At 29.1% G+C, this 52,928-nt stretch carries 55 protein-coding genes (1 of these 55 only partly in view); 29 read left to right on the plus strand and 26 right to left on the minus strand.

Annotation, left to right across the window (positions count from 1 at the left end; genetic code table 11):
- A protein-coding gene (locus AC5SMR_RS06855; protein ID WP_494576884.1) for a ParB/RepB/Spo0J family partition protein crosses the window boundary here: on the plus strand, window positions 1–667 show its 3' portion. 182 nt of this gene lie to the left of the window's left edge; only the last 667 of its 849 coding nucleotides appear in the window; its start codon lies off the left edge, out of view; the stop codon is at window positions 665–667.
- Here AC5SMR_RS06855 and holA read toward each other — a convergent pair.
- Genes holA through AC5SMR_RS06875 form a run of 4 tightly spaced genes read right to left on the minus strand, consistent with a single transcriptional unit; the run spans window position 657 to window position 5,223 of the window.
- Window positions 657–1,652 (minus strand): DNA polymerase III subunit delta, encoded by a 996-nt coding sequence (gene holA, locus AC5SMR_RS06860; RefSeq protein ID WP_494576885.1) that lies wholly within the window; start codon window positions 1,650–1,652, stop codon window positions 657–659. The genes AC5SMR_RS06855 and holA overlap by 11 nt on opposite strands.
- Window positions 1,653–1,655: 3 nt before the next feature.
- Window positions 1,656–2,108: a hypothetical protein gene (locus tag AC5SMR_RS06865; RefSeq protein ID WP_494576886.1), complete on the minus strand. Its 453-nt coding sequence runs from the start codon at window positions 2,106–2,108 to the stop codon at window positions 1,656–1,658.
- A complete protein-coding gene (leuS, locus tag AC5SMR_RS06870) occupies window positions 2,108–4,657 on the minus strand; it encodes a leucine--tRNA ligase (protein WP_494576887.1) in 2,550 nt (849 codons plus the stop codon). Before leuS ends, AC5SMR_RS06865 begins: the two co-directional genes overlap by 1 nt.
- 38 nt (window positions 4,658–4,695) lie before the next feature.
- On the minus strand, window positions 4,696–5,223 hold the full coding sequence (locus tag AC5SMR_RS06875; RefSeq protein ID WP_494576888.1) for a DUF3576 domain-containing protein: 528 nt from the start codon (window positions 5,221–5,223) through the stop codon (window positions 4,696–4,698).
- Between the two features lie 177 nt (window positions 5,224–5,400).
- Between AC5SMR_RS06875 and AC5SMR_RS06880 the strand changes: the two genes are divergently transcribed.
- Window positions 5,401–6,393, plus strand: coding sequence for a porin (locus tag AC5SMR_RS06880; protein ID WP_494576889.1), 993 nt, complete (start codon window positions 5,401–5,403; stop codon window positions 6,391–6,393).
- Between the two features lie 55 nt (window positions 6,394–6,448).
- Here AC5SMR_RS06880 and AC5SMR_RS06885 read toward each other — a convergent pair whose 3' ends face one another.
- Together AC5SMR_RS06885 and AC5SMR_RS06890 are read right to left on the minus strand one after the other, a co-directional pair.
- Window positions 6,449–7,963 (minus strand): tetratricopeptide repeat-containing sulfotransferase family protein, encoded by a 1,515-nt coding sequence (locus AC5SMR_RS06885; protein WP_494576890.1) that lies wholly within the window; start codon window positions 7,961–7,963, stop codon window positions 6,449–6,451.
- The gene (locus tag AC5SMR_RS06890) at window positions 7,947–8,504 is read right to left on the minus strand and encodes a thiamine phosphate synthase (protein ID WP_494576891.1); all 558 of its coding nucleotides are present in this window, start codon (window positions 8,502–8,504) and stop codon (window positions 7,947–7,949) included. The genes AC5SMR_RS06885 and AC5SMR_RS06890 overlap by 17 nt, the downstream gene beginning before the upstream one ends.
- Here AC5SMR_RS06890 and AC5SMR_RS06895 point away from each other — a divergent pair, their 5' ends adjacent.
- Window positions 8,505–9,152, plus strand: coding sequence for a YggS family pyridoxal phosphate-dependent enzyme (locus AC5SMR_RS06895; protein ID WP_494576892.1), 648 nt, complete (start codon window positions 8,505–8,507; stop codon window positions 9,150–9,152).
- Here AC5SMR_RS06895 and AC5SMR_RS06900 read toward each other — a convergent pair.
- On the minus strand, window positions 9,149–9,637 hold the full coding sequence (locus tag AC5SMR_RS06900) for a L,D-transpeptidase family protein (RefSeq protein WP_494576893.1): 489 nt from the start codon (window positions 9,635–9,637) through the stop codon (window positions 9,149–9,151). The genes AC5SMR_RS06895 and AC5SMR_RS06900 overlap by 4 nt on opposite strands.
- Before the next feature lie 21 nt (window positions 9,638–9,658).
- On the opposite strand from AC5SMR_RS06900, the gene AC5SMR_RS06905 reads away from it, so the two are divergent.
- Window positions 9,659–10,228, plus strand: coding sequence for a helix-turn-helix domain-containing protein (locus AC5SMR_RS06905; protein WP_494576894.1), 570 nt, complete (start codon window positions 9,659–9,661; stop codon window positions 10,226–10,228).
- Window positions 10,229–10,234: 6 nt separating this feature from the next.
- On the opposite strand, the gene AC5SMR_RS06910 is transcribed toward AC5SMR_RS06905, so the two are convergent.
- From AC5SMR_RS06910 to AC5SMR_RS06935, 6 genes are all read right to left on the minus strand, one after another.
- Window positions 10,235–11,164 carry an adenosine kinase gene (locus tag AC5SMR_RS06910; RefSeq protein ID WP_494576895.1) on the minus strand — a complete coding sequence of 310 codons (930 nt, stop codon included), beginning with the start codon at window positions 11,162–11,164 and terminating at the stop codon, window positions 10,235–10,237.
- Window position 11,165: 1 nt separating this feature from the next.
- Complete coding sequence (gene nth / locus AC5SMR_RS06915; protein ID WP_494576896.1) at window positions 11,166–11,819, minus strand: endonuclease III; 654 nt, start codon at window positions 11,817–11,819, stop codon at window positions 11,166–11,168.
- Complete coding sequence (dapB, locus tag AC5SMR_RS06920; protein WP_494576897.1) at window positions 11,819–12,595, minus strand: 4-hydroxy-tetrahydrodipicolinate reductase; 777 nt, start codon at window positions 12,593–12,595, stop codon at window positions 11,819–11,821. The genes nth and dapB overlap by 1 nt, the downstream gene beginning before the upstream one ends.
- Before the next feature lie 36 nt (window positions 12,596–12,631).
- Window positions 12,632–13,762: a molecular chaperone DnaJ gene (gene dnaJ / locus AC5SMR_RS06925; protein WP_271499210.1), complete on the minus strand. Its 1,131-nt coding sequence runs from the start codon at window positions 13,760–13,762 to the stop codon at window positions 12,632–12,634.
- Window positions 13,763–13,794: 32 nt separating this feature from the next.
- Entirely contained in the window at window positions 13,795–15,738 is a 1,944-nt protein-coding gene (gene dnaK, locus AC5SMR_RS06930; RefSeq protein ID WP_494576898.1) for a molecular chaperone DnaK, read from the minus strand.
- A gap of 62 nt (window positions 15,739–15,800) precedes the next feature.
- Window positions 15,801–16,436: a nucleotide exchange factor GrpE gene (locus AC5SMR_RS06935; RefSeq protein WP_494576899.1), complete on the minus strand. Its 636-nt coding sequence runs from the start codon at window positions 16,434–16,436 to the stop codon at window positions 15,801–15,803.
- 36 nt (window positions 16,437–16,472) lie between these two features.
- On the opposite strand from AC5SMR_RS06935, the gene rdgB reads away from it, so the two are divergent.
- A complete protein-coding gene (rdgB, locus tag AC5SMR_RS06940) occupies window positions 16,473–17,075 on the plus strand; it encodes an RdgB/HAM1 family non-canonical purine NTP pyrophosphatase (protein WP_494576900.1) in 603 nt (200 codons plus the stop codon).
- Here the strand turns inward: rdgB and AC5SMR_RS06945 are convergent.
- The gene (locus AC5SMR_RS06945; RefSeq protein WP_494576901.1) at window positions 17,059–18,210 is read right to left on the minus strand and encodes an ABC transporter substrate-binding protein; all 1,152 of its coding nucleotides are present in this window, start codon (window positions 18,208–18,210) and stop codon (window positions 17,059–17,061) included. The genes rdgB and AC5SMR_RS06945 overlap by 17 nt on opposite strands.
- 32 nt (window positions 18,211–18,242) lie before the next feature.
- Between AC5SMR_RS06945 and rsmI the strand changes: the two genes are divergently transcribed.
- Together rsmI and AC5SMR_RS06955 are read left to right on the plus strand one after the other, a co-directional pair.
- Window positions 18,243–19,106: a 16S rRNA (cytidine(1402)-2'-O)-methyltransferase gene (gene rsmI / locus AC5SMR_RS06950; RefSeq protein WP_494576902.1), complete on the plus strand. Its 864-nt coding sequence runs from the start codon at window positions 18,243–18,245 to the stop codon at window positions 19,104–19,106.
- Window positions 19,096–19,689, plus strand: coding sequence for a BON domain-containing protein (locus AC5SMR_RS06955; RefSeq protein WP_494576903.1), 594 nt, complete (start codon window positions 19,096–19,098; stop codon window positions 19,687–19,689). Before rsmI ends, AC5SMR_RS06955 begins: the two co-directional genes overlap by 11 nt.
- Here AC5SMR_RS06955 and AC5SMR_RS06960 read toward each other — a convergent pair.
- Window positions 19,686–21,974: an NADP-dependent malic enzyme gene (locus AC5SMR_RS06960; RefSeq protein WP_494576904.1), complete on the minus strand. Its 2,289-nt coding sequence runs from the start codon at window positions 21,972–21,974 to the stop codon at window positions 19,686–19,688. The genes AC5SMR_RS06955 and AC5SMR_RS06960 overlap by 4 nt on opposite strands.
- 50 nt (window positions 21,975–22,024) lie before the next feature.
- On the opposite strand from AC5SMR_RS06960, the gene murJ reads away from it, so the two are divergent.
- Genes murJ through AC5SMR_RS06980 form a run of 4 tightly spaced genes read left to right on the plus strand, consistent with a single transcriptional unit; the run spans window position 22,025 to window position 26,217 of the window.
- Window positions 22,025–23,548, plus strand: coding sequence for a murein biosynthesis integral membrane protein MurJ (murJ, locus tag AC5SMR_RS06965; protein WP_494576905.1), 1,524 nt, complete (start codon window positions 22,025–22,027; stop codon window positions 23,546–23,548).
- A gap of 1 nt (window position 23,549) precedes the next feature.
- A complete protein-coding gene (trpS, locus tag AC5SMR_RS06970) occupies window positions 23,550–24,551 on the plus strand; it encodes a tryptophan--tRNA ligase (protein WP_494576906.1) in 1,002 nt (333 codons plus the stop codon).
- Between the two features lie 53 nt (window positions 24,552–24,604).
- Window positions 24,605–25,147, plus strand: coding sequence for a NifU family protein (locus AC5SMR_RS06975; protein ID WP_494576907.1), 543 nt, complete (start codon window positions 24,605–24,607; stop codon window positions 25,145–25,147).
- A 2-nt stretch (window positions 25,148–25,149) separates the two neighbouring features.
- On the plus strand, window positions 25,150–26,217 hold the full coding sequence (locus AC5SMR_RS06980) for a glucosaminidase domain-containing protein (protein ID WP_494576908.1): 1,068 nt from the start codon (window positions 25,150–25,152) through the stop codon (window positions 26,215–26,217).
- Here the strand turns inward: AC5SMR_RS06980 and AC5SMR_RS06985 are convergent.
- Window positions 26,214–27,212: a polysaccharide deacetylase family protein gene (locus AC5SMR_RS06985; protein WP_494576909.1), complete on the minus strand. Its 999-nt coding sequence runs from the start codon at window positions 27,210–27,212 to the stop codon at window positions 26,214–26,216. The two genes, AC5SMR_RS06980 and AC5SMR_RS06985, sit on opposite strands and share 4 nt — an antisense overlap.
- A gap of 7 nt (window positions 27,213–27,219) precedes the next feature.
- Between AC5SMR_RS06985 and AC5SMR_RS06990 the strand changes: the two genes are divergently transcribed.
- From AC5SMR_RS06990 to pnp, 12 genes are read left to right on the plus strand one after another with little or no spacing between them, the layout of a single operon-like run.
- The gene (locus AC5SMR_RS06990; protein WP_006997526.1) at window positions 27,220–27,606 is read left to right on the plus strand and encodes a peptidase M22; all 387 of its coding nucleotides are present in this window, start codon (window positions 27,220–27,222) and stop codon (window positions 27,604–27,606) included.
- Window positions 27,607–27,615: 9 nt separating this feature from the next.
- A complete protein-coding gene (locus AC5SMR_RS06995; RefSeq protein ID WP_006997525.1) occupies window positions 27,616–28,026 on the plus strand; it encodes a Fur family transcriptional regulator in 411 nt (136 codons plus the stop codon).
- A complete protein-coding gene (gene miaB, locus AC5SMR_RS07000) occupies window positions 28,004–29,371 on the plus strand; it encodes a tRNA (N6-isopentenyl adenosine(37)-C2)-methylthiotransferase MiaB (RefSeq protein ID WP_494576910.1) in 1,368 nt (455 codons plus the stop codon). Before AC5SMR_RS06995 ends, miaB begins: the two co-directional genes overlap by 23 nt.
- Before the next feature lie 2 nt (window positions 29,372–29,373).
- Window positions 29,374–30,375 (plus strand): PhoH family protein, encoded by a 1,002-nt coding sequence (locus tag AC5SMR_RS07005; RefSeq protein WP_494576911.1) that lies wholly within the window; start codon window positions 29,374–29,376, stop codon window positions 30,373–30,375.
- A complete protein-coding gene (ybeY, locus tag AC5SMR_RS07010; RefSeq protein WP_011281671.1) occupies window positions 30,368–30,829 on the plus strand; it encodes an rRNA maturation RNase YbeY in 462 nt (153 codons plus the stop codon). The genes AC5SMR_RS07005 and ybeY overlap by 8 nt, the downstream gene beginning before the upstream one ends.
- A gap of 19 nt (window positions 30,830–30,848) precedes the next feature.
- A complete protein-coding gene (gene lnt, locus AC5SMR_RS07015) occupies window positions 30,849–32,375 on the plus strand; it encodes an apolipoprotein N-acyltransferase (RefSeq protein ID WP_494576912.1) in 1,527 nt (508 codons plus the stop codon).
- A complete protein-coding gene (gene metK / locus AC5SMR_RS07020) occupies window positions 32,368–33,537 on the plus strand; it encodes a methionine adenosyltransferase (RefSeq protein WP_494576913.1) in 1,170 nt (389 codons plus the stop codon). Before lnt ends, metK begins: the two co-directional genes overlap by 8 nt.
- A 59-nt stretch (window positions 33,538–33,596) precedes the next feature.
- The gene (gene nusA, locus AC5SMR_RS07025; protein WP_006997519.1) at window positions 33,597–35,189 is read left to right on the plus strand and encodes a transcription termination factor NusA; all 1,593 of its coding nucleotides are present in this window, start codon (window positions 33,597–33,599) and stop codon (window positions 35,187–35,189) included.
- 10 nt (window positions 35,190–35,199) lie between these two features.
- Entirely contained in the window at window positions 35,200–37,404 is a 2,205-nt protein-coding gene (gene infB, locus AC5SMR_RS07030; RefSeq protein WP_271523115.1) for a translation initiation factor IF-2, read from the plus strand.
- Window positions 37,404–37,772 (plus strand): 30S ribosome-binding factor RbfA, encoded by a 369-nt coding sequence (gene rbfA / locus AC5SMR_RS07035; RefSeq protein ID WP_271512296.1) that lies wholly within the window; start codon window positions 37,404–37,406, stop codon window positions 37,770–37,772. Before infB ends, rbfA begins: the two co-directional genes overlap by 1 nt.
- A 13-nt stretch (window positions 37,773–37,785) precedes the next feature.
- Window positions 37,786–38,034, plus strand: coding sequence for a 30S ribosomal protein S15 (rpsO, locus tag AC5SMR_RS07040; protein WP_006997516.1), 249 nt, complete (start codon window positions 37,786–37,788; stop codon window positions 38,032–38,034).
- 21 nt (window positions 38,035–38,055) lie between these two features.
- Window positions 38,056–40,128: a polyribonucleotide nucleotidyltransferase gene (gene pnp / locus AC5SMR_RS07045; protein ID WP_494576914.1), complete on the plus strand. Its 2,073-nt coding sequence runs from the start codon at window positions 38,056–38,058 to the stop codon at window positions 40,126–40,128.
- 73 nt (window positions 40,129–40,201) lie between these two features.
- Here the strand turns inward: pnp and AC5SMR_RS07050 are convergent, their stop codons facing one another.
- The 4 genes from AC5SMR_RS07050 to fabA all read right to left on the minus strand — a co-directional run bounded on the left by AC5SMR_RS07050 (window position 40,202) and on the right by fabA (window position 43,185).
- The gene (locus AC5SMR_RS07050) at window positions 40,202–40,594 is read right to left on the minus strand and encodes a cupin domain-containing protein (RefSeq protein WP_494576915.1); all 393 of its coding nucleotides are present in this window, start codon (window positions 40,592–40,594) and stop codon (window positions 40,202–40,204) included.
- Between the two features lie 93 nt (window positions 40,595–40,687).
- Entirely contained in the window at window positions 40,688–41,473 is a 786-nt protein-coding gene (locus tag AC5SMR_RS07055) for an enoyl-ACP reductase FabI (protein WP_006997513.1), read from the minus strand.
- Window positions 41,474–42,685 carry a beta-ketoacyl-ACP synthase I gene (gene fabB / locus AC5SMR_RS07060; RefSeq protein WP_018413736.1) on the minus strand — a complete coding sequence of 404 codons (1,212 nt, stop codon included), beginning with the start codon at window positions 42,683–42,685 and terminating at the stop codon, window positions 41,474–41,476.
- Entirely contained in the window at window positions 42,685–43,185 is a 501-nt protein-coding gene (gene fabA, locus AC5SMR_RS07065; RefSeq protein ID WP_011281681.1) for a bifunctional 3-hydroxydecanoyl-ACP dehydratase/trans-2-decenoyl-ACP isomerase, read from the minus strand. Before fabA ends, fabB begins: the two co-directional genes overlap by 1 nt.
- Window positions 43,186–43,258: 73 nt before the next feature.
- On the opposite strand from fabA, the gene AC5SMR_RS07070 reads away from it, so the two are divergent.
- The 4 genes from AC5SMR_RS07070 to AC5SMR_RS07085 all read left to right on the plus strand — a co-directional run bounded on the left by AC5SMR_RS07070 (window position 43,259) and on the right by AC5SMR_RS07085 (window position 46,193).
- Window positions 43,259–43,687, plus strand: a complete 429-nt coding sequence (locus AC5SMR_RS07070; RefSeq protein ID WP_006997510.1) for a Fur family transcriptional regulator — start codon at window positions 43,259–43,261, stop codon at window positions 43,685–43,687.
- A gap of 104 nt (window positions 43,688–43,791) precedes the next feature.
- On the plus strand, window positions 43,792–44,208 hold the full coding sequence (locus tag AC5SMR_RS07075; RefSeq protein WP_006997509.1) for a rubrerythrin family protein: 417 nt from the start codon (window positions 43,792–43,794) through the stop codon (window positions 44,206–44,208).
- A gap of 57 nt (window positions 44,209–44,265) precedes the next feature.
- Window positions 44,266–45,597, plus strand: a complete 1,332-nt coding sequence (locus tag AC5SMR_RS07080; protein WP_006997508.1) for a (Fe-S)-binding protein — start codon at window positions 44,266–44,268, stop codon at window positions 45,595–45,597.
- 2 nt (window positions 45,598–45,599) lie between these two features.
- Entirely contained in the window at window positions 45,600–46,193 is a 594-nt protein-coding gene (locus tag AC5SMR_RS07085; protein WP_494576916.1) for a DUF3501 family protein, read from the plus strand.
- Here AC5SMR_RS07085 and AC5SMR_RS07090 read toward each other — a convergent pair.
- From AC5SMR_RS07090 to ubiE, 6 genes are read right to left on the minus strand one after another with little or no spacing between them, the layout of a single operon-like run.
- Window positions 46,186–46,635 carry an SH3 domain-containing protein gene (locus AC5SMR_RS07090; RefSeq protein WP_494576917.1) on the minus strand — a complete coding sequence of 150 codons (450 nt, stop codon included), beginning with the start codon at window positions 46,633–46,635 and terminating at the stop codon, window positions 46,186–46,188. The genes AC5SMR_RS07085 and AC5SMR_RS07090 overlap by 8 nt on opposite strands.
- Window positions 46,632–47,387, minus strand: coding sequence for a HesA/MoeB/ThiF family protein (locus AC5SMR_RS07095; protein WP_271486380.1), 756 nt, complete (start codon window positions 47,385–47,387; stop codon window positions 46,632–46,634). The genes AC5SMR_RS07090 and AC5SMR_RS07095 overlap by 4 nt, the downstream gene beginning before the upstream one ends.
- Window positions 47,384–47,821: a dUTP diphosphatase gene (gene dut, locus AC5SMR_RS07100; RefSeq protein WP_006997504.1), complete on the minus strand. Its 438-nt coding sequence runs from the start codon at window positions 47,819–47,821 to the stop codon at window positions 47,384–47,386. The genes AC5SMR_RS07095 and dut overlap by 4 nt, the downstream gene beginning before the upstream one ends.
- A 6-nt stretch (window positions 47,822–47,827) precedes the next feature.
- Window positions 47,828–49,033: a bifunctional phosphopantothenoylcysteine decarboxylase/phosphopantothenate--cysteine ligase CoaBC gene (coaBC, locus tag AC5SMR_RS07105; RefSeq protein ID WP_271615915.1), complete on the minus strand. Its 1,206-nt coding sequence runs from the start codon at window positions 49,031–49,033 to the stop codon at window positions 47,828–47,830.
- Window positions 49,034–49,041: 8 nt separating this feature from the next.
- A complete protein-coding gene (ubiB, locus tag AC5SMR_RS07110; RefSeq protein WP_006997502.1) occupies window positions 49,042–50,610 on the minus strand; it encodes a 2-polyprenylphenol 6-hydroxylase in 1,569 nt (522 codons plus the stop codon).
- On the minus strand, window positions 50,610–51,314 hold the full coding sequence (gene ubiE / locus AC5SMR_RS07115) for a bifunctional demethylmenaquinone methyltransferase/2-methoxy-6-polyprenyl-1,4-benzoquinol methylase UbiE (RefSeq protein ID WP_011281685.1): 705 nt from the start codon (window positions 51,312–51,314) through the stop codon (window positions 50,610–50,612). The genes ubiB and ubiE overlap by 1 nt, the downstream gene beginning before the upstream one ends.
- Before the next feature lie 35 nt (window positions 51,315–51,349).
- Here ubiE and mutM point away from each other — a divergent pair, with 35 nt between their 5' ends.
- Both mutM and rpsT read left to right on the plus strand, forming a co-directional pair.
- Window positions 51,350–52,213, plus strand: coding sequence for a bifunctional DNA-formamidopyrimidine glycosylase/DNA-(apurinic or apyrimidinic site) lyase (gene mutM / locus AC5SMR_RS07120; RefSeq protein ID WP_011281686.1), 864 nt, complete (start codon window positions 51,350–51,352; stop codon window positions 52,211–52,213).
- A gap of 50 nt (window positions 52,214–52,263) precedes the next feature.
- Window positions 52,264–52,524 carry a 30S ribosomal protein S20 gene (rpsT, locus tag AC5SMR_RS07125; RefSeq protein ID WP_011281687.1) on the plus strand — a complete coding sequence of 87 codons (261 nt, stop codon included), beginning with the start codon at window positions 52,264–52,266 and terminating at the stop codon, window positions 52,522–52,524.
- Window positions 52,525–52,928: the final 404 nt, after the last annotated feature.

Raw genomic sequence — 52,928 nt, forward strand, 5'->3', positions numbered from 1 at the left:
AGGCATTATCCAGCCAATTATTGTTAGAAAATCTGGTGATGATACTTCAAAGTATGAAATAATTGCAGGTGAGAGAAGGTGGCTGTCGGCACAAAAAGCAGGGTTACACGAAGTTCCAGTGGTTATTACTGATGTTGATGATTTAAAATCTTTAGAGTTTGCAATTGTTGAGAATGTTCAAAGAAATGACCTTAATGCAATCGAAGAAGCACGTGGTTATCAGCGTCTTATCGAAGAGTTTTCATACGATCAAGAAAAAGTAGCAAAATTTATTGGAAAAAGTAGAAGTCATATTGCTAACTTTTTGAGGCTATTAAGTCTTCCTGAGGCAGTTTTAAAGTTAATTGAAACGCAAAAACTATCAGTAGGACATGCAAAAATTTTAGTAGGTCTGGATAATGCAGAGTTTGTTGCAAATAAAATAATTGAAAAAAATTTTTCAGTTAGGCAAGCAGAAAATTTCGTTAAAATTTTTAAAATCAAGAAACATTTTCTTAAACCATCCAAGGATATTAACTTGCAAGTCTTAGAAAATTCAATCAGAGAAAAAATTGGTCTTAATATTTTAATTAAAAATAAAAAAAATAACACAGGATCTTTATTATTAGAATATAAAGATTTAGATCAGTTAAATAAAATAATTGAAATTATAAAATCTAATTATTAGTTTTTTTTGAATTATTAATTATAAAATCTGCCAATATATTTTTAGCAAGCACTGAGTTTTTTTTAACCAAAAGTTCAATTTCATTAGTTTTATAAATTAATTGTTCTAATGCATCTTTTTTCCAAAACCTTATTTGTTGAATAACAAGAGGCTTGTCCTTCCAAAAAATTGGTGGTTTACAAGCAGAAATTGCTTGTTCAATATTATTTTTTTCATCAACTAATTCATAAACTTTAACTAGTCTTTTTAGTTTAGCTAATAATGTCCTAATAATTATGATATTATCCTCCTCAGAATAGTTGTTTTCACCTAAAATGGTGACGGTTTTCCTAGTATTTTTGGCTAATGAGTGATCCACGAGTTCTGAAGCACTATAATTGTCTGCAAGGTTAGTTAGTTTAATTATTTCTTTAATGTTCAAATTTTTTTTGTTTAATGAAAAATTTTCAATCTTTTCTAATTCATTATTCAGATTTTTTCTATCACCTCTGCTCCTTTCTATTAAAACATTAACTAATTGCTGAGATATTGGGATTTTTTTATTTCTAAAAAAAAGACTAATAATGGAATTTAAAGTTTGGTTGTTATCCTCATAAAATGGGACACACACAATTGACTTTTCTTTTTCAAAGAGTTTCCGTAAAGTAGATTTTTTATCTAAATTTTTTGAATTTAAAATAATTTGTAAATCTTCAGGGTTTTTCTCCATTAAATCTTCTATGATTGTTCTAATTTTATCTGTAGCTCTATTAATAATTATGAGTTTTTCATTATCAAAAAAGGATTTAGTAAGAACGCTATTAAAAAAATCATCTATATTGTCTAATATTTCTTTTTCTTCATACCTATGAATTTTATTTTGAAATTTTTTTACAAAAAAATTTTTGATAGTATCTTCTTTAAAACCCTCATTATCTCCATAAAAAAGATAAAAATTATAATTTTCTAATTTTAATTTATTTAGTTCAAATGATTTTAAAATCATCCCCTATGTCCTTAAATAAATAAAAATCTTTTCTGATATTTCATTAATTAAATTTATTTCAATATTTTTTTGGTACTTAGAAAGATCAAATCTACTTTGCGTATTATTATAAGTAAAACTTGAATTAAATTCTTTTTGTTTAACGATTACGTCATCATCGGTAAGAGAAAAATTTACTATAATAGAGGATCTATAGACTGAGGGATTTCCAGTTTTGTCCTTTGAAATAACATCTATCTTTTTTGAGCTTTTTAATATTAAGGCGTATCCAGACGTTGAATTTTTATCCTCTTTGACACCTAAAGAAGACATAATCATTTTATTTATTTTTTGATCTCCATTAAGAGTGATGATATTTATTTGTTGTTTTAAATCATTTTTTTTTAGATAAAGAGGCTCATAACCGCAACTCCAAAAAAAACAAAGTAACAATAATAAAGTAATTTTTTTTAACATTATTTTAAAATTAAGTTTATTAATTTATCCTTTATAAAGATAGTTTTAATAATAATTTTTTCTTCTATAAATCTTTGTAGTTCTTTTGTTTTTTTAACTTCTTCAATTAAATCTGACTCTTTAATATTTTTTTTCATTAAAATTAAACCTCTTTTTTTTCCATTAATTTGTATAACTATCTTACACAGATTACTTTGAAGATATTTATCTTTAATTTCAGGCCATGAGTAATTTTTATTAGTGGTAATTTCTTCCAAACATTCGCTTGCAAAATGTGGTGTAATAGGAAGCATTATAGTTAGAATTTTTATATAGTTGGCCATTAAGTTTTTATTAAACGACTTCCCCTCTAATATTTTATTAAAAAAAGTATAGATTTCATGTAAATTTGCGATGATAACATTATAGCTAAACTTATTTAAGCTAACGTTAATTTTATTTATTGTTTGATTAGTAAACTCCTCTATAGATTCATTAAAACCTTGATCTCCCTTTTGTTGCTGTTGAGAACTAAGAACTATTTTTTTATGCAATATCCAAAATTTTTGTATGAATTTGTATGATGCAATCATTCCTTGGTCTGACCATTGTACATCCTTTTCTGGTGGACTGTCAGATAGGATAAATAACCTAACTGCATCTGCCCCATAATCTTTAATCATTTGCTCTGGATCAATGGTATTTTTTTTTGATTTAGACATTGATTCTGAGGGACCAACTTTTATTTTTTCTGATATATTTATTTTACTAAAAAAATCTTTTCCATTTTCAGAAAAAACTTCATCTGGGCTTAACCATTTATTATTTTGATCTTTGTAAGTCTCGTGACAAACCATTCCTTGAGTAAACAAACCTTTGAATGGTTCCTTAACTTTAATTTTATCAATTTTATAATCTAGTGCTCTTGTAAAAAATCGAGAATATAAAAGATGCAATATGGCATGTTCTACTCCACCTATATACTGATCGACAGGCATCCAATAATTAACTTCATCTATATCAAAACCTAAATCTTCATTTTTAGGTGAACAAAATCTTAAAAAATACCAGGAGGAATCTACAAACGTATCAAGCGTATCTGTCTCTAACATACATTCCTCATCATCAATAATAATTTTCCTCCAATTTTCTTGGTGATCTAATGGATTGCCATTGGTATTAAGGTTTATGTTTTCAGGTAATTTAATTGGGAGTTTTTCTAAAGGAACTTTAATAATTTCATTATTTTTTTTGTAAGCAATTGGAATGGGGCAACCCCAATATCGTTGTCTAGAAACTCCCCAGTCTTTTAATCTAAAATTTATTTTTTTTTTTCCTATTTTTCTCTCCTCTAATATTTTAATAGTTTCTAAAATTGATTGATCGGGAACTTTTAAGCCATCTAAAAATTTAGAGTTAAAGATAACTCCTGGCCCCGTATAAGCTTCTTTTGAAACTTTAAAATCATTTCCTTTATCTTTAGGTTTAACTACAGAAATGACATCTAAATTATATTTTAAAGCAAAATCTAAATCTCTCTGGTCATGTGCTGGACAGCCAAATACTGCTCCAAAGCCATAATCCATTAAAACAAAGTTCGCAAAATAAACAGGCACTTGCTTAGTTTCATCAAGTGGGTTTATTGCAGTTAAATTAGTTTTAAATCCAATTTTTTCAGCTTGAGCGATAGATTCTTCTGTCGTACCTGTTTTTGAACAAGCGGCTTTAAAATTAATAAATTCTTCATTATTTTCATATAGTTTTGATATTGGATGATCAACTGATACAGCTAAAAATGAAAAACCAAATAAAGTATCTGGTCTAGTTGTAAAGCAGCTAATGCTTTTAACGTTTGGATTACCCTCAACTTTAAAATCTATTTCACAACCAAAAGATTTACCAATCCAATTCTTTTGCATAACTTTAACTTTATTAGGCCACTCATCAAGTTGATCGAGACCTTGCAGTAGATCATCTGAAAATTTAGATATATTAAAAAACCATTGACTAAGTTTTTTCCTTTCAACAGGAGCTCCTGATCTCCAACCTTTTCCATCAATTACTTGTTCATTTGCAAGAACTGTTTGATCAACTGGATCCCAATTAACATAATTTTCTTTTCTATAAACTAAGCCTTTATCATAAAGTTCCAAAAAAAAATGTTGTTGATGTTTATAATAATCAGCGGAGCAAGTAGATATTTCTCTATCCCAATCGATTGAAAGTCCTAATTTTTTAAGCTGAACCTTCATGGTAAAAATATTTTTTTCAGTCCAATCTTTAGGATCTAAATTGTTTTGTCGAGCTGCATTTTCAGCAGGCATACCAAACGAGTCCCAACCCATTGGATGAAGAACATTATAACCCTGAAGGGATTTATATCGAGCTAAGACATCACCAATAGTATAATTTCTTACATGTCCCATATGTATTTTGCCAGATGGGTAGGGAAACATTTCTAAGCAATAAAATTTTTTTTTATTTTTTATAATCTTTGCACTAAATGATTTGTTTTTTGCCCAAAAGTTTTGCCATTTTTCTTCGACAGTTTTAAAATTATATCTTTGCATGAATAAATTTTATACTTGGATTTTTATTTTAAAAATTATTAATTATTTTTTTTTACTAAATCAGTTTTTTCAATTTGAGCGGCTTTTTTAAGTATTGCAAATTTCAGTTCACTATTAATTTTACCATCTTCTTTATTTGATTGGCAGCTTTCGAAAGATCTGCAGTTTTTTTTATAAACTGTTACTTGCAAACCATCAGGTCTAATCTCATTTGATAAAAATTTTACAGTAATTTTAATAGAGTTTTGACTATCATTTTCATCATACCAATCTGTAATAATTATCCCACCACTATAGCTCGCATTCGTTATAGGCATAAAATCTAAAATATCCAAACTTGCTCTCCAAAGTGGATTTGATGAAGCAAATTGAAATGTTCCACCACTTTTTCCTATACCACCAAGTGTAAAGCCCCTCCCTTCTTCTTGATTTTTTTTTACACGATCTTTTACATTGATGGGCACATCTTTAACAGGGGCGGGCCTATAGATCCCACAAGAATTTGAAATTAGCAAAATTAAGGAAAATATGACAAGTTTAATAAAAAAGTTAAAATAGTTTTTCATAAAAAATACATGTCTTATCATTATTTATTCTCTTTTTATTAAAAATTTAACAAAATATGTGATAAAAATATCACATATTATAAATTTTACTAAATTTATATACATAGAATTACACTTATTTGGGCAATTTGATACAAACTTTTACTTTAAGTAACAATTAATAACAAAAGGAATAAAATGAAAAACTTTAAAAAAATAGGTTTATCAGCTTTAGCTGGTTCACTTGCAATGTTTTCTGTAAACGCTGATATTGGGATTTCAGGAAGTTCAGAATTAACATACACAAGTGGTGCTGGTTCTACTGGATCAAACTCAGTTAATGGTAACCCATTCGCTATGTCGCATGACGTTAACATTACAGGAACTGGTGAGCTAAATAATGGATTTGCTTACAGTGTAAATACAAACTTTGCTGGTCAAGACATGGCTGCAGATTCGGCTATATTCAAACTTGATATGGGTGATCTAGGTACAGTAGGATTTGACCAAGGTTCTGGTGCATTTGGTATTTCAACTCTAGAAAATAAAGTTCCAACTGCATATGAAGAAGCAGATCACGGCGTTGGTACATTAGGACATGGAATAGATGTAGTAGGAAACACTAACGTACTTGGTTACTCTAACACTATGGCTGGTGTTAGTATTTCACTACAGTATAACCCAGACATTAACACTCAAACCTTCAATCAAGCAGGTTCTACTAACGGTGCTGGTTCTACTGGATCAAACTGGAATGGAGCTCTTTCAATGGCTGTACCAGGAGTTGATGGTATGACATTAGCTGTAGGTTATTCAGATACTGATAATGATGGACTTGTTACTGACAACTCTGAAGTTACAGCTGCTCTAAACTACACTATGGGTTCAGTAAGTGTTGGTTATCAACAATCATCAGTGAATAATAACGGTGGATCTACAGGTGCTGAAGTTACGGCATATGGTATTGCATTTAACGTAAATGAAAGCCTTTCGATTTCATACAGTGTAAATGAAAACGAAAAAACAAATGCTAGTGCTGTCCACGTAACTGAAGAATCAACTGGTATTCAAGCTGCTTACTCTATGGGTTCAGCGTCAGTTAGACTTGCAATGAATGAAGCTGACAATGTTGGTGGTGTAACTGGTGTGACTAACGAAAATACAGAACTTAGTTTAGCTTTAGCATTCTAATATAAGTATTTAAATTTATTTAAACGGCCCTCTTTAATTAGTAGGGCCGTTTTTTTTATACTAAATTATCAAATAAAGTCTTTAAGTTCTCCTCATAATCTTTGTAAGAACCTACAGAACTTTTATAAATAGGGTTTCTTACTTGAGAGACACTTATAGTTCTAACTGCACTTTGGTTTTCTATAAAGTTTAAACAATTTTCTTCAAAATCTAATTCGCAAAATTTGAGCATTTGTAAAACATTTGATTTGGTTGAATCTACTAAGTCTTCATAATTTACTGTATGGATGTAATTGGTAAGGTTAGAATTCCAAAAATTCATTAAATCGTTATAAGAATTATAGAATGTAGATAAATCATACTGATCATCAGTAAAATATAAATTTTCGAATAATTCTTTGAAACAAGAAAAGCAGGTATCTTTTGAATTTCTTTTTATATGAATAATTTTTGCATTTGGAAATAGTAATTTGATGAAGCCAATCCAAATAAAATTGAGTGGATTTTTATCTAAAATATATTCCTTTGTTCCAGAAAGAAAGGAAATATTTTCAATATAGCTTTTTGAAATTTCATTTAAATTTGAGAAAGAATCGTACTTAAAAAATTCTTTATTAAACTTATCTAGGATGCTCTGCTTTAAAAAAGGCAATTCACCTGCACCATAAATTTTACTATGTGAGGATAAAATTTGTTCAACCAAAGAAGTGCCAGATCTTGGCATACCAACAACAAAAATTATCTTTTTATTGTTGTTGGACAATTTCATTTTTGAATAATCAATATTTTTAAACATTAATTTAATATTGTTTATTAAATTGATATCTTTTTTTAAGTCATAATTCGAAATTTTTTTTCTTAAGGCATTACCAGTAATAATGTGTTGAATAAATTTTTTATTTTCACCCATATCTTTGTAAGCTTTTGCAATAGCAAAATTAAGATGGATTTTGTTAAATTGATTTATGTTTAGATCATTTAATTTATTTTTCATTCTTATAAAGTGGTCATCATCTTTATTATACGTTTTAATGGCCGAAATTAATTTATCTACAGGTGTAAAATTAGGATTAATTTCTGAAGACCTAAGAGCATATTTTAATGATTTAGTTTTCTGACCGAGTGTTAAATAAGCAGTAGCTAAATTAAAAAGCGCAATACTGCTATTAGGGTCAATTGTTATTGCTTTAGTTAGAGTTTTTATAGCTTCATCAGAATCACCCATATCTATTTTAAGATTTGCATAGTTTACTAGACCATTAATATAATTTGGATCAAGTTTTAAAATTTTTAAATAAATTTTTTGTGCCGTTTTATAATTACCATTATTTTTTTCTAAATTTGCTAAATTATTAAATGCTGCAATATTTTTGGGTGATTTAGTTATTGAAGATTCAAAATTAATTTTTGCATTTTTATTATCGCCAATTTTTAAATAAGCAGACCCTAGCAGATTATCTAAATATGAACTTTGAGAATATTTCTTTTGTAATCTTTGTGACTTCTCAATTACACGTTTGTAATTACCTGAGTAAAAATATTTTAAAATTATCTTAATTTGATTTTCCATTGTAATAACTTTTTATAGAAGAAATGCTGGCGATACCATAACAATCCGTGAATCTTAATTTTTTAAAATTAGAATAATTAATGCCCCCTAAAGCAATAACTTTTTTTTTAGTCAATTTTTTTAAATTAATAAATCTATAAGTATCTAAAAAATTTTTTTTTTTCTTAGTTTTATAGATAGGTGAGATGAAGATTAAATCAACTTTTTGAGTTTGTTTAATTAGTATTTCTTTTAAATTATGTGCAGATCCAATTAATTTAAATTTTGTTTTAGTAATATAGGAATTATGTCTAAAGCTTTTATTAAATGATGGAATATATGCACCATCAAGATTAAGACTAAGTGCGAGTTTAATTTCATTCGCTAAATAAAATTTTCTATTTGTTTTTTTACAAAAATTTTTAATTTTTTTAATTGTATTAATATTTATCTTTTTTTCATAATTTCGATAAATTAATGATATTTTATTGTGTAGTTTAATTAAATCGTCTTCTTTAAATTTATTAATAAAATGATACGTTTCATTAAAATTTTTATACATATGATAATTAATAAATTAAACTTAATAAAAAATGAAATACAGCTAAAAATTAACGTATCTAAGTTTCATCCTAAAATTATTGCTGTAAGCAAAACACACGAAATGAATATTATTTTACCTTTAATTAAGTATGGACATGAAGATTTTGGTGAAAATAAAGCTCAAGAAGCTTTATTAAAATGGAAACATATTAAGTTAGATTACCCAAATGTTAAACTTCACATGATTGGAAAAATTCAAACTAATAAAGTGAAGTATGTTGTTGATTTATTTGATTATATACATTCATTAGATAATATTAATTTGGCACAAAAAATCTCGATTGAACAAAAAAAAAATAAATCTTTAAAGATATTTATTCAAGTTAACATTGGTAACGAAATTCAAAAGTCTGGAATTTCACTAGGTCAATTAAATGAATTTTATAATTTATGCACACAAGATTTAAAATTAAATATTGTCGGATTAATGTGTTTGCCACCGAAAGATGATAATACTAAGGAATACTTTATACAAATGAAAAATCTTGCACAAAAAATAAATGTTAAAGAGCTAAGTATGGGCATGTCCAATGATTACCTTGATGCGGCAAAACATGGCGCAACTTACTTAAGAATTGGATCAAAAATTTTTGGAAATAGAAATTAGCCAATTTTTATTTTGGTATTTTTTTTAATTAACTTTAACAAAATTTCAAAATCTTTCTTCTTTAACGCTATACAGCCTGCTGTTGATTTATAATTATCTGTTAAATGAATAAATATAGCACTTCCTTTGTTTGGTATTTTATTATGATTATAATTTATTGTGATTAAATAATCGTATTTATAATCTTTCCTATATAAATATTCTTTTAAACTTTTATTCTGTGTTTGAATTTCTTCATTATATCTTTTATCAATTGTATTATCACACCATGCCATATTTTTTGTGATAGCCTTTTTTTTTATTTTACAATTAGGGATACCAACACGATCTTTCCTAAAATATAACTTTTTCAAATTAAATAAACCTTTAGGTGTTATACAATCACCCTCTTTTTTATTGAAATTTAAGCCATTTTTTCCAACACAACATTTAAATTTGAAATCATCAATTATAAGAGTGTTTTTATTTGGTACATGAATTATCATATTAATTAATTAAATATAATTATGCAGAATGTTTTTATCATAAATTATAATTCACTATATGAAATCTTAGATGAAATAAAAGACAATTTATCTTTTAAAATAATTCACTTTAAAAGTAATGAAGATTTCCAAAAAAATAATAATTTAGATATAAAAAATTGTTTAATAATTTCAAAAATTAAACCTAAATTATTAGCAAATAATAAGAACACTTTAGATTTTGAGAATTTACCCCTACCCTTGAAAAAATTATTAGAACTAATCAATATTCAACTAATCAAATTAAAATTTAACCATCAATCTAAAATTATTATTAAAGGCTACGAATTAAATTTAAATTCTAAATTTTTTTCCAAAGGTAATTTAAATTTAAAACTAACAGAAAAAGAAATTGAAATTATTTTGTATTTAAATGATAAAAAAATTAAACACAATGTTGCTGACCTACAAAAAAATATATGGGGTTATACAGCAAATATGGAAACCCATACCGTAGAAACACATATTTATAGATTGCGGAAAAAAATAAGTGATTTATTTAAAGATGAAAAATTTATATTAAGCGATAAAAATGGCTATTTTATTGATTAAAATACCTTAATCTAGTCTAGCTCCAACTTTTTGAATTATCTTTGAAGACATTTCAGTTCCTTTTTCCAGGCATTCTTTTGTTGAGATATTATTAATTAGTCCATGAAAAAATCCAGCAGCAAAGAGGTCTCCTGCACCTGTTAAGTCTATAATTTTTAAATTTGGTTTACTTTGACATTCTGTAATTTCTTGATTCTTAATTGCAATACTTCCTTCTTCACCACGTGTGATAATTAAAAGTTTCCCTAGTTGTTTGCCAAATTCAATAACATCTTCAAAGTTTTTAGCATCAATTAATGATTTAATTTCTTGTTCGTTAGCAAAAGTAATATCAAGTTTATTTTGAACTAAGTCTAAAAAATCACCTTTATGTCTCTCGACACAAAATTGATCTGATAAGGACATTGCTTTAGTATTAGACATTGACATTGCTTTATCAAAAGCTGACTTTGGCTCTCCCTCATCCCACAAATATCCTTCTAAAAATATTAATTCACTATCTTTAATAGCTTTTTCATTAATATCACTGGGGCTAATTTTTCCAGCAATACCTAAAAATGTAACCATAGTTCTTTCTGCATCAGGTGTGATTAAGATTAAACAAGTTCCAGTTGGTGAGATTTCTTTTTTTTTATTATAAAAATATTGAACTTTTTCTTTAGTTAGACCTTCTTCGTATTTTTGTCCTAAATCATCATCGTTAACTTTACCTATAAATCCTACATCATTTCCTAATTGTGATAATCCAACAATAGAGTTTGCCACTGATCCACCAGAAACTGTTTCTTCAATTTTAAGAGTTGATAAAAGTTTTTGAAATTCAGTTTCGTCAACCAGTTTCATTGTACTTTTTGTTAATTGATTATTTATTAAATATTGGTCATCAACTTTACAAATGACGTCAACAATAGCATTACCAATTCCTAGTATTTTCATATTAAGCTTTTTTTATTCTAACTGGATTTTTTCGATTAGGATAACAAGTCATACAAATTTTACAAGTCAAACCATAACATTCCCTTGCCTTACAAAATTCCCTTCCATAATAAATTATTTGTAAGTGTAATTTACTCCAAGTTTTTTCTGGAAAAATTCTTTTTAAATCTTTTTCTGTTTGAATAACATTTTTACCATTTGTTAAGCCCCATCTTTGAGCCAATCTATGTATATGAGTATCAACGGCAAAAGCTGGAATTCCAAAACCCTGAGACATGACCACACTTGCTGTTTTATGGCCTACACCGGGTAGTTTTTCGAGCTCTTCAAAGCTTTTAGGCACTTTGCCTCCATGCTTTTCAAGAAGTTGTTTAGACATTAAATAAATACTTTTTGCTTTAACTCGAAAGAGACCAATACTTTTAATTAATTTTTCTATTCGTTTTTTGCCTAATTTTACAAAATGCTCAGGTTTATTATATTTTGGATATATATTTCTAGTTACATTATTAACATTTAAATCGGTACATTGCGCTGATAAAAGAACCGACATTAGGAGAGTAAAGTTACTAGTATGATCTAGTGGTATATGGGTTGTTGGATAAAGTTTATTTAAAATTTTTAGTATTTTTTTAGCTTTTTCCTTTTCATTCATTATTTAAAGTTCAATAAATCTCTCATTGAATAAAGTCCTGGTTTTTTATTAATCAACCATTTTGCAGCAGTTAGAGCCCCATCTGAATAAAGCGCTCTATCAAAAGCCTCATGATTTAATTTTATTATTTCTTTCCCACTATAAAATGTAACTTCATGTTCACCAATAATCTCACCTTTTCTAACTGAATTAAAATTAATTTTTTTTCCATATGGAAAAGATTTTTTATTTAAAAATTTTTTACCCATTAAATTATAAAGGTTTTTATTTTTCCCATCTGCAATTCCTTTTCCTAGCATTAAGGCTGTTCCTGATGGGTAATCTTTTTTGTGTTTGTGATGAACTTCAAAAACTTTGCTTAAATATTCTTCATTTAGTGACTTTGAGGCAATTTCAGTTAAATACATTAATAAATTAACACCAAGGCTCATATTCCCAGCTTTCAAAATTGGGATTTTCTTAGAAAATTTTTTAATCAAGGCCTCTTCTTTTTGATTAAATCCTGTTGTTCCAATTACTACTCTTTTTTTTAATTTAGATGCAATTTTTAAAATATCTAAAGTACAGTTTGGGACAGTAAAATCTATTATTACATCAGTTTTTTTAAAAGCTTCTTCAGTATTTACATCAAGCTTGATACCAGCAATTTTTTTACTGATAGCCTTATTTTCTGTTAAAGCAGTTAGTTCAAAGCTTTTATTATTTTTTGAGGATTTAATAAGCTGTTGACCCATTCTACCTAGACAGCCAGAAATAGCTAAATTAATTTTTTTCATCTAGGAAAATATTAACCTTTTTTACTTAATTAGTCTTTAGTTTTTCCAAAAACTCTTAGCTTTTTGAAAGAATTGTTTGATACTTGGATTGGACTTTTCGTTTTCAATTTCTCTAAATTTTTCAAGTAACGCTTTTTGTTCTTTATTTAAAGAAATAGGAACTTCAGTATTTACTTGGACATAAAGGTCTCCATTTCCACTACCTCTCATATAGGGCATACCTTTACCCTTTAATCTAAATTGTTTTCCATTTTGAGTTCCATCAGGTATTTTAATTTTGGCTTTTCCACCATCAATTGTTGGTATCTCTATTGTGGTTCCTAATGCTGCATCAGCAATAGATATTGGGAATTCAAAGAATAAGTTTTCATCAGATCTTTTAAATAAATCATGTGAATGTACATTTACAAAAAGATATAGATCACCGCTTGCCCCACCTTTGGATCCTGCTTCACCTTTGCCAGCCAATCTAATCCTTGTTCCATCATCAACACCCTTGGGTATTGTAACTGATATTTTTTTTGAAGCCTGTTTGTTGCCTTGACCATTACAATCTGTGCATGGGTTTGTTATTTCTTCACCAGAGCCTGCACATTGAGGACAAGTTTGTTGAACAGTAAAAAAACCTTGGTTAGATCTTACTTTACCATTTCCACCGCAAACCGTACATCTGTCAGGAGAATGACCAGGTTTAGAGCCATTACCTCTGCAAGTATTACATTTTTCTGTTGTTGAGAATTTTATATCTTGTTTTTTACCCTCATATGCTTCTTCAAGGGTAATAGATAAATCATATCGAAGATCAGAACCTCTATTATTAGTTTTTCTTCTTCCCCTTGATTGTCCACCACCAAAATCTCCAAAAAAATCTTCAAATATATCTGAAAAATCAGCTCCACCAAAACCACCACCAAAGCCTCCTCCTTGTCTGCCTCCACCACCTTCAAAAGCAGCGTGGCCAAAGTTATCGTAGTTTTGTTTTTTTTCTTTATCTGAAAGGATGCCGTAAGCTTCACCAGCTTCTTTAAATTTATCTTCTGAGGCTTTATCACCTGGGTTTTTGTCTGGGTGATATTTTACAGCTAATTTACGGTAAGCAGATTTTAATTCTTCAGGGCTTGCACTTTTGCTAACCCCTAAGACGTCATAAAAATCTCTTTTAGCCATAAGTTACTTTAAGATGATAGTTGCTGTAAGTCTTAGGCGCTTTTTTCTTTATCTTCTTCTTTGCCTTCTTTGCTTTCTTCTTTAACTTCTTCAAAGTCAGCATCAACTACATTATCGTCTTTTTTTCCTTCATCATTTTTATCACCTTCTTTTGGTGAGCTTTCTTTTTTCTCTTGAGATTTATAAATTGCTTCACCTAATTTCATAGAGGCTTGAACTAAAGTTTCAGTTTTCTTTTTAATTTCTTCAGTATCAGTTCCTTTAATAGCTTCTTTTAAGTCAGTTGAGGCATCTTCAATTGCTTTTTTATCAGCATCAGAAACTTTGGCCCCATGTTCTTTTAGATTTTTTTCAGTAGAGTGTAAAAGAGTGTCTGCTTGATTTCTAACATCAACAGACTCTCTTTTCTTTTTGTCCTCTTCTTTATTTGCTTCAGCATCTTTTACCATTTTTTCAATCTCTTCATCACTTAAGCCACCAGAGGCCTGGATTTGAATTTTTTGTTCTTTTCCAGTTCCTTTATCTTTAGCAGAAACACTCACAATTCCATTTGCATCAATATCAAAAGTCACTTCTATTTGAGGTACTCCTCTTGGAGCAGGTGCGATCCCAACTAGCTCAAAGTTTCCTAACATTTTATTGTCAGATGCCATCTCTCTTTCACCTTGAAGCACTCTGATTGATACAGCAGGTTGGTTGTCATCAGCTGTTGAAAACACTTGGCTTTTTTTTGTTGGTATTGTTGTATTTTTTTCAATTAATTTTGTTGAAACCCCACCTAATGTTTCAATTCCAAGAGATAAAGGTGTTACATCTAAAAGAAGGACATCTTTAACGTCTCCTTGAAGCACACCAGCTTGGATTGCAGCACCCATTGCAACAACTTCATCAGGGTTTACACTTTTATTAGGCTCTTTACCAAAAAAGTTTTTTACTTCAGCTAGAACTTTAGGCATTCTTGTCATACCACCAACCATTACAATTTCATCAATTTCACTTGCAGTAAGTCCTGCATCTTTAAGAGCAGTTTTGCATGGAGGTAATGTTTTTGAGATTAAATCTTCAACCAAAGCTTCTAATTTTGCTCGAGTCATTTTTAGATTTATATGTTTTGGACCAGTTTTATCAGCTGTTATAAAAGGTAAATTAACATCTGTTTGCTCTGCAGAAGATAATTCAATTTTTGCTTTTTCAGCAGCTTCTTTTAATCTTTGAAGAGCCAATTTATCTGATCTTAAATCAATTCCAGAATCTTTTTTAAATTCACCAATTAAATAATCAACGATTGTATTGTCAAAGTCCTCGCCACCTAAAAATGTATCACCATTTGTAGATTTAACTTCAAATACACCATCACCCAACTCAAGGATAGAGACATCAAAAGTTCCACCACCTAGGTCATAAACAGCTATTTTTTTATTTTGTTTTTTATCTAAACCGTAAGCAAGAGAAGCAGCTGTTGGTTCATTAATAATTCTTAAAACTTCAAGACCAGCAATTTTACCAGCGTCTTTTGTTGCTTGTCTTTGAGCATCATTAAAATATGCAGGAACTGTAATTACAGCTTTTGTTACTTCTTGACCTAAATATTTTTCAGCTGTTTCTTTCATTTTTTGAAGAATAAAAGCAGAAATTTGTGAGGGTGAATATTTTTCTCCTTTAGCTTCAATCCAAGCATCTCCTTTTTCTGAATTTACAATTTTAAAAGGTGCTGCTGCAATATCTTTTTTTACAGTAGGGTCTTCAAAATTTCTTCCAATTAATCTCTTTACAGCAAAAATAGTATTTTCAGGGTTGGTCACAGCTTGTCTTTTTGCAGGTTGACCTACAAGTTTTTCTCCATCCTCAGTAAAAGCTACAACCGAAGGAGTTGTTCTTGCACCCTCAGCATTTTCTAAAACTTTTGGCTGACTACCTTCCATGATAGACACACATGAATTTGTTGTTCCTAAATCTATTCCTATAATCTTGCTCATAATTTAATTCCTATCCTTCATATAAGTGTTAATTTTCAATCTACAAGTTCTTACAATTATAATTAATTGTCTGAATTCTCTTTATTTTCCTCGCTTTTTTGATCATCTGGAGTTTTAGTTTTTTTTGAAACTCCGACTAATGCTGGTCTTAAAAGTCTATCTTTCATCATAAAACCTTTTTGAATTTCTTGAACTATTGTCCCAGGTTCTTTTTGATCATCATCAATTTCCATCATAGCTTGGTGTTGATTGGGATCTAGTTTTTTACCAACAGAAACCACAGGCGTAATTCCATTTTTTGAAAAAATTGACACCATATCTTTACTTATAATTTCAAAATGCTCTAAAGTTTTCTTTAAAGCTTCGGTATCTTTTAATACTTCATCACTTTCTAAAATTTGTTTTGACCTTTCAAGATTATCAATTAAATTCAAAGCTTCTTTTGCAAAAGAAAATCCACCATAATCAAAAGCATCATTTTTTTCTTTCTCAAATCTTCTTCTTTGATTTTCCATTTCAGCAAAAGTTCTGGTAAGCTTATCTTCTAACTCCTTAATTTTTTCTTCAGGCGTAATCTCTTTGGCCTCTTCTGTTTTTTCTGCTGAAATTTCTTGTTCTATTTGGTTTTGCTCCTCTGCTTCATTCTCTTTAATTTCTTCACTTTGGTTTTCAGAATTAATGTTTTGATCTTTTTCCATGACAACTTATATGGTATGAAATTTGATAATTGCTAGATGTTAAAGAATAAAATTATAAAATTGTTGGTAGGTACTAATAATAAAGGAAAATTAAGAGAAATTAAGGATTTATTGCCTAAAAATGTTCAAATATACTCTCCACAGGACTTTAAAATAAAAAGTCCTCCTGAAAATGGCAAGACATTTAAGGAAAACTCTTTAATCAAAGCTAAATTTTTTTCTAAAAAATCAAAAATGACATGTCTGTCTGATGACTCAGGTTTAGAAATAGATGTTTTAGATGGAGATCCTGGAATTTATTCAGCTAGATGGGGAGGTAAAAAAGGCGATTTTAAAAAAGCAATGTATAGAGTTTTTAAAGAATTAGATAAAAAAGACAAAAATTGGAGAGAGAAAAAAATTAAGGCCCGGTTTATTTGTGCCTTAACCATTTATAATAAAAATAAAGAAATAATAAATTCTGTTGGAAAGGTTGAGGGTTTTATTTCACCAGTTATAAAAGGTAAAAATGGTTTTGGTTATGATCCTATTTTCATGCCACTTGGAAAAAAAATTACATTTGGTGAAATGAGAGCATCACAGAAATATAAAATAGATCATAGATTTAAAGCTTTTAAAAAAATTAAAAAACTTTTTTAAATTCTTTATCTTCAACTTTATAAAAATTTAAAATATGATTAATTTTATTGTTTTTAATTTCAAAAACTCCAACCTTTCCTTTAAATAAAGTTTTTTTGGTAAACATTTTTTTATCAATAACAGACTCGTTTTGAAGAATTAAATAATACAAAAGTCCAACCAAGTCATAACTTAAAAATGATAATTGATTAGGGTATTGATTATATTTTTCAAAATATTCATTTGAAAATTCATCATAATTATCTTTATTTGCAGAGGGAAAATACAAGGGTTGCGAGCTTGTCTCTTTTAAAAGAGATTTGTCAAACCATTGATTAAGTGTAATAAAATATTTTTCTTTAGGAGTTATGTCGGTATAAAGCAGTGAAGTTGTTACACTCTTTAAACTTTCATCAAAATCAGAAATTACCACTGAGTCAAATTTTACACTACCAAGAGTATCTCTCTTTTTTAACCTTTCAATTAAGAGCTCTTTATTGCTTTGTTCTGATTTCTCTAGTCTATTTATTTCATCTTCAAGGTTTTGTTTTCTAATTTCATAACGTGTAATTTTTTCAATTTGTTTGGTAAGTTTGGTGGGGTCGGTATTATAAATATAATTTTCTAATATTTTTATTTTAGAATTAGAAATAGCTTTTTCAATTTCATTTTTAAAACTTACATCTGGAGTAAGAAAAATAGTTTTTTTTATTTCGTTTAATTCTATAAACTTCTTAATTGCATTTAGTTGTGAAGTTGCATTAATTCCTGCGTTAATAATGTTTTTGGAAAAATTATCATTTTTATTAGTTAGAGCTAAGAATGTTAATTCACTTAACTCATCTAGGTAAATTAGACTTTCGTTAAAAACTGGACCAATTACAATTTTTATTCCTGAATTAGCCAACTCTTTGGCTGCCGCTAAAGTTACCTCAGGGTTTGACTGTGTATCTTTTGGTATAATCTCAATTGATGCATTGTTTATTGTATTAATTGCAAGACGTGTAGATTTAATTATAGATTGTCCTATTTCAGAGTTCTTTCCAGTTAAAGGGACAAGAAGACCAATCCTAATTTTCTCATTTGCCAAGAGTGCTACTGGAGCAATTGAAAAACTAAAAGCTAAAAAAAGTATAATTTTAATAATTTTGTTCATTTTAATGTTATTATTATAACTATTATAATTTGATGATTCTACATACTGAAAATATAAATAATAAAGTTAAAAGTGGTCTTTATATTGTATCTACTCCTATTGGGAACTTAAGCGACATCACTTTAAGAGCCCTAGAAGTATTAAAAAAATCGGATTATGTACTGTGTGAGGATACACGTATTTCAAAAAATTTATTAGAACGGTATGAAATTAAATCAAAACTTATTGCAAATCATAAATTTAATGAAAAAAAAAATTTATCTAAAGTAATTGATATTTTAAAATCAGGATCGATTGTTTCTTTGATTTCTGACGCTGGAACTCCATCGATCTCAGATCCAGGAGCTATATTAGTCAATGAATGTGTTATTAACGAAATAGATATCTTTCCAATTCCGGGTGCGTCAGCTGTTTCTTCTGCAGTTTCCATAAGTGGATTTAATGAAAAATATTTTTTTTATGGTTTTTTTCCAGAGAGAAATAGCAAATTAAATGAAGATTTCGAAAGGCTTGCAAATTTAGAGGGCTGTATTGTTTTTTTTATTTCTCCACGAAAATTTAATAGATCAATAAAAGATTTAAAACGTTACTTTTCAAATAGAAAAATTTTGGTTTGCAGAGAAATGACCAAATTTTATGAGGAATATATAAGAACAGATGTGGAGACACTTGAACCATTTAAATCTGATCCCAAAGGAGAGTTAACAATTGTTATTTCTGAAAAGGTAAAAGAAAAAAATTCATCGATAATATTAAAAGAATCTGATAAAATAACTATTCAAAAATTAATTAAAAAACTAAGCATAAAAGATATTACAGATTTAATTAGTCAAAATACGAATGTATCAAAAAAAGAAATTTACAATTATTGTCTTAAAATAAAAAATGAAAAATAAAATATTTTTAATAAGTTTGATTTTTTTAATCTTAACAGGATGTGTTGGGATTAGCTCAAAAGGAGTTTTTGGAACAGGTGTTAGTGTTGCGTTTGATCCAAGATCTTTAGGAACCCAAATAGATGATTCTGTGATGCAAAAAAATTTAGCTACAAGATTAGCTCTAAGAGACAAGAGCTACATCTTAACTGTTAATACAAAAGTTTTAGATGGAAAAATATTTGTAACAGGAAAAGTAGATGATCCTGAAGAAAAACTTCAAATTACTAAACTTGCATGGGAAACAAAAGGTGTCAGATCAGTTAAAAATGATATTAAAATAAAAGAAGATTTTAATTTCAAACAATCAGCTAAAGATTTGTTAATTACATCCCAACTTCGTACTGCTTTAATATTTAACAAAAAAATTAAAGCAACCAATTATCAAATTGATACTTATAAGAAAAAAATATTTATTTATGGGATTTCTTTAACCACAGAAGAAAGAAAAGAAGTAATAACTGAAGCAAAAGAAATACTAGATGTAGAAGATGTTATTGCAAGTATTGTCTTGGTTGAAGATTTAAGAATTCAAAAAAATTAACTTTTTTTATAATCAATTACATCAGCAGAGTAGGCAGCAACTGATGCTAAATTTATGATTTCTGAAGTAGATGACCTTAAAGGAGCTATTTCAATGGGTTGACCCAATCCAATTAAAAGAGGACCAATAACTTTTGTGTCACCTAAGCTTTTCATCATTTTATAAGAAATAGCAGCACTGTGTTGGCCCGGCATTATTAATATATTTGCATTTCCTACAATACTTGAGAAAGGATATAATTCTTTGTATTCTTCATTTAAGGCAACATCTGGCTGCATGTCCCCATCAAAATCAAAATCTACATTTTTATCTTTTAAAATTTCAACAGCTTTTTTTATGTGTTTAGTTCTACTTGTTAGAGGTTGACCAAAAGTAGAGTGAGAAACAAAAGCAACTTTTGGAACAAAGCCAAACATTTTAACTACTCTAGCTGATGAAATTGCAATTTCTGCAAGCTCTTCTGAACTTGGATATTCATTTACACTCGTGTCTCCAACAAAAATAGTTTTTCCTCTAGCAACAACCATATTTAATCCAAACATGATTTCACCTGGTCTAGCATCTATAACTTGTGTAACTTTATCAAAAGAAGCTCCAAATCTTCTGGTATTTCCAGTGACAGCACCATCTGCATCACCACAAGCAACCATACAAGATGCCCATACAACCCTATCATTTCTAACTAATCTATCACAATCTCTTTCTAAAAGACCTTTCTCTCTTTGCAATTTTTCAAATAAAAAGTTTACGTACTTCTCTCTTTTTGTTGTGTCTTCAGAATTAACTATTTCGATATCAAAATTTTGATTGTAGCCAATTTCTTTTATTCTTTCTTTAATTTTATTTTTTTTACCAATTAAAATTGGTGTACCTAATTTAGAATTTTTAAATGCGATTGCCGCCTTAAGAGTGTTTTCGTCTTCTCCATCCGCAAAAACAATTCTCTTTTGATTTTTTTTGATATGAGAATTAATACCTTGCATAATAGTTACTGAGGGATCTAGCCTTTGTTTGAGTTGGTCTCTATAAGCCTCAAAATCTTTTATAGGTTTTTTTGCAACACCACTATCCATAGCAGCTTTTGCAACAGCTGCAGGAATTACACTAATCAGTCTTGGATCAAACGTGGATGGAATTATATAATCTTTTCCATATTTAGGACGATCTCCTCCCATTGCTGCAACAACTTCATCTGGAACATCTTCTCTTGCTAATTTCGCAATTGCGTTTGCAGCTGCAACCTTCATTTCTTCATTAATAGTTGTAGCCCTTACGTCTAATGCTCCTCTAAAAATATAAGGAAAACCAATTAAATTGTTTACTTGATTGGGATAATCAGATCTTCCAGTTGCAATAATGGCATCATCTCTAACTTCCATTATTTCTTCAGGTGTTATTTCAGGATCAGGATTTGCGCAGGCAAAAATTATTGGATTCTTAGCCATAGTTTTTACTAACTCTTTTTTCAAAGCTCCTTTGGCAGATAATCCTAAAAATACGTCAGCTCCATTTATAGCTTCTTCTAAAGTTCTTTTTTTAGTTTCTACTGCATGGGCAGATTTCCACTGGTCCATTCCCTCAGTTCTACCTCTATAGACCACTCCTTTACGATCAAGCATGATTACATTTTCACTAGGCACACCACTATTCTTAAACAAATTTGTACAAGCAATTGCTGATGCACCTGCTCCATTTACAACAACTTTAATGTCTTTTATTGATTTGCCACTAATATCTAGGGCGTTAATTAATGCAGCTGTAGTTATTATTGCTGTTCCATGTTGATCGTCATGAATAACTGGAATATCTAAAATTTCTTTTAATTTTTCTTCAATTATAAAACAATCAGGAGCCGCAATATCTTCTAAGTTAATACCACCAAAACTGCATGCAAAGTTTTTAATACTATTAATAATTTCATCGGCATCTTGAGAATCAATTTCTAAGTCAATAGAATCTATATCGGCAAATCTTTTAAATAAAACTGCTTTTCCCTCCATAACAGGTTTAGATGCAAGTGCTCCTAAATTACCCATTCCTAAAATAGCTGATCCATTACTTATCACTGCAACTAAATTTCCTTTAGATGTGTAGTCGTATGCTGTCTCTGGATCGTCAGCGATTGCTTGAACTGGAACTGCAACACCAGGAGAATAAGCTAATGCCAAATCCCTCTTAGTTGTCATTGGTTTTGAAGAATTTATTTCTATTTTTCCTGGCTTATTTAAGCTGTGGAATTCTAGAGCTTCTTTATCAGTATAATGATCTATTTTAGTTTTTTTCATTTATGTTAATTAGATATACAAATGGAGCAAATTTAAGACTAATATGATTTATGAACCTTATTAAGTCAACAAGCACGTTTAGCTTTTTTACAATAATTAGTAGGTTACTGGGCTATTTAAGAGATATTTTAATAGCAGTATTCCTTGGAACTGGAATTTTGGCAGATGCTTTCTTTGTGGCGTTTAGAATTCCCAATACTTTTAGAAGGTTATTTTCTGAAGGAACATTTAATGCAGCTTTTGTTCCAAGCTACTCATCATTATTGAATAAAAAAAAAGCACAAAATTTTGCTAATAGTATTTTTAATCTACTCACCCTAGGCCTAATAGTTTTAGTTCTGATTGCAGAGATATTGATGCCTTTATTTGTTTATCTAATTGCACCAGGTTTTGAAGGCGATTATGATAAAATGGAACTAGCTATAACTTTAACAAGAATTACCTTCCCATTTTTAATTTTTATAAGTTTAGCATCATTTTTTTCTGCAATTTTAAATTCACATAATAAATTTGCAATAGCGTCCGCTGCTCCAATTATTTTAAATATACTTTTAATTGGAGTTTTGTTGTTTGCAAAAATATTAGACGATAATCTTGTTTATTATTTATCTTATGCTGTAACCATTTCAGGCGGTGTACAATTTATTTTTCTATATTTTTTTGTAAAAAAAAATTTTTCACCTAAGATTAAATTTAAAATTAACATTGATAAAAAAATTAAAAACTTTTTCAAAAAATTATTACCTAGTATTTTTTCATCAGGTGTTACTCAAATAAATATTTTAGTAGGAACAATTATTGCATCTTTTCAAGCTGGTGCGGTTTCTTACCTTTATTATGCTGATAGAGTCTATCAAATAAATTTAGCCATTGCTGGAATTGCAATTGGTACAGTTATTTTACCCCAACTATCCAAATATGTTAAAAGTCAAAATAAAGATAAAATAAACTTAATTCAAAATAAAGCTTTAGAACTTAGTCTATTCTTGAGTATCCCAGCAACAGTTGCATTATTGATTGCCTCAGAAGAAATTATTTCTTCATTATTTGGCTATGGTTCTTTTGATGAGTTAAGTGTTAAGAATTCAGCAAAAGCTTTATTTTATTTTGCAATTGGCTTGCCTGCTTTTTCATTAATAAAAGTTTTTTCGACATTTTTTTTCGCAAGACATAATACAAAAATACCGTTTTATATTTCATTATTATCTGTTTTATTAAATATATTTATAAGCGTTATCTTTTTTAAACAAATTGGTTTTATAATCATACCAATCGCAACTACTATTTCATCTTGGTTTAATGCATTGCTATTGTTTATCTTTTTAAAAAAAGAAAGTTTTTTCAATTTTAATCTTATCTTTATAGATAGATTAATTAAAATTTTAACAACATCAGTGATTATGGGAATATTTTTTAATTATATAATTTATTTTTTTAATAATGAATTGTCCTATCAAGAAAATTTTAAAGCGATCTATTTAATGGGTGCTGTTATTGCCGGTCTTATATTTTATTTTTTCATTGCAGTTTTAATCAAGGCTTTTAAAAGAACGGATATTAATTTAAACTATTGATATGATTAAAAAAATTTTTTCTGGAGTACAACCTACTGGTAACCTACATTTAGGAAACTATCTCGGAGCAATTAAAAATTTTGTAAAACTCCAAAATGAAAAAGAAAATGAGTGTATTTTTTGTGTAGTTGACCTTCATGCAATTACAGTAAAACAAGATCCTAAGGAACTAAAAAAGAATATAAGAGAAACCGCAGCAACATTTATTGCAAGTGGAATAGATCCTAACAAAAGTATAATTTTTAATCAATCAATGGTTCCAGCTCACTCTGAAGCTGCATGGATATTAAGTTGTGTTTCAAGAATTGGTTGGCTTAATAGAATGACTCAGTTTAAGGAAAAAGCTGGAAAAGATAAGGAAAAAGCTAGTATTGGCCTTTACTCCTATCCTGTATTAATGGCTGCTGATATCCTGTTGTATGACGCAACCCATGTTCCTGTTGGTGATGATCAAAAACAACACTTAGAACTTAGTAGAGATATAGCACAAAAATTTAATAACGATTTTAATGCAACAGATTTTTTAAAAGTTCCAGAGCCCTTAATACAGAAAGAGTTTTCTAGAATAATGAGTCTTAAAGATGGTTTAAAAAAAATGAGCAAATCAGATCCTTCAGATTTGAGCAGAATTAATCTTACAGATAATAGCGAAGAGATATTAAATAAAATTAAAAAAGCAAAAACGGATCCTTTGCCACTTCCTTCAGATATTAAAGATTTAAACGCAAGACCAGAAGCTGAAAATTTATTAGGAATCTATTCAAGTTTAAAAAATCAAAATTTAGAAAAATCTATTATTGAATTTAAAGGAAAAAATTTTTCAGAATTTAAGGAGAAGTTATCAGAGACTTTAATTGAAACTATTGACCCAATCTCAAAAGAAATAAAAAAATTATTAAATGATGAAGGTTATTTAGATAAAATTCTTTTAGAAGGTTCTAATAAAGCTAATAAAATTGCTTCAAAAAAAATAAAAGAAATTAAAGATTTAGTAGGCTTTTAACAAGATTATATTAATTAGTTTAAATTTTCTCAGTAATCACTATATATAAAAATATGTTCATTCAAACTGAAGTAACACCAAACCCTAATTCACTAAAGTTTTTGCCTGGAAAAACAGTTTCCAATAATGGCTCATTTGAAGTGATAAAAAAAGAAGAAACTGATAACGAATTAGTAAGAAATATTTTATCAATTAATGGGGTAACAGGTGTATTTTTAGGAGAAGATTTTATATCTATAAATAAAAATGAAGAAGTAATTTGGGAAGATATTAAACATATAGCTATTTCACTGATTAATGATTTTTATTCTACAGGAAAAGAATTTGTAATTGCGAATGAGTTACTTGGAGAAAAAAAAGAGGAACACACTGAAATCGAAAAGCAAATTATAAGTATCTTAGAATCAAAGATTAGACCTGCTGTTGCAAAAGATGGTGGTGATATTAAATTTAAAGAATTTAAAGATGGAATTGTTAAGGTAGAATTGCAAGGAAGCTGTTCTGGCTGTCCCAGCTCGACAATGACCTTAAAACAAGGAGTACAAAATCTTTTGTGTCACTATTTGCCTGAGGTTAAAGAAGTGGTTGCAATATAGTTATGAAAAAAAAAATAATTATTAGAAATAAACTTAAAGCACAAAAAAGTGAAATAGATAATCTTTCAAGAACTTTTTTATCAAGTTTAATCATTATATCAATTTTTTTTATAGCTCCATTAGCCATTAATCTTACAAAAGAAAAAATGACATTTTCTAAGAACTATGAAAATAATTCAAAGAATAATTTAAAACAATTATTAAAAAACAAAACAACAAAACTAGATGAACAATTAAATAAAAAGTTTTTATATGAAGACGTTTTAACATTCGATGAGCAGACATCAGATGCCATACTATTAAGTGCTGCAACAATTGAAGAACTTTTTAAATCAACAAATTATAATTTAAAAGATGTTAGAGAAAATAAATTAGTAAAGCCTATAAATTTAGATCTATTACCAAAGGAAATTGGAAAAATAGAAAATACTAAAAAAAGAAAAGAATTATTCATTCAGATAATTTTGCCTTTAGTCATTGATGAAAATAATAGTATTAAACTAGATAGAATAAAGCTCTTTAGTATTTTAAATAAAAGCAAAAATACAAAGACAGAACAAGAGTGGTTAAACATAAAATTTAAACAATATGGAGTTGTAAATAAAGATTTATCAACATTGAAAATTAGAATGGATGAAGTGCCTGTTTCAATGGCAATTGCGCAAGCTGCAAAGGAAACTGGTTGGGGAACATCAAGGTTTGCTCAGGAGGGAAATGCATTGTTTGGTCAGTGGACGTGGAGTGGTAAAGGAATAAAACCTGCTGATGCAGAAGATGATAGTACACATAAAGTTATGAGATTTAAGGTTTTGCAGGCGTCCGTAAAAGCTTATCAAAGAAATTTAAACACACACTCGTCTTATAAAGATTTTAGAAGTGCAAGAGCAGAATTGAGAGATGAAGGAAAAGAATTAGACAGCATGATTCTTACTGAATATTTAGATAAATATGCGGAGACAGGAAAAGAGTATGTTAAAATTTTACAACAAATTATTAGACAAAATGATTTAACAGATTTTGATGATGCAAAGTTATTACCATCTAGCAAAGATTTAGAAAGTTTAATTTAATTTTGACTCACTGAAAATTGAACGCCGAACCATCTCCATATTCCATCATCATTAAGTGAACAATTAACTCTACCTCTCCTGAATGTAAATTTTTCTCTAAAATTTATGTTTAATATATTTTTATTAAAAGTAATATTTGACCTATCCCATCCACTACCCTCATCAGAGAAACAATTAATATTTTCTATATTTTTTTGATTTTCAAAAAATTCAACAGATAGTTTTGGTGGATTGTTATTGATAATATACTTGTCTTCAGGGTTTAAAGATTTGTATGGAAGTGGACCAAGATTAATCAAAAATTTGAATCTTTCTAAGTCACCATATTTTTCATTAATTGGGAATCTGGGTAATTCATGAGGATCTTTATTAATATCAATAACACCAGAATGTTGTCCAAAAGCAAAATCAAAATTTTTGGAAATAAAATCTTTAATAGTTTTGCTATACTCACCAAATGGGTATGAAAAAAAAATTGGGTTATAGCCTAAGTTCTGATTAAAAATTTGAATTGAAGTATTAATATCAGCCAAAAAATTTTTTGTTTCTAGATCAACCAGGTAATTATGAGAATGTGAATGATTGCCGATGTAAGCATATGGCTCTTTTTCTACTTCTTGTATTTGTTGCCAACTCATATAGCCAGTTTTACCTATGGTTTCAGTTGAAACAAATAAAATAAAAGGAACTTTCTCTCTTTTCAAATATGGCCACGCAATTTTATAAAAAGATAAGAACGCATCATCTACAGTGATAAGTATTTCTTTTTTATTTTTTGGAAAATTAAATTCTTTTTGTAAATATTGTGGATCAAAAAATTTATAATTTGAGGTATTGATTATAGACATTTGTTCTTTGAAAATATCCATTTGTATATTTGTTGAAGGATACTTATTTTCATCAAATCGGTGATACATCAAAGAAAGAATGCCACTATCTTCAGAATAATATTTGATATTATTTTCTTCTGCTTTAGAATTGATAGCAAATAACATTATTATAATGAAAAATTTAATAGTAGATGCCACAAGAGATAAAATTTTTTTAACACTCATAGTTAGTGAGAATATTTATACTTGTACTCATGAAAATAGTAAAATTAATTTTGAAAAATTAATGATCTTAATTAATGATTTTTTAAAGGTAAATTCCTCTACTTTAGATCAAATTGATATTATTTATGTTAACAGAGGACCTGGTAGTTTTGCAGGAATTAGAAATTCATTAGCGACGATTAAAGCTTTATTTCTAACAAAAAAAATCAATTATTATTGTTTTAGTTTTGAAGATTTTAAAGGATTTAAAGAAGTTAAGTATGAAGAAGTCCCTAGTTTATGTGAAAAATTTAAAATTAAAAAGAATTTGATTAATCCTATTTATTTAAGTTAAAATTAAAAAATGTCAGAAAATATTGAACAAAAATGTTTAGCTAAAGGAGTTAAACTAACGGATCAAAGAAAAATTATCGCAAAAGTAATGTCAGAGTCTAATGATCATCCAGATGTAGATGAACTATATAATAGAGTTTCAAAGATTGATCCAAAAATAAGTATTGCCACAGTATATAGAACAGTAAAACTTTTTGAGGAGTCTGGAATTTTAGCTAAACATGATTTTAAAGGAGGCAAAGCTAGATACGAGGAATTAAATGAAGGACATCATGATCATTTAATTGATGTTAAATCAGGAGAAATTATTGAATTTGTGGATGAAGAGATAGAAAAGCTACAAGAAAAAATTGCTGATAAATACGGTTATCGATTGGTTGATCACAAATTAGAATTATATGGGGTTAAAAAAAAATCCTAACACAATGTTAAAAAAAATTTTTATTAAAACTTTTGGTTGTCAAATGAATGAATACGATTCAAATCGTATATTTGATACTGTAAAAAAAATAGGCTTTGAAAAAACTGAAAAATATGAGGATGCAAATTGTTATCTTTTAAACACCTGTCATATTCGTGATAAAGCAAAAGAAAAGGTTTACCATGAAATAGGAAGAGTCAAAAAAATTTTTAGAGAGAAAAAAAAACCAATTGTAATTGTTGCAGGTTGTGTCGCTCAAGCTGAAAATCAAGAAATGTTAAAAAGAGAACCTTATATTGATATTGTAATTGGTCCACAGTCTTACCATAAAATAAATGAGGCAATATCAAATCATTTAAAAAACAAAAAAAAAGAGGAAGAAACAGAATTTGATACAATTTCTAAATTTAATTATTTAAGTCAGATTAAAAATAAAGACAGTAAAGTCTCTTCATTTTTAACAATCCAAGAAGGTTGTGATAAATTCTGTCATTTTTGTGTAGTGCCTTATACTCGTGGACCAGAATACTCTAGGCCTTTTGACCAAATCATAAATGAAGCAAAAGAATTGGTTCAAAATGGTGCAAAAGAAATTATCTTGTTAGGTCAAAATGTAAACGCATACAGTTATGATGAGGAAGGTAAAGAATATAGACTATCAGATTTGCTAATCAAACTTGATAGCTTTGATAAACTTGAAAGAATTCGATACACAACATCTCATCCTAAGGATATGACAGATGATTTGATTAACGTTTATAAGACATCATCTAAACTGATGCCCCTTGTACATTTACCAGTACAAAGTGGATCAAATAAAATTTTAAATCTAATGAATAGAAAACACACCATTGAAGAATATCTGCTAGTTTATGAAAAACTTAGGAAAATTAACCCAAAAATTGAGTTTTCTAGTGATTTTATTATTGGATACCCAGAAGAAGATGAGCAAGATTTTAAAATGACAATGGAACTAATTGAAAAAATAAAATTTATCAACTCTTATTCGTTTATTTTTAGCCCAAGACCAGGAACCGTTGCTGCAAATTTAACACTCGTGGATCAAAAAAAATCTAAACAAAGATTAGAGATAATTCAGGAGAAATTATTTAATAACCAAATACAAAAAAATAAATCTCTAGAAAATAAAATTTTAAATGTTCTAGTAGAAAATAAAATGAAAGATGGGATTAAGTTATTTGGAAGAACAGAATATATGACATCAGTAATTTTTGATGGCAATATAGAAAATATTGGAAAAATTTTGCAAGTCGAAATAACAAGTAGTAATCAAAATAGTCTTTTTGGAAAATTAACTGAAAGCTCTAAAAAAAGGGTAGCTTAAAATTGAATAATACAGTTTCAAAAAAAATTAATTCAACATTAAAATTTGTATACTCTGATAATAACTCTTTAAGCGTTATCTTTCATGATAATGATTTATTAATGGGAGTTGTTGGTGAGTTTAATGAAAATTTAAAAGAACTCGAAAAAATTACTAATACAAATCTTTATTCAAGGGGAAATTCTATTTTAATAAAATCAACCCCAGAACAAAACGAAATTACAAAAAATGCTATTCAATTTCTTGCAAATCAATTTATTATTAATGGCAGTATTGAGAAAAAAGATATAATCTCATCTATAGATAAATTTATGATTGAAGAAAAAGTAAAAAATCAAAATGTTTCTGACATAATTAAAACACCAAAAAAATCTGTTATCCCTAGATCAGAGAGACAAAAAGAATATGTTAGAGCTTTAAGACAAAGTGATATTGTCATATCTGCAGGCCCTGCAGGGACAGGTAAAACTTTTTTAGCAGTAGCAGTTGGATTAACTATGTTGCTTGATAAAAAGATTGAAAGAATTATTCTATCAAGACCAGCAGTAGAAGCTGGTGAGAGACTTGGTTTTTTACCAGGAGATATGAAGGAGAAAGTAGATCCTTATTTAAGGCCTCTATATGATTCTCTCTATGATTTATTTGATTTTGAAAAAATACAGAGAATGATTGAAATTGGTGATATTGAAATAGCACCACTTGCTTTCATGAGAGGAAGAACGTTAAAGAATTCTTTTGCAATTTTAGATGAAGCCCAAAATGCAACAGATACTCAAATTAAGATGTTTTTAACACGTATAGGTGAGAATTCTAAAATTGTTATAAATGGTGATCCTTCTCAAATAGATCTACCAAATAAAAACATGTCAGGCCTAAGTAGATCTAAGAAATTACTTGGACACTTAAAAGAAATTTCAGTTGTAGATTTTGATCATTCAGATGTGGTGAGACATCCTTTGGTATCTAAGATTGTAAAAGCGTACTCTGACCAAGAAAATGATTAAAATTGATGTAGTTTCGGAGTGCACTCTCTGGAGCAAAAAAATCAAAAGAAATAAAACTTTTTTTAATTCTATTCTAAAATTTTTTCCAAAAAAATATAAATTTATCGGTAAAAAAATAAATCTAACAATTTTACTTTCAAATAATAAGAATATTAAAAAGCTTAATAAAGATTTTAGAAATAAAAATAAACCTACAGATGTATTATCATTTCCATTTGAGAAAAAATTTAACCCAAAAAAATCAAATTATCTTGGTGATATAGTAATTAGCTATGAGTTTATGAATAAACCAAAAAATATAAGCATTTTAGAGTTTAAACAAAAAGTCGTTAAAATTTTTATTCATGGATTTCTTCATTTATTAGGTCACGATCATATAAAACTAAAAGATTTTAAAAAAATGATTAAAGAAGAAGATTTAATTTATAAATTCATCAAAACAAAAGTTGCTTAACTTGCTTAAAAAAAATTTTTTGAACATATTATATGTATTTTTTTTAGGTGCTATCAGTTCTTACAGCTTGCCACCTTATAATTATTTTATAATTAATTTTTTTACTTTTTCATTATTCTTTATTTTTCTTTTTACACAAAAAAAAACTAATCCAAATAATAAATCGTTCTTTAAATATGGATGGTTTTTTGGTTTTGGTTATTTTTTATGTAGTTTATATTGGATTGCAATTTCTTTAACTTTTGATGAAAGCTTTAAATTTTTAATACCAATATCTATTGTTTTATTTCCTGCTTTTCTTGCAATATTTTATGGATTTATAACTTATTTGTTTTCTGTCTTTTATTCTAGAGATGTTGTTAGTACATTTTTTATTTTTTCAATTTTATTTGGATCTATTGAATTTATTAGAGGGTCCATTCTTACTGGTTTTCCATGGAATTTAATTGCTTTTAGTTTTTCAGAAAGTATTTATTTTATTCAAATTCTTTCAGTAATTGGGACTTATTCTTTCAATTTAATTTGTATATCTTTGTTTACTGTTCCAGCTTTATTTATCTTAAGAAAAACCAGAAAAGAAATTATTGTCTGTTTATTCTTTATAATAATTTCTGTAGGTTTTTTAGTTTTTGGCAATTTAAAATATAATCAATTTAATACTACAGCTGATATTAAAAATAATTTTACAATAAGAGCTGTATCACCCAATATTAGTTTAGACCGATTTTATTCAAAGCAGGATGAATTAAAGATAATACAAGAACTAATTACCTTGAGCAATCCAGAAAAAAAAGAACCAATGATTTTTTTATGGCCTGAAGGAATTATTCCAGACAGTTATTTAAGAGATATGGATATATATAAGGAATTATTTTCAAATAGTTTTTCGAGTGATGATTTAATTATCATGGGTCTAAATAGTGTAAAAATTAAAAATAGTGAAAATTTATTTTTTAATTCAATGGCGATTTTTAATAATAAATTAGATTTAATTCATAATTATAACAAAATTAATTTAGTGCCATTTGGAGAGTTTACTCCATTTGAATCAGTTCTTAGTTTAATAGGACTTAAAACAGTAACCAATGATTACCAATCTTTTTCAAAAGGTGAGAACCAAAAAGCACTTTTAATAAAAAATGACAAGATAGAATTAAAATTACTTCCCTTAATCTGTTATGAAATTATTTATTCAAATAGATTATTTAAAGACAAAAATTTTGATTATATAATCAATATTTCAGAAGATGGGTGGTTTGGAAATTCTATTGGCCCAAAGCAACATTTTGCACACAGTATCTTTAGATCTATTGAAAGCGGAAAATATGTAATTAGATCAGCAAACAATGGAATATCTGCCATTGTTAACCCAATTGGTATCATAGAAAAAAAAGTTGAGTTTGGCACTACTGGTTATGTTGATTTTAAAGAGAGTAAAATCCTTAAATCTACGCCTTACATGAATTATGGGGATAAGATATTTTTTATACTTATTTTATTATATATTTTTTTAATTTTTTCATTTAAGAAAATTACACATGAGTAATTTAAAAAATTTTTTATTTACAAGCGAGTCTGTTTCTGAAGGACATCCAGATAAAGTGTCAGATCGTATTTCTGATATGGTTGTGGATAGCTTTCTTTCAGGTGATCCTTTTTCAAGAGTAGCATGTGAAACTTTAACCACTACAAATAAAGTTGTTTTAGCTGGAGAAGTAAGAGGACCGAGCATCAAAGAAGAAGATCTTATTCAAAAAGTAAGAGAATGCATCAAGGATATAGGGTACGATCAAGATGGTTTTACTTGGAGAGAAGCTACAAAAATAGAAAGCCACCTTCATGCACAATCCGCTGATATAGCCATGGGTGTGGATTCATCAAGTAATAAAGATGAGGGAGCGGGTGACCAAGGAATAATGTTTGGTTATGCTTGTAACGAAACTGAAGAATTAATGCCAGCACCAATTCATTATTCTCATAAGATTTTGAGATTAATGGCGGAAGATCGAAAATCTGGAAAATTAAAAAATATTGAGCCAGATTCAAAAAGTCAAGTCACGTTTGAGTATGTAGATGGAAAACCAACCAAAGTAAAATCAGTTGTTATATCTTCACAGCACTCAGCAGATGTAGATCAAGCTAAAGTTAGAGAATTATTAAAACCTTATTTATTAAAATCAATTCCAGAAAAGTTTTTGAAAGATTTTAATGAAGAAGAATTATATATAAACCCAACTGGAAATTTTGTAATTGGTGGCCCAGATGGGGATTGTGGCTTAACAGGTAGAAAAATTATTGTAGATACTTATGGTGGAGCAGCACCTCATGGTGGAGGAGCTTTCTCTGGTAAAGATCCAACTAAAGTTGATAGATCAGCTGCTTATGCAGCAAGATATATTGCTAAAAATATTGTTGCATCTAACATTGCTGAAAAATGTTTAATTCAACTAGCATACGCAATTGGAGTTTCTAAACCTTTATCAATTTATGTAGATTTATTTGATAATGATTTAGAAAAAAATAAATTTGTAACAGAAAAGATCTCAGAAAATTTTGATTTAAGCCCAAGAGGTATAAGAGAAATGCTTGGCTTAAATAAACCTATTTATGAAAAAACAGCAGCTTATGGTCATTTTGGAAGAGTGCCTGAAGCTAACGGCTCATTTTCATGGGAAAAAACTGATAAAAAAGAGGTTTTTTCTAAATAGTTGCTATTGAATTAAAAAAAAATCTTTATATATTGCCTTTACATTATTGAAATTACAGAATGGGCTTTAGCCCATTTTTTTTTGGAGCTAATAAACTTATGTTAAATAGAAGATCAGATAAATTAGAATTATTAAGAATTGCTGAAGCAGTTGCTTTAGAAAAGTCTATAGATAAAGAATTAATTATAGATTCCATGGAAACTGGAATTGCAAAAGCTGCCAAATCAAAATTTGGACAGGACAATGAAATTAAAGTTTTAATAGACAGAGAAAGTGGCGATATTGGAATTTTCAGAAAATTAATTGTTGTAGAAAAGCCAGAAAATACAAATACAGAAATTAATCTTCAAGATGCAATCATTTTAAATGAAGTAAACAAAGATAAAAAAATTGGTGACGAAATTTTACAACCGCTTCCCTCTTTTGATTTCGGAAGAATAGCTGCGCAAACAGCAAAACAAGTTATTAGTTTTAATGTAAGAGAAGCAGAACGTGAAAGACAATACAATGATTTTATAGATAAAAAAGACTCAATTCTAAGTGGAATTGTTAAACGTCTAGAGTTTGGAAATGTGATAGTTGATTTAGGTAGAACTGAAGCAATTATTCAAAAAAATGAAATGATCCCTAGAGAAAACATTAAAGCTGGAGATAGAGTTAAAGCTTACTGTTATGATGTTAAAAGAGAAGCTAGAGGACAACAAATATTTTTATCAAGAGCACATCCAAAATTTATGGAAAAACTATTTGTTCAAGAGGTTCCTGAAATTTATGATGGTTTAATTGAAATCAAATCATCAGCAAGAGATCCTGGAAGTAGAGCAAAAATCTGTGTTAAAGCAGTTGATACTTCATTAGATCCAGTAGGAGCTTGTGTTGGAATGAGAGGATCAAGAGTTCAAGCAGTGGTTAACGAATTACAAGGTGAAAAAATTGATATTGTTAATTGGTCTGAAGATCCAGCAATAGTAGTTTCAAATGCATTGTCACCAGCTGAAGTTCAAAGAGTAAACGTTGATAGTGTTGCAAAAAAATTAGATGTAATTTTAACAGAAGAAAATTTAAGTAAAGCAATTGGTCGTAGAGGTCAAAACGTAAGACTTGCTACTAAATTATTAAATTACGAAATTAATATAATGACTGATGCAGAAGATTCAGAAAGAAGACAATCTGAATTTAAAGAAAAAACCGAAAACTTTGTTAAAAATTTAGAGCTGGACGAAACATTAGGACAATTACTTGTTGCTGAAGGTTTTTCTTCAATCTCAGATATTAAAGATAGTTCACCAGAAAATTTAATGAAAATTGAAGGTATAGAGGAAGACACTGCCAAGGCTTTGATTGAAAGAGCAAAAGAGTTTTACCAAAAAGATCAAGAAGATATTACTCAAAGAATTAAAGATTTGGGACTTCAAGATGATCTTATAAATCACAAAGGACTGACCCCTGGAATGTTAGTTACTTTAGGAGAGCAAAAGATTTTAAAATTAGAAGATTTTGCAGACCTTGCCTCTGATGAATTAACAGGTGGTTATGATGTTGTGAAAGGCGAAAGAATTAAGATTCAAGGATACCTTGAAGATTTTGCTTTATCAAAAACAGAAGCGGATGAATTAATTATGTCTGCAAGAAGCATAATTTACAAAGATTGAGTAATGAAATATGGAAAACAAAAAAACAAAATTAACACTGTCTGGCATAGCCAAGAAATCGATAGAGAATATAGAGTTAGCAAAAACTCAAAGTAAAAATTCCGTTGTAATTGAAAAAAAAGCTAGCAAATTTGCCCCTAGAGGTAACTTTACTAGACCTGCTAGTGTTAGGTCAAAACCAGCAGTAACAACCACAAGTAGCTTTCCCCCTAGAACTACATCAGCCCCTAAACCATCGTCTCCAATAACTAATGATTATGAAAAACGTAAGTTAGCTGAACAAAGAGCAACTAGAAGATTAAAAGGAGATACGGGTAAACCCGAAACTAAAAAAAGAGAATTAAAATTAACAGTATCAAGAGCATTAAGTGATGAGATTGAAGCAAGATCAAGAAGTATGGCTTCACTTAAAAGAGCAAAATTAAAAGAAAACAGAGAACTTACTAAAGAAGAAATTCAAGAAAGCTTAAAACCTATAAAAAGAGATGTAAATATTCCTGAAGCAATAACAGTGAGAGAGCTATCTAACAGAATGGCCGAGCAATCAAATAATGTAATCAAACATTTATTTGGAATGGGAGTTACGGTTACTATCAATCAAACATTAGCAGCAGATACTGCTGAATATTTGGTAAAAGAATTTGGTCATAATCCAATTAGAGAAGCAAAAGCAGAAGAAATTATTCAAAAAATAAAAGAGTCTAGATCTGAAAATTTAAAGAACAGACCACCGATCGTAACTGTGATGGGTCATGTGGATCATGGAAAGACTTCGGTATTAGATGTTTTAAGAAGTGCAAATGTTGTTTCTGGTGAATTTGGTGGAATAACACAACACATTGGTGCTTACCAAATACAGCACGAATCTAATAAACTAACTTTTATTGACACACCAGGTCATGCTGCATTTACAGAAATGAGAGCAAGAGGATCAAAATTGACAGACGTTGTGGTATTAGTAGTTGCTGCAGATGATGGTGTTAAACCCCAAACAATTGAATCTATAAAACATGCAAAAGCTGCGAACGTTCCAATAGTTGTGGCAATTAACAAGTGTGATCTACCTGAAGCAGATCCACAAAAAATAAAGAACCAGCTTTTAGAATATGAACTTATCGCAGAAGATTTATCAGGAGATACTTTGATGGTTGAAATTTCAGCAAAAAATAAAAAGAATTTAGATAAGTTGGTAGAGTCGATTGTTCTTCAAGCAGAAATTTTAGACTTAAAAACTGACTTTGAATCTAAAGCTACAGGAATTGTTTTAGAATCTAAAATTGATATTGGCAGAGGAGCGGTTGCAACAGTTGTGGTTACATCTGGAACAATTAAAAAAGGTGATTTTTTTGTTAGTGGGTTAAAATGGGGAAAAGTAAGAGCTTTAATTAATGACAAAGGAGAAAACGTTAATGAAGCACCACCATCAATGCCAGTTGAAATTCTTGGAATTAATGGAGCAGCTAAATCAGGAGATGATTTTATTGTCTTAGATTCAGAAAAAGAAGCCAAAACATTAAGTGAGACTAGAGCAGAAGAAACCAAAACTGGTGGAAGTCCTTTAACTTTTGCTACTCAAGACTCAGCTTTTGCTGACAAGTCAGCTGCAGAATTAAATATTATTGTAAAATCAGATGTTCATGGATCTGCAGAGGCAATCAAAAGTGCTATCAATCAAATTACCCATGATGAAGTAAAACCTAAAATAATTTTATCTGATATTGGAATGGTAACAGAAACAGATGTAACTTTAGCAAAAGCATCTAATGCTGCATTAATTGCGTTCAATGTTAAACCAAGTAAGGAAGCAAAAAAATTAGCTGAAAATGAAAAAATTGTAATTTCTTCTTATAATATTATTTATGAAGTTTTAGATTATATTAAATTAAGAATGTCAGGACTTCTTGCTCCAGATGTTCAGGAAAAAATTATTGGTACAGCTCAAATTCTAGAAATTTTCAAAGTTTCAGGTACAGGAAAAGTTGCAGGCTCAAAAGTAACTGAAGGTGAAATAACTAGTGGCGCAAGTGCTAGAGTAGTAAGAGATGGAGCAATTATTTATACTGGTAAGATAAGTACTATTTTTAGAGAAAAAGATCAGGCAAAACAGGTTAGTAATGGTCAAGAATGTGGAATAACACTTAAAGACTTTATCGATTTCCAGAAAAACGATACAATAGAGGCGTATAGTACGACTTCGACGGAAAGAACAGTATAATGGCTGATAGAATAGGAAAACCGGTATCACAAAGACAATTGCGTGTTGGAGAGATGATTAGGCAATCTTTAGGCATGATTTTTGCCAGAAATGAAGCTAAGGTCCCGAATTTAGAAACTAACACTATAACGGTCACAGAGGTGAAAATGAGTCAAGATCTTAAAATTGCTAAAGCTTACGTATTACCACTGGGTGGTAAAGATACAGAGCTGGTTGTTAAAAAATTGAGAGAATACTCTTTCTTGATTAGAAAAGTTTTATCTAAAAAAATAATTATGAAATATTTACCAAAAATACTTTTTGCTAAAGACGACTCTTTTGAGTACGCAGAAAAAATAGAAAACTTAATAAAACAAACAAATAAATAGGAAAATAAATAGTATGACGAAAAAAGCAGAAGAATTAAAAATGCACGAGAAGGACACTGGTTCTTCAGAAGTACAAATTGCATTATTAACAGGAAAAATTGAAACTCTTTCAGCACACATTAAACAATTCAAAAAAGATAAACACTCTTCAGTTGGATTATTAAGAGCAGTAAATAGAAGAAAAAAATTGTTAGAATATTTAAAGAAAAATAAATTTGATTCTTACAAAAATGTATTAACACAATTAAATTTAAGAAAATAGATAGAAGGAAACGGAAAATAGATGTTCAAAGTATATAAGAAGGAAATTGAAGTTGCAGGTAAGAAGATAAGTTTAGAAACAGGTAAAGTAGCAAGACAAGCAGACGGAGCAATTATTGCTTCATGTGGTGAAACAGTTATTTTAGCAACAGTAGTAGGAGCAAAAAAAGTAAATCCAGATATGGATTATTTTCCTCTATCTGTAAACTACCAAGAAAAATATTATGCAGGTGGTAAAATTCCGGGTGGATTTTTTAAGAGAGAAGCAAGACCAACTGAAAGTGAACAATTAATCTCAAGATTAATTGATAGACCTATCAGACCTTTGTTTCCTGGTGAATTTAAAAATGAGGTTCAGTTGTTACCAACAGTAATTTCATATGACAAAGAAAACCAACCAGATATCTTAGCAATTACAGCTTCATCAGCTGCATTAGCTATTTCAGGAATGCCATTTATGGGTCCTGTAGGAGCTTCAAGAGTTGGTTATGTTGACGGTAAGTTCATTCTTAACCCATCAAAAGCTGAATTAGAAAAATCTAGTTTGGATTTAGTTGTTGCAGGTACTAAAGATGCTGTGCTTATGGTTGAATCAGAAACATCAGGTTTAACAGAAGAAGTAATGTTAGATGCAGTTAAGTTTGGTCACGAAGGTTTTGTTCCAGTAATCGAAATGATAGAGGAACTTGCAAAAGAATGTAGAAAGCCTGAGTGGACTGTTGAAAAGAAAGATTTATCCGAAGTTAAGAAAAAACTTGAAGAAAACTTTACAGAAGATTTAACTAAAGCTTTTGCAACAATTGATAAGCAAGATAGATCAAATCAAATTTCAGAAATTTCTGATAAAGCAAAACAGCTTTTTGCAGAAGATGAAAATTACTCTGATTTTAATGTTAATGATGAATTAAAAAACCTTGAAAAGAAAATTGTTAGAACTGATATTCTTAAAAACAAAAAAAGAATTGATGGTAGAGGTTTAGCTGATGTAAGAGCTATTGAGTGTGAAGTTGGTGTTTTACCAAGAACTCATGGTTCAGCATTGTTTACTAGAGGTGAAACACAAGCAATTGTTGTGACTACCCTAGGTACTTCTGATGATGAACAGAGAATAGAAAGTCTAGATGGACAATCCAGAGAAAGATTTATGCTTCATTATAACTTTCCTCCTTTTTCAGTTGGTGAAACTGGAAGAATTGGAACAGGAAGACGTGAAGTTGGTCATGGAAAATTAGCATGGAGAGCAATTAATTCTTCATTACCTCCAAAGGAAGAGTTCCCTTACACTTTTAGAATAGTGTCAGAGATAACAGAATCTAACGGTTCTTCTTCAATGGCGAGTGTTTGTGGTGCATCTCTTGCCCTAATGGATGCTGGTGTGCCGATTAAAGAACCAGTTGCAGGTATTGCGATGGGATTAATCAAAGAAGGTGATGATTTTAGTGTCTTATCAGATATTTTAGGTGATGAAGATCATCTTGGAGACATGGACTTTAAAGTTGCTGGAACTAAAGATGGAATTACTTCACTTCAAATGGATATCAAAATTACAGGTATAACATTTGAAATCATGGAGCAGGCTTTAAAACAAGCTAAAGATGGAAGAGTTAATATCTTAGGTGAAATGAATAAAGCTTTAAGTGAATCAAGAGCTGATGTTGGTGAACACACTCCAAAAATGGAACAAATTACAGTTGATAAAAAAGATATTGCAGCTGTGATTGGAAAAGGTGGAGCAACGATTAGAGAGATTGTTGAAAAATCAGGTGCTAAACTCGATGTGAATGATGAAGGTGTAGTAACTGTTGCTGCTCCAGATGAAGAGTCTAGAAACATCGCTATGCAAATGATTAAAGACATCACAGCTAAAGCTGAACTAAATAAAATTTATTCAGGTAAAGTAATGAAAATTATGGAGTTTGGTGCATTTGTTAATTTCTTAGGTAAACAAGATGGTCTTGTTCATATTTCAGAACTTGCTGCTAAAAGAGTAGAAAAAGTTACTGATGTTGTCAAAGAAGGTGACGAAGTAAAAGTTAAAGTGATTGGTTTTGATAGAGGTAAAGTTAAACTTTCTATGAAACAAGCTGCTGAATAATTTTTAAATTAAAATTCTAAACCCCTGGAATGAAAGTTCTGGGGGTTTTTTTATGGGGCTTTTATTAAAAACCCTACGCACTCTCTTGTTTTGAGGGAAAATATTCTACTTCTGAAAAACGATCTGTCGGAAAAATCCAATAAAATTCAAGGGTTTCTTTTCCATTATTTTTTAAGGCATGTTCAGCATTTCCAGCTATATAAACTACATCGCCCTTTTTAATTGTTTCAAGTTTACCTGATTTATTTAAAATTCCTGTACCATTGGTAACCACATATATTTCTGCAGGTGAGTGATAATGAAGTGTTAAATCTCCACCAGGCACTATTTCAGCAAAACCAAGGGATAAACCAGAACTACCATCAAAATCTGCATCAACTAAAAATTTCCACCTTACTCCAGGATACTTTTCAGTTGATGACCATTCTTGACTCAAAACAGAAGCAAGATTTTTTACAAAAATCATTCAAAATCTTAGCTTATGTCTTATTTTTTTTAAATATAAATTATTAAGTCTAAAAAATTCTTCAAAATTTTTTTAACTAAATTTAACTATATTTTAGGTAATATTTTTAGGATCTGGCATTCCAACCTTGTTATATCCAGCATCTACGTAATGAATTTCACCAGTAACACCATTTGCAAGGTCGCTTAATAGATATAAGGCTGAATTTCCAACATCATGAATATCTACGTTTCTTTTAAGGAAAGAATGATCTTCATTCCACTTGTATAAGAATTTTGCATCTCCAATAGCAGAAGCTGCTAAAGTCTTAATGGGTCCAGCACTTATAGCATTCACTCTCATGCCTTTAGCACCTAAATCTCTTGCAAGGTACTTAACACTTGCCTCAAGAGCTGATTTACAAACACCCATTACGTTATAATTTGGAATAGCTTTAGTAGATTCGTAAGTTAAGGTTAACATGCTTCCACCTTCTTTCATTATTTTAGATGCTTCTTTTGCAACTTCTGTAAATGAAAAACATGAGATTAACATACTTCTTAAAAAGTTTTCTCTAGTAGTGTTTAAATACTCACCTGATAATTCTGATTTATCTGAAAATGCAACTGCGTGAACCACAAAATCTATTTGTCCCCATTCAGATTTAATATCTTCAAAAAGTTTTATTACTTCTTCTTTATTCTCAACATCACAACTAAATGTAGCTTTTGAATTTAATTTTTCTGCTAAAGGGATTACTCTTTTCTTTAATGCATCACCAAGATAAGTGAATGCAAGTTCTGCTCCAGCTTCTGCAAGTTTCTGCGAAATACCCCAAGCGATAGACCTTTCATTGGCAACGCCCATGATTAATCCTCTTTTGCCTTTCATTAAACTCATTTAAACCTTTTCAAAAATTAAAGTTGCATTTGTTCCGCCAAAACCAAAGCTGTTAGACATAACAGAGTTTAATTTAACATCTGTTTCAGTTTTAGTAACGATTGGGAATTTTTTTGCTTCATCATCCATTTCAGTGATGTTAGCTGAAGCAGTGATAAAATTATTTTTCATCATGATTAAACTATAAATTGCCTCATGAACTGAAGCAGCACCTAGTGGGTGACCAGAAAGGGATTTAGTAGAACTTATTTTTGGTACCTCAGCACCAAATGCTTCTCCAACACCTCTAAGTTCTGTTATATCTCCAACAGGAGTTGAAGTTCCGTGAGTGTTTAAGTAGTCCATTTTATTCTTAGCAGTTGCTAAAGCCATTTTCATACATCTAACAGCACCTTCACCAGATGGGGCTACCATATCATACCCGTCAGAAGTCGCGCCATAGCCTGTTAATTCAGCATATATGTTTGCACCTCTTGCTTTTGCATGCTCGTATTCCTCAAGCACCAAAACTCCACCACCACCTGCTATTACAAAGCCATCTCTAGTCTTATCATAAGCTCTAGAAGCAGTTTCAGGCGCATCATTGTATTTAGAAGATAATGCAGTCATCGCATCAAACATTGCAGTCATTGCCCAGTGTAATTCTTCACTACCACCTGCAAACACAACGTCTTGTTTACCCATTTGAATTAATTCACTTGCATGACCGATACAGTGTCCGCTAGTTGCACACGCAGAACTCATCGTATAATTAACTCCTTTAATTTTAAAGGGTACAGCAAGAGTTGCTGAAGATGTACTAGCCATAGTTCTTGGAACAATAAATGGTCCCATTAACTTTGGAGTTTTGGCTCTAGTCTTATCAACTGATAAAACAACATTCTCTATTGAAGGACCCCCAGAACCCATAACTATTCCAGTTTTAAAATTACTTATATCCTTATCCTCTAATCCTGAATCCTTAATAGCTTCTTTCATTGCAATGTAATTATATGCAGATCCAGAGCCCATAAATCTGATAGTTTTTCTATCGACATGATCTTCAAGTTTAATATTTGGTTTGCCATGAATGTGGCTTCTTAAATTATGCTCTTTATATTCCTCGCAAAAAGATATTCCAGATTTTGAATTTAAAAGAGATTGATAAACTTCTTCTTGATTATTCCCCAAACAAGAAACAACTCCCAAACCTGTAACTACTACTCTTCTCATTATTTAAATAACCCCACTTTTAAACTTTCTGCTGAATATATTTTCTTGTCATCGGCAAATACTAAACCATTTGCCAAACCAACTGTTGTTCCACCTGGTGCCATAATTTTTTTCATATCAATTTCATATCTTACATTTTTAACATTTTGTAAAACTTCACCAGTGAATTTTACTGTACTCACGCCTAAAGCTCTCCCTTTGCCTGGATTGCCAAGCCAACCAAGATAAAAACCAACTAACTGCCACATAGCATCCAAGCCAAGACAACCTGGCATAACAGGGTCTCCTTTAAAGTGACAATCAAAAAACCAAAGGTCTTTTTTGATATCAAGCTCCGCTTTTAAAGAGCCTTTGCTAAAAGCACCATTGTCCTCGTTGATTTCTGTTATTCTATCAAACATGAGCATCGGTGGAAGCGGTAATTTTGCATTACCTGGGCCAAAAAGTTCGCCATTTCCGCAGCTTATTAGCTCATCATATGTGAATGAGTTTTTTTTCATAAATTTCAGTCCCTTAATACTTGATTTATGATGATTATAATATAGAAATAGTTTAGAATTATTATAAACAGCAATGAATAATATTAATATATACAAAGAAAAACTGAGAGAATCTGGCTTAAGACCAACTAGACAAAGGTTAAAAATCTGTGAAGTATTGTTTTCACCTGAAAAAACTTTTCATTTTACGATAAATGATTTGACCAAAATTATTGAAGAAAAGTTGAGTGAAAAAATTTCCCTAGCAACAGTTTATAATACAATTCATGCATTTAAGAAAAAAGGATACTTAAAAGAAATTTCAATTAATAGTGATAAAAGTTATTTTGACACTAACGTAACTGAACACCATCACTTTTTTGACGAAGATACAAATGAGTTGATTGATTGTAGCAACGAAGAAATTGATTCAGTGAATATAAAAAGAAATATCACAGGAAAAAAAATAAAATCAGTAGAAGTATTGATTAAAGTTGCAACTGATAATCAAACTCAAAAATAATTCAATAATTTCAATAATTTAATAGTTACATTAAAATAATTCTAAACTGTTGACTTACAGTTTAGAATGATTATATGTACACCATAATCATTAAGGAGAAAAATATGTCATTAAAAGGAAGTAAAACAGAAGAAAACTTAAAGGATGCATTTGCAGGTGAGAGCCAAGCAAATAGACGTTATTTATATTTTGCTCAAAAAGCAGATATCGAAGGCTATAACGATGTAGCATCCGTATTTAGATCTACAGCTGAAGGTGAAACAGGTCATGCACATGGACACCTTGAGTATCTTGAAGAAGTTGGAGATCCAGCAACGGGACTACCAATTGGTGAGACTAAAGCAAATTTAGCTTCAGCAGTGCAAGGTGAAACTCATGAATATACAGACATGTACCCAGGTATGGCAAAAACAGCTAGAGAAGAAGGTTTTCCAGAAATAGCTGATTGGTTTGAAACTTTAGCAAAAGCTGAAAAATCACACGCTGGTAAATTCCAAAAAACATTAGAATCTATTGCGTAAATAAAACTTAATTTATGGTGGGGTTTTCCCCCACCATTAAATCCTAAAATTTTAAATATGAGTAAAGAAGGCAGTATAGACGCACCCATTAGACACCCAATCAATTTTGAGCATCCAGATTTTTTAGATCCTAAAAAATTAGATGACGAAATGAGAAGAGCATTCGATATCTGCCATGGATGTAGAAGATGTTTTAATTTATGTGACTCGTTTCCAAAATTATTTGACATGATAGATGAGTCAGAAAATGAGGATGTAGAAAGTTTAAAAAGTGAACAGTTTGAACCTGTAGTTGATGCTTGCACATTGTGTGATATGTGTTTTATGACCAAGTGTCCTTATGTACCGCCACATGATTTTGATTTAGACTTTCCTCACTTAATGTTGAGATACAGAACAGCTCAAAAAAAATTAAATAAATTACCTGCAGTACCGGCACAATTAGCTCGAATTGATAGAAATGCAAAAATTGGTGTAATGTTATCATCACTTATAAACTGGGCATCAAACATTAAAAATACATTTTTTAGAAAAATATTAGAATTAGTTGCTGGAATTGATATGAGGGTTAAGCTTCCAACCTACAATTCAGAAACATTTACAAAATATTTTAAAAAAAATAATATTCCAGTAAACAGTGAAGCTCCATCTAAAGATAGAAAAGTTGTAATTTATTCAACATGCTTTGTTAATTTTAATAAAAAAGACACTGGTGTAGCTGCATTAAAAGTTTTAAAAAAAAATGGAGTAGAGGTTCAAGAGGCTTACCCAGGTTGTTGTGGAATGCCTTATCTCGAGCAAGCAGATTTACCAAAAGTTGTGGAGCAAGCTAAAAAAGTTTCCAAAGATTTATTAGAGTGGGTAGATAAGGGTTATCAAATTATTACTCTAACAGCCAGCTGTGGTCTAATGTTAAAATTTGAATGGCCATTGCTATTACCAAACGATGAAAATATTAAAAGACTTTCAAAAAGTGTTAGTGATATAGATGAGTATATCGTTGATATAGCACAAAACGAAGGCTTAGCAGAGGGCTTACAAGAAATTGATGGTGGGGTTACAGTTCACAACGCTTGTCATGCAAGAGCACAAAATATGGGTATTAAATCTAGAGATATGCTTAAATTCATTCCTAATATAAAAATGGATGTTGTTGAAAGATGTGCTGGTCACGGAGGAACTTTTGGTGTGATGAAGGAAACTCACGATCTAGCTATAAAAGTTGGAACACCAACAGCAAAACAAATTAAAAATAAAAATAATAAATACATGGCTTCAGATTGTCCTTTGGCAGGTAAGCATTTGAAACAATTAGAAACAGACACAAATATTTCAAATGATGAGGCACTTCATCCTATCGAATTAATGGCAAAAAGTTATAGATTGTAATTATGAGTAAAGAAAAAAGACTAATAGAAAAAGAAGACTTACTACCATCTGATGTTTACGCAAAAAGTAGAAAACAAATCAGAAAAGATTTAGTTGAGTTTAAAAAAGATAGAAGAATAGCACTTGGTCCTTATGCTACTTTTTATTTTGAAAGTTTTGAAACTATGGTTGCCCAAGTTCAAGAAATGCTTCACATCGAAAAAGGTGGAGATGAGCAATTAAAAGATGAATTAATAGCCTACAATCCCTTAGTACCAAGTGGAAAAGAACTTATAGCAACATTAATGTTTGAAATTGATAATCCAATTTCAAGAGCTAAATTTTTAGGTAAAGTTGGAGGTATTGAAGAAAAGGTATTTATGAAAATTAATAATGAAATTGTTAAAGCAGTTCCAGAAGCAGATGTTGACAGAACATCAGCAGATGGAAAAGCTTCTTCAGTACAGTTTATCCATTTCAAATTAAATGATGATCAAATTTCTAAATTTAAATCAGATAGTGCAACTATTGAACTTGGGATTGATCATAAAGAGTATACTCACACAACAAAACTATCAGAAAATAGCATTAAATCGCTATGTGATGATTTTATCTAATAGAACCCCAAATATTTTCAGTTTTGACCCAGCCTGAATAATCCTCAGTTTTTACGTTACACCATATATTTTCACATTTTTTTAAGATTAATAGTCTTCCCTTTTCTAGTTTGGCTATTGGTTTTGAAAAGTTAGATGGTTTTTTATATAAAATTTTATCTTCTAAAATAATAATAGAATTTGATTTTTTAATCTGAGAAATGTGGATCCATCCACTATTATTTTTTAAATCTATAATTCTCCTAAAATTTTCTTTTTGATCTATTTGTTTTATCGGTAAATTTATTTTTTTATAAATATATTTGATTTTTGAATCAAAACTTGGTCCATATCGAACATTTACTTTACTTTTTTTTAAAGAAAGAAATTTTTCTTCTGCCATTAAAAATTGACCAAATAAAACTGATAGACACAAAAACCAGATAGCTATTTTTTTTATCATTTACAAAAACAGTTTTTTCTTTTTTTAAGTTTAACTTTTCTAAAATTTAATTGTAATAAATCTAAGATAAAAATATATCCATCAAGACTTTTTCCAATACCAAGTATTTTCTTTAAAACTTCATTTGCTTGTATTGTTCCAATTATACCAGCAACAGTGCCAAGAATACCTTCTGACTCGCAATTTAATAAGTCATCTGAAATATCAGAGTCTTGAAAAAAACATCTTAAACATGGAATTTTTTTATTTTTAAAATTAAAAGTAAATATATGACCGTCAAATTTACTTATGGCTCCGGTTACAAGTATTTTTTTAAATTTATAACAAAAATCATTTAATAAAAATTTTGTTGAAAAATTATCAGAACCATCAACTATATAATCATAATCTTTTATAATTTTCTTAAAGTTATTTTTATCAAGTCTTATTTTGTAAATTTTAATTTTAATACTTGGGTTTATTTTTTTAATTTTAACCCTTGCTACTTGAACTTTAAATTTTCCTATATCGCTGGTGTTATAAAGACTTTGTCTGTGTAGATTAGATAAACTAACTTTATCATCATCAACTATACCTATCGAACCAACTCCAGCTCTTGCAAGAAATTCTGCAACAGGAGATCCTAAACCACCCATTCCAACAATTAAAACTTTTGAAGATATAATTTTTTTTTGTCCAATAGTGCCAATATCTTTTAGTACTATTTGTCTTGAGTATCTTTCTATTGATGCTTTTTTTAATTGGCTATTCATTTACCTGTTGAGCCAAATCCACCATCACCTCTCAATGTATCAGGTAAATTATCTGTTTCTTCAAACTCCATCTTAATTACAGGCATTAAGACCATTTGTGCTATTCTATCTTTATTGTTGATAAGGAAATCTTCTTTACCATGATTAAAAAGTATAACTTTAATTTCTCCTCTATAATCACTATCAATTGTCCCCGGAGTGTTTAAAACTGTAATACTTTTTTTAGCAGCCAAACCAGATCGAGGACGAATTTGAACTTCATAATCCTCTGAAAATGCCATTGAAAGCCCTGTAGGAACCAAATATGAGCTATTAGGTGCTATTCTAATAGGCTCCTCTATAAAAGCCATCAAATCCATACCTGAAGCACCATCTGTTTTGTAAGCAGGTAATTCTACTTTAGGATTTAATTTTTTGATTAATACTTTAGCCACTGAATTTTAATTTAATCTTTTAATAACTCTATCTACTATTTCATCAGAAATTTCAGATTTACTTTTTATTGTAAGCCTTTCATCATCCATATTTTTATCTCTATAATAAATCGAAACTTCATTAAAACTAGAGTCAAATCCAATTGCTTTATTGGAAACATCATTTGCAATTATCCAATCACAGTTTTTTTCATCTAATTTTTTTTTTGCATTTTCTTCTATATTATTAGTTTCTGCAGCAAATCCAATTACCAACTTTGGTCTAAGAGAATTATGTTTTGATACATAATTTAAAATATCAATATTTTTTTCTAGTTCTAGATTTAATTTTTCTTGCTTTTTAATTTTGCTATTACTTATTTCTTTAACTTTAAAGTCAGCAACAGCTGCTGAAAAAATTGCTACATCTGTTGGTAAATTATTTTGTGCAGCTTTAAACATTTCGTCTGCAGTTTCTACTTTAATTAAGTTTATATTGTTGCCTACTTCTAAATTTGTAGGTCCAGAAATTAAAGTGGTTTGAAATCCTTTTTTAGCAAATGCTTTTGCTAAAGCATAACCTTGTTTTCCAGAAGATTTATTTGTTATAAATCTTACAGGGTCAATATATTCATTAGTTGGTCCAGCCGTTACTAAGGCTTTTAATTTATAATTTTTATTTAATTCACTAAAGTATAAATTAATTTCTTGAACAATATTATCTGGTTCAGTCATTTTCCCTTCACCAAATTCTCCACAGGCCATATCTCCAATTTCAGGACCTATAATTTTATAACCAAATGATTTTAATTTTTTAAGGTTTTCTTTCGTCGATGGATGGTCCCACATTCTAACATTCATTGCTGGTGTTAAAAAAATATCTTTATCTGAAGCCAAAATTACAGTTGAAGCAAGATCGTCTGAAGACCCTGTGCTTAATTTTGAGATTGTATTAGCGGTAGCTGGAGCTACAACAATTAAGTCTGCCCATCTAGATAGTGAAATATGATCCATTTCAGCCTCATTTTCAGGGCTAAATAAATCGTCATAAACTTTTTCTTGAGATAGTGAGGCAACGGACAAAGGAGTTACAAATTCTTTAGCACTTTTAGTAAGAATAGTTTTAACCTTTGCACCTAATTTTTTTAATGATCTGATTAATTCTAAACTTTTGTAAGCAGATATGCCACCACATATTATTAAAAGTATTTTTCTTTCAGATATATTATTCATTGTGAGAATTAAAATACTACTAGACCAAAAATTACAAGCAGTAATAAACCAACAATAGATTGATTTCTAAAGGCAGTCATTTCAGATCTTTTTTCATTTAAGGCAGTAAATGAATTTGAATTTTGGGGGATCTGTCCACTTGCTAAAAATGATAAAGCTTGATTGGCTTTATCCATAATCTCTGGAAAATCAGGCAATCTTTTAATTACTTCAGTAGTACTTTTTAAACTTTCATTTAAGGTATTAATTGGATCTTTTGTTTCTCTTAACCAACTTTCTAAAACTGGTTTTGAAGTTTCCCATATATTGGTATTAGGGTTAAGTTTTCTCGCAACACCCTCAACCACTACCATTGTTTTTTGTAACATTAATAATTGAGGTTGAGTTTGCATATTAAATTTTTCAGTAACTTCAAAAAGTTGTTTTAATAATTTTCCCCCAGAAATATCTTTTACAGATTGACCAAAAATTGGTTCACCAATTGATCTTAATGCTTGTGCTAAATCATTAACAGGCACATCTTTAGGAACTAGACCAGCAACCAAATGTACCTCAGCAACTTTTTTGTAGTCTCTTTGAATAAATCCAAATAAAATTTCAGCTAAAAATCTTTTGCTAAGATTGTCTAATCTTCCCATTATTCCAAAATCTATAGGAACAATTTGCCCATTATCGTCAATAAATATGTTTCCTTGATGCATATCAGCATGAAAAAAACCGTCTCTAACAGCATGTCTTAAAAAATGCTGAATTACATCAGAGGCTATTCTCTTAGTATCTATATTTCTTTTTTGTAAATCTTCTGTTTCACGAATAGAAACGCCTTCTACCCAATCAAGTGTCATGACATTTTCGCTTGTAAAATTCCAATAAATAGCAGGAACTCTAAAACCTGCATCATTCTTTGTATTTTCGGCATATTCATTTGCAGCTGCTGCTTCAAATCTTAAATCCATTTCTAAATTAGTTATTTCTTTAAGAAGAAAAACTACTTCTACCAATTTCAGCCTTTTTGTTTTTTTTATAAATGACTCAACCATAAAAGCAAAAAGCATCAAAGCATCTATCTCTTCATTAAATACTTTTTTTATATTTGGTCTTAAAATTTTAATAGCAACATCTTTTATGGTTCCATTGTCATTTATTTTTGCTTTATGAACCTGTGCTATTGAAGCTGCTGCAACTGGTTCACTTAAATCAATGATTGAATTGAAAGTATCATCTCCTAGGTCTTTTTTAATTATTGCTTTTGCTTCAGTTAAAGTAAAAGCGGGCAATCTATCTTGTAAGCCCTCTAACTGTTTTGCTAAATCATCTCCGATAATATCAGGTCTAGTAACCAAAAATTGTCCTAACTTAATAAATGTAGTTCCCATTGATTGTAGCGACTTAGAAAGTTTTGCTCCTTCATTTTCGTTTAAATTATTTTTATTCGGTGGAGAAAAAGAAAATGAAAGTATTTGGAAGAGAATCTTAATTGCTAATGGTGGTTTTTTAAACTTAGAAAGAATAGTTAATATATCAGAACGAGCTAATTTTCTTCCTAATTTAAATAAGATGAATATTTTTTTTAACATTAGATTTTCCAGCCTGAATGAATAGCTACAATTCCACCTGATAAGTTTCTATAACTGCAGTTAACAAATTTATTTTTATTCATTAAATCAATTAACTCTTCTTGATTAATAAACTCTTCAATACTTTTAACCAGATATTCATAAGGTTCTTTTTGTCCAACTATAGCTTTTCCAACTAAAGGAATAAGTTTTGAATAATTTTTATATATAAAGTCTAAATTAGAGTTTTGAATTTTAGAAAATTCTAAACATAAGTAACGACCTCCTGGTTTTAAAACTCTATAAGCTTCTGATAAAGCTTTATTTAGATCTTTAGTATTTCGTAGTCCAAAACTAATTGTATAATAATCACAAGAATTATCTTTAATAGGCAACTTTTCAGCTGGAGCAATTATCCAATTGATATTTTTATAAGTATTTAACTTTTCTTTGCCTTTACCAATCATCCCTTTATTTGGATCAACGCAAAATATTTCACCATTTTTATCAGTTGCATCTAAAAAAAGTTTACCAAGATCTCCAGTTCCGCAGGCGACATCAATTAAAGTTTTATTATTTGAAGGGTTCATCCAACTTAATAGATCTTTTTTCCAAATTCTATGAACACCCAATGACATAAAGTCATTCATTAAATCATATTTGTCATAGACATTATCAAAGACACTTTGGACAAGGCCCTTTTTGTTTTGGAGATATTGCTGCATATTAAATTTATTATTTATTGATAATATAGTCTCAAATGCCAGAATTACCAGAAGTAGAAATAGTCAAACAATCGTTATCTAAAAAATTAGAGCATAAAAAAATCAAAAAAATAATAATTACGAATAGAAATTTAAGGTTTAAAATTCCTTTAAAATTTGAAGAATTATTAAAAAATAAAATTATTAAAAAAGTAACTAGATTTTCAAAGTATTTGATCTTGAATTTTTCTGATCAATCTTTTTGTTTAATTCATTTAGGGATGTCTGGAACTGTTCATTTAATAAAAAAAAATAATATTAGTAAGTTTACTAATACTAGTTTTTATAATTCACCAAGCCTACCAAAAAAACATAATCATGTTGAAATTCATTTTAAAGGTTTAAGAGTTATATACAATGATCCTAGAAGATTTGGATTTTTTAAATTTATAGAAAACAAGAAGGAACTTGAAAAAAGATTTAGTCATTTAGGACCTGAACCATTTTTTAAAAATTTTAACTTAGAATATTTAATTGGTTATTTCACAAATAAAAAAAAGGATATAAAAAGTTTCTTATTAGATCAAAAATTTGTATCAGGAATTGGAAATATTTATGCTAGTGAAATTTTATTTTTATGTAAAATTAATCCAATTACCTATGCATCAAAGTTAACCAAGCAAGATTGCAAAAAAATTATTACTTATTCAAAAAGTGTACTTAATAGGGCTATTAAAAAAGGAGGGTCAAGTATTCGAGATTTTAAAAACATCACTGGAAAAAGTGGAAATTTCCAAAAAGAATTTAGGGTGTATCAAAGAGAAAATCTAAGCTGCTTAAGAACTAAATGTAATGGGAAAATTCAGAAAATATTTATATCTAATAGGTCAACATTCTTTTGTAATACATGCCAAAAATAGGGAATTATTCTATTGACCAGTATAAATTCTCAAGCTATACCACTGCGCTTATGGCAAACACAAAATCAGCAATTAAAAGAATTAGAAGAATTGCTACACAAACATTGGTTAATAAGGCTCGTAAGAGCAAGTACAGAAATGCTATAAAAAAAATGAACCTTCTTCTGGTAGAAAAGAAAAAAGATGAAGCTCTAAAATTCTTGCCAAAGTTGAACTCTGAGTTAATGAAAGTTGCAAAAACTGGAATTATAAAGAAAGCAAATGCTTCAAGAAACATTTCGAGAATAACAAAGAAAATTTCAGCCTTATAATAAATTTATACGACTATTTTAAATTTCAACTAATAGTACTTACATCATATAAGAAATCAAATTTTTAGATTAACTATATATAGATTTAGTAAAACAATAAGAAACATAATTTATAAATCACACAATCATAGATTTTAAATTTGTAAAACTTAATCGTTCAATCAAACAACACTGTGGCAAAATAATTTTTAAGATTAAAAACAGATCACCTCTTGGTTGTAATATTATATCAGCATTAGAGAGAATATTCCCGTTTGAAATGAATCACCCATAGATTTAATTTATTTTTATTTTTACTAAATTATTTATTGCAAATATTAATTTTATTTATTTTTGCTTTTACAAAATTATTTATTGCAAAAAAATTATTTTGCTTCTAACTGACTTTATTCCTACAAATTTTT

The sequence above is a fragment of the Candidatus Pelagibacter sp. PS_28 genome, from assembly GCF_059417885.1.

Coding starts and splice junctions, on each gene's coding strand:
- AC5SMR_RS06975 (WP_494576907.1), top strand. CDS start 24,605: ATGTTCATTCAAACTGAAGTAACACCAAACCCTAATTCACTAAAGTTT.
- AC5SMR_RS06935 (WP_494576899.1), bottom strand. CDS start 16,436: ATGGAAAAAGATCAAAACATTAATTCTGAAAACCAAAGTGAAGAAATT.
- AC5SMR_RS06890 (WP_494576891.1), bottom strand. CDS start 8,504: ATGTATAAAAATTTTAATGAAACGTATCATTTTATTAATAAATTTAAA.
- AC5SMR_RS07055 (WP_006997513.1), bottom strand. CDS start 41,473: ATGAGTTTAATGAAAGGCAAAAGAGGATTAATCATGGGCGTTGCCAAT.
- nth (WP_494576896.1), bottom strand. CDS start 11,819: ATGAATGAAAAGGAAAAAGCTAAAAAAATACTAAAAATTTTAAATAAA.
- AC5SMR_RS07095 (WP_271486380.1), bottom strand. CDS start 47,387: ATGAATAGCCAATTAAAAAAAGCATCAATAGAAAGATACTCAAGACAA.
- AC5SMR_RS06905 (WP_494576894.1), top strand. CDS start 9,659: ATGCAGAATGTTTTTATCATAAATTATAATTCACTATATGAAATCTTA.
- AC5SMR_RS06990 (WP_006997526.1), top strand. CDS start 27,220: ATGAAAAATTTAATAGTAGATGCCACAAGAGATAAAATTTTTTTAACA.
- rsmI (WP_494576902.1), top strand. CDS start 18,243: ATGATTCTACATACTGAAAATATAAATAATAAAGTTAAAAGTGGTCTT.
- AC5SMR_RS06875 (WP_494576888.1), bottom strand. CDS start 5,223: ATGAAAAACTATTTTAACTTTTTTATTAAACTTGTCATATTTTCCTTA.
- AC5SMR_RS06880 (WP_494576889.1), top strand. CDS start 5,401: ATGAAAAACTTTAAAAAAATAGGTTTATCAGCTTTAGCTGGTTCACTT.
- metK (WP_494576913.1), top strand. CDS start 32,368: ATGAGTAATTTAAAAAATTTTTTATTTACAAGCGAGTCTGTTTCTGAA.
- AC5SMR_RS06900 (WP_494576893.1), bottom strand. CDS start 9,637: ATGATAATTCATGTACCAAATAAAAACACTCTTATAATTGATGATTTC.
- infB (WP_271523115.1), top strand. CDS start 35,200: ATGGAAAACAAAAAAACAAAATTAACACTGTCTGGCATAGCCAAGAAA.
- fabB (WP_018413736.1), bottom strand. CDS start 42,685: ATGAGAAGAGTAGTAGTTACAGGTTTGGGAGTTGTTTCTTGTTTGGGG.
- dnaK (WP_494576898.1), bottom strand. CDS start 15,738: ATGAGCAAGATTATAGGAATAGATTTAGGAACAACAAATTCATGTGTG.
- rpsT (WP_011281687.1), top strand. CDS start 52,264: ATGGCAAACACAAAATCAGCAATTAAAAGAATTAGAAGAATTGCTACA.
- AC5SMR_RS06960 (WP_494576904.1), bottom strand. CDS start 21,974: ATGAAAAAAACTAAAATAGATCATTATACTGATAAAGAAGCTCTAGAA.
- AC5SMR_RS06955 (WP_494576903.1), top strand. CDS start 19,096: ATGAAAAATAAAATATTTTTAATAAGTTTGATTTTTTTAATCTTAACA.
- dnaJ (WP_271499210.1), bottom strand. CDS start 13,762: ATGGCTAAAAGAGATTTTTATGACGTCTTAGGGGTTAGCAAAAGTGCA.
- ybeY (WP_011281671.1), top strand. CDS start 30,368: ATGATTAAAATTGATGTAGTTTCGGAGTGCACTCTCTGGAGCAAAAAA.
- ubiE (WP_011281685.1), bottom strand. CDS start 51,314: ATGCAGCAATATCTCCAAAACAAAAAGGGCCTTGTCCAAAGTGTCTTT.
- miaB (WP_494576910.1), top strand. CDS start 28,004: ATGGGGTTAAAAAAAAATCCTAACACAATGTTAAAAAAAATTTTTATT.
- AC5SMR_RS07075 (WP_006997509.1), top strand. CDS start 43,792: ATGTCATTAAAAGGAAGTAAAACAGAAGAAAACTTAAAGGATGCATTT.
- AC5SMR_RS06985 (WP_494576909.1), bottom strand. CDS start 27,212: ATGTTATTTGCTATCAATTCTAAAGCAGAAGAAAATAATATCAAATAT.
- rdgB (WP_494576900.1), top strand. CDS start 16,473: ATGTTAAAGAATAAAATTATAAAATTGTTGGTAGGTACTAATAATAAA.
- rbfA (WP_271512296.1), top strand. CDS start 37,404: ATGGCTGATAGAATAGGAAAACCGGTATCACAAAGACAATTGCGTGTT.
- holA (WP_494576885.1), bottom strand. CDS start 1,652: ATGATTTTAAAATCATTTGAACTAAATAAATTAAAATTAGAAAATTAT.
- AC5SMR_RS06995 (WP_006997525.1), top strand. CDS start 27,616: ATGTCAGAAAATATTGAACAAAAATGTTTAGCTAAAGGAGTTAAACTA.
- AC5SMR_RS06980 (WP_494576908.1), top strand. CDS start 25,150: ATGAAAAAAAAAATAATTATTAGAAATAAACTTAAAGCACAAAAAAGT.
- coaBC (WP_271615915.1), bottom strand. CDS start 49,033: ATGAATAATATATCTGAAAGAAAAATACTTTTAATAATATGTGGTGGC.
- AC5SMR_RS06895 (WP_494576892.1), top strand. CDS start 8,505: ATGATAATTAATAAATTAAACTTAATAAAAAATGAAATACAGCTAAAA.
- AC5SMR_RS06885 (WP_494576890.1), bottom strand. CDS start 7,963: ATGGAAAATCAAATTAAGATAATTTTAAAATATTTTTACTCAGGTAAT.
- AC5SMR_RS06865 (WP_494576886.1), bottom strand. CDS start 2,108: ATGTTAAAAAAAATTACTTTATTATTGTTACTTTGTTTTTTTTGGAGT.
- fabA (WP_011281681.1), bottom strand. CDS start 43,185: ATGAAAAAAAACTCATTCACATATGATGAGCTAATAAGCTGCGGAAAT.
- nusA (WP_006997519.1), top strand. CDS start 33,597: ATGGGCTTTAGCCCATTTTTTTTTGGAGCTAATAAACTTATGTTAAAT.
- dapB (WP_494576897.1), bottom strand. CDS start 12,595: ATGAAAAAAATTAATTTAGCTATTTCTGGCTGTCTAGGTAGAATGGGT.
- leuS (WP_494576887.1), bottom strand. CDS start 4,657: ATGCAAAGATATAATTTTAAAACTGTCGAAGAAAAATGGCAAAACTTT.
- rpsO (WP_006997516.1), top strand. CDS start 37,786: ATGACGAAAAAAGCAGAAGAATTAAAAATGCACGAGAAGGACACTGGT.
- AC5SMR_RS07085 (WP_494576916.1), top strand. CDS start 45,600: ATGAGTAAAGAAAAAAGACTAATAGAAAAAGAAGACTTACTACCATCT.
- AC5SMR_RS07090 (WP_494576917.1), bottom strand. CDS start 46,635: ATGATAAAAAAAATAGCTATCTGGTTTTTGTGTCTATCAGTTTTATTT.
- AC5SMR_RS06910 (WP_494576895.1), bottom strand. CDS start 11,164: ATGAAAATACTAGGAATTGGTAATGCTATTGTTGACGTCATTTGTAAA.
- AC5SMR_RS07080 (WP_006997508.1), top strand. CDS start 44,266: ATGAGTAAAGAAGGCAGTATAGACGCACCCATTAGACACCCAATCAAT.
- AC5SMR_RS07070 (WP_006997510.1), top strand. CDS start 43,259: ATGAATAATATTAATATATACAAAGAAAAACTGAGAGAATCTGGCTTA.
- trpS (WP_494576906.1), top strand. CDS start 23,550: ATGATTAAAAAAATTTTTTCTGGAGTACAACCTACTGGTAACCTACAT.
- murJ (WP_494576905.1), top strand. CDS start 22,025: ATGAACCTTATTAAGTCAACAAGCACGTTTAGCTTTTTTACAATAATT.
- mutM (WP_011281686.1), top strand. CDS start 51,350: ATGCCAGAATTACCAGAAGTAGAAATAGTCAAACAATCGTTATCTAAA.
- AC5SMR_RS06945 (WP_494576901.1), bottom strand. CDS start 18,210: ATGAACAAAATTATTAAAATTATACTTTTTTTAGCTTTTAGTTTTTCA.
- AC5SMR_RS07050 (WP_494576915.1), bottom strand. CDS start 40,594: ATGATTTTTGTAAAAAATCTTGCTTCTGTTTTGAGTCAAGAATGGTCA.
- ubiB (WP_006997502.1), bottom strand. CDS start 50,610: ATGTTAAAAAAAATATTCATCTTATTTAAATTAGGAAGAAAATTAGCT.
- pnp (WP_494576914.1), top strand. CDS start 38,056: ATGTTCAAAGTATATAAGAAGGAAATTGAAGTTGCAGGTAAGAAGATA.